This window comes from Pseudomonas japonica (genome assembly GCF_013522925.1).
GTDB classification, from domain to species: Bacteria; Pseudomonadota; Gammaproteobacteria; order Pseudomonadales; family Pseudomonadaceae; genus Aquipseudomonas; species Aquipseudomonas japonica_A.
This window is the reverse complement of the sequence record NZ_JAAMQU010000004.1, coordinates 228,817-284,724: the sequence shown is the minus strand read 5'-3', so window position 1 is coordinate 284,724 and position 55,908 is coordinate 228,817. Positions and strand designations below refer to the sequence as shown.

56 protein-coding genes, 2 pseudogenes and 1 riboswitch (2 of these 59 cut by a window edge) are annotated in these 55,908 nt (G+C 62.2%); of the genes and pseudogenes, 36 read left to right on the top strand and 22 right to left on the bottom strand.

Features of this window, described 5'->3' with window-relative positions:
* On the bottom strand, positions 1-295 hold the 5' end (the start) of the coding sequence (locus G7016_RS08425) for a universal stress protein (protein ID WP_181112711.1). 614 nt of this gene lie to the left of the window's left edge; only the first 295 of its 909 coding nucleotides appear in the window; it begins with the start codon at positions 293-295; the stop codon falls past the left edge of the window.
* 117 nt (positions 296-412) lie between these two features.
* A complete protein-coding gene (locus G7016_RS08420; RefSeq protein WP_181112709.1) occupies positions 413-1,060 on the bottom strand; it encodes a BON domain-containing protein in 648 nt (215 codons plus the stop codon).
* A 323-nt stretch (positions 1,061-1,383) separates the two neighbouring features.
* On the opposite strand from G7016_RS08420, the gene G7016_RS08415 reads away from it, so the two are divergent.
* Together G7016_RS08415 and G7016_RS08410 are read left to right on the top strand one after the other, a co-directional pair.
* Entirely contained in the window at positions 1,384-2,337 is a 954-nt protein-coding gene (locus G7016_RS08415) for a universal stress protein (protein ID WP_181112707.1), read from the top strand.
* Between the two features lie 90 nt (positions 2,338-2,427).
* Positions 2,428-3,339 carry a universal stress protein gene (locus tag G7016_RS08410; RefSeq protein ID WP_181112705.1) on the top strand — a complete coding sequence of 304 codons (912 nt, stop codon included), beginning with the start codon at positions 2,428-2,430 and terminating at the stop codon, positions 3,337-3,339.
* Between the two features lie 37 nt (positions 3,340-3,376).
* On the opposite strand, the gene G7016_RS08405 is transcribed toward G7016_RS08410, so the two are convergent.
* A complete protein-coding gene (locus G7016_RS08405) occupies positions 3,377-3,631 on the bottom strand; it encodes an Lpp/OprI family alanine-zipper lipoprotein (protein WP_181112703.1) in 255 nt (84 codons plus the stop codon).
* 228 nt (positions 3,632-3,859) lie between these two features.
* Here G7016_RS08405 and G7016_RS08400 point away from each other — a divergent pair, with 228 nt between their 5' ends.
* Together G7016_RS08400 and G7016_RS08395 are read left to right on the top strand one after the other, a co-directional pair.
* Positions 3,860-4,933 (top strand): NAD(P)-dependent alcohol dehydrogenase, encoded by a 1,074-nt coding sequence (locus G7016_RS08400; protein WP_181112700.1) that lies wholly within the window; start codon positions 3,860-3,862, stop codon positions 4,931-4,933.
* A 60-nt stretch (positions 4,934-4,993) separates the two neighbouring features.
* Positions 4,994-5,797, top strand: coding sequence for a helix-turn-helix domain-containing protein (locus tag G7016_RS08395; protein ID WP_181112698.1), 804 nt, complete (start codon positions 4,994-4,996; stop codon positions 5,795-5,797).
* A gap of 15 nt (positions 5,798-5,812) precedes the next feature.
* On the opposite strand, the gene G7016_RS08390 is transcribed toward G7016_RS08395, so the two are convergent.
* On the bottom strand, positions 5,813-6,238 hold the full coding sequence (locus tag G7016_RS08390) for a potassium channel family protein (RefSeq protein ID WP_181112696.1): 426 nt from the start codon (positions 6,236-6,238) through the stop codon (positions 5,813-5,815).
* 9 nt (positions 6,239-6,247) lie between these two features.
* Positions 6,248-7,153, bottom strand: a complete 906-nt coding sequence (locus G7016_RS08385) for a universal stress protein (protein ID WP_181112694.1) — start codon at positions 7,151-7,153, stop codon at positions 6,248-6,250.
* 226 nt (positions 7,154-7,379) lie between these two features.
* Here G7016_RS08385 and G7016_RS08380 point away from each other — a divergent pair, with 226 nt between their 5' ends.
* Both G7016_RS08380 and G7016_RS08375 read left to right on the top strand, forming a co-directional pair.
* Entirely contained in the window at positions 7,380-8,288 is a 909-nt protein-coding gene (locus G7016_RS08380; protein ID WP_181112692.1) for a universal stress protein, read from the top strand.
* A 114-nt stretch (positions 8,289-8,402) separates the two neighbouring features.
* Positions 8,403-8,942, top strand: a complete 540-nt coding sequence (locus tag G7016_RS08375) for an Hsp20/alpha crystallin family protein (protein ID WP_181112690.1) — start codon at positions 8,403-8,405, stop codon at positions 8,940-8,942.
* Positions 8,943-9,029: 87 nt separating this feature from the next.
* Here G7016_RS08375 and G7016_RS08370 read toward each other — a convergent pair whose 3' ends face one another.
* A complete protein-coding gene (locus G7016_RS08370; RefSeq protein WP_181112688.1) occupies positions 9,030-10,709 on the bottom strand; it encodes an HAD family hydrolase in 1,680 nt (559 codons plus the stop codon).
* A 392-nt stretch (positions 10,710-11,101) separates the two neighbouring features.
* Here G7016_RS08370 and G7016_RS08365 point away from each other — a divergent pair, with 392 nt between their 5' ends.
* The gene (locus G7016_RS08365; RefSeq protein WP_181112686.1) at positions 11,102-11,869 is read left to right on the top strand and encodes a YoaK family protein; all 768 of its coding nucleotides are present in this window, start codon (positions 11,102-11,104) and stop codon (positions 11,867-11,869) included.
* Positions 11,870-12,122: 253 nt separating this feature from the next.
* Positions 12,123-14,141 carry a hypothetical protein gene (locus tag G7016_RS08360; RefSeq protein ID WP_181112684.1) on the top strand — a complete coding sequence of 673 codons (2,019 nt, stop codon included), beginning with the start codon at positions 12,123-12,125 and terminating at the stop codon, positions 14,139-14,141.
* Positions 14,142-14,276: 135 nt separating this feature from the next.
* Here the strand turns inward: G7016_RS08360 and G7016_RS08355 are convergent.
* Positions 14,277-14,503, bottom strand: a pseudogene (locus G7016_RS08355) (CopG family ribbon-helix-helix protein).
* A 218-nt stretch (positions 14,504-14,721) separates the two neighbouring features.
* Between G7016_RS08355 and G7016_RS25055 the strand changes: the two are divergent.
* Positions 14,722-14,989, top strand: a pseudogene (locus G7016_RS25055) (tRNA 2-thiocytidine(32) synthetase TtcA); the annotation flags it as partial.
* Here G7016_RS25055 and G7016_RS08350 read toward each other — a convergent pair.
* The 3 genes from G7016_RS08350 to arsC are packed head-to-tail and all read right to left on the bottom strand — an operon-like array spanning position 14,979 to position 16,615.
* Positions 14,979-15,650, bottom strand: coding sequence for a DNA-3-methyladenine glycosylase I (locus G7016_RS08350; RefSeq protein WP_181112682.1), 672 nt, complete (start codon positions 15,648-15,650; stop codon positions 14,979-14,981). The pseudogene G7016_RS25055 and the gene G7016_RS08350 sit on opposite strands and share 11 nt — an antisense overlap.
* Positions 15,651-16,265, bottom strand: a complete 615-nt coding sequence (gene wrbA / locus G7016_RS08345; protein WP_181112680.1) for an NAD(P)H:quinone oxidoreductase — start codon at positions 16,263-16,265, stop codon at positions 15,651-15,653.
* Positions 16,262-16,615 carry an arsenate reductase (glutaredoxin) gene (arsC, locus tag G7016_RS08340; protein ID WP_181112678.1) on the bottom strand — a complete coding sequence of 118 codons (354 nt, stop codon included), beginning with the start codon at positions 16,613-16,615 and terminating at the stop codon, positions 16,262-16,264. The genes wrbA and arsC overlap by 4 nt, the downstream gene beginning before the upstream one ends.
* 71 nt (positions 16,616-16,686) lie before the next feature.
* On the opposite strand from arsC, the gene G7016_RS08335 reads away from it, so the two are divergent.
* Positions 16,687-17,154, top strand: a complete 468-nt coding sequence (locus G7016_RS08335) for a TlpA family protein disulfide reductase (RefSeq protein WP_181113092.1) — start codon at positions 16,687-16,689, stop codon at positions 17,152-17,154.
* Between the two features lie 4 nt (positions 17,155-17,158).
* Here G7016_RS08335 and G7016_RS08330 read toward each other — a convergent pair whose 3' ends face one another.
* Together G7016_RS08330 and G7016_RS08325 are read right to left on the bottom strand one after the other, a co-directional pair.
* Entirely contained in the window at positions 17,159-17,581 is a 423-nt protein-coding gene (locus tag G7016_RS08330) for a hypothetical protein (protein WP_181112676.1), read from the bottom strand.
* Positions 17,582-17,735: 154 nt separating this feature from the next.
* Positions 17,736-20,495, bottom strand: coding sequence for a response regulator (locus G7016_RS08325; RefSeq protein WP_181112674.1), 2,760 nt, complete (start codon positions 20,493-20,495; stop codon positions 17,736-17,738).
* Between the two features lie 161 nt (positions 20,496-20,656).
* Between G7016_RS08325 and G7016_RS08320 the strand changes: the two genes are divergently transcribed.
* Together G7016_RS08320 and G7016_RS08315 are read left to right on the top strand one after the other, a co-directional pair.
* The gene (locus G7016_RS08320; RefSeq protein WP_181112672.1) at positions 20,657-21,370 is read left to right on the top strand and encodes a response regulator transcription factor; all 714 of its coding nucleotides are present in this window, start codon (positions 20,657-20,659) and stop codon (positions 21,368-21,370) included.
* Positions 21,370-22,749 (top strand): sensor histidine kinase, encoded by a 1,380-nt coding sequence (locus G7016_RS08315; protein ID WP_181112670.1) that lies wholly within the window; start codon positions 21,370-21,372, stop codon positions 22,747-22,749. Before G7016_RS08320 ends, G7016_RS08315 begins: the two co-directional genes overlap by 1 nt.
* On the opposite strand, the gene G7016_RS08310 is transcribed toward G7016_RS08315, so the two are convergent.
* Together G7016_RS08310 and G7016_RS08305 are read right to left on the bottom strand one after the other, a co-directional pair.
* A complete protein-coding gene (locus G7016_RS08310; RefSeq protein ID WP_181112668.1) occupies positions 22,718-23,668 on the bottom strand; it encodes a DUF979 domain-containing protein in 951 nt (316 codons plus the stop codon). The two genes, G7016_RS08315 and G7016_RS08310, sit on opposite strands and share 32 nt — an antisense overlap.
* Complete coding sequence (locus tag G7016_RS08305) at positions 23,665-24,378, bottom strand: DUF969 domain-containing protein (RefSeq protein ID WP_181112666.1); 714 nt, start codon at positions 24,376-24,378, stop codon at positions 23,665-23,667. Before G7016_RS08305 ends, G7016_RS08310 begins: the two co-directional genes overlap by 4 nt.
* Positions 24,379-24,598: 220 nt before the next feature.
* On the opposite strand from G7016_RS08305, the gene G7016_RS08300 reads away from it, so the two are divergent.
* From G7016_RS08300 to G7016_RS08260, 9 genes are all read left to right on the top strand, one after another.
* Positions 24,599-25,495: a LysR family transcriptional regulator gene (locus G7016_RS08300; protein ID WP_181112664.1), complete on the top strand. Its 897-nt coding sequence runs from the start codon at positions 24,599-24,601 to the stop codon at positions 25,493-25,495.
* 96 nt (positions 25,496-25,591) lie between these two features.
* Positions 25,592-26,329, top strand: coding sequence for a 5-oxoprolinase subunit PxpA (locus G7016_RS08295; RefSeq protein ID WP_181112662.1), 738 nt, complete (start codon positions 25,592-25,594; stop codon positions 26,327-26,329).
* Positions 26,326-27,048, top strand: a complete 723-nt coding sequence (locus tag G7016_RS08290) for a 5-oxoprolinase subunit B family protein (RefSeq protein ID WP_181112660.1) — start codon at positions 26,326-26,328, stop codon at positions 27,046-27,048. The genes G7016_RS08295 and G7016_RS08290 overlap by 4 nt, the downstream gene beginning before the upstream one ends.
* A gap of 2 nt (positions 27,049-27,050) precedes the next feature.
* On the top strand, positions 27,051-27,977 hold the full coding sequence (locus tag G7016_RS08285; protein WP_181112658.1) for a 5-oxoprolinase subunit C family protein: 927 nt from the start codon (positions 27,051-27,053) through the stop codon (positions 27,975-27,977).
* A 137-nt stretch (positions 27,978-28,114) separates the two neighbouring features.
* Complete coding sequence (gene cysM, locus G7016_RS08280; RefSeq protein WP_181112656.1) at positions 28,115-29,017, top strand: cysteine synthase CysM; 903 nt, start codon at positions 28,115-28,117, stop codon at positions 29,015-29,017.
* Positions 29,017-30,387: a 23S rRNA (uracil(1939)-C(5))-methyltransferase RlmD gene (gene rlmD / locus G7016_RS08275; protein ID WP_181112654.1), complete on the top strand. Its 1,371-nt coding sequence runs from the start codon at positions 29,017-29,019 to the stop codon at positions 30,385-30,387. The genes cysM and rlmD overlap by 1 nt, the downstream gene beginning before the upstream one ends.
* An 82-nt stretch (positions 30,388-30,469) precedes the next feature.
* Positions 30,470-32,716 carry a GTP diphosphokinase gene (gene relA / locus G7016_RS08270; RefSeq protein WP_181112652.1) on the top strand — a complete coding sequence of 749 codons (2,247 nt, stop codon included), beginning with the start codon at positions 30,470-30,472 and terminating at the stop codon, positions 32,714-32,716.
* On the top strand, positions 32,713-33,564 hold the full coding sequence (gene mazG, locus G7016_RS08265; protein WP_181112650.1) for a nucleoside triphosphate pyrophosphohydrolase: 852 nt from the start codon (positions 32,713-32,715) through the stop codon (positions 33,562-33,564). The genes relA and mazG overlap by 4 nt, the downstream gene beginning before the upstream one ends.
* Before the next feature lie 18 nt (positions 33,565-33,582).
* Positions 33,583-34,122: a DUF2058 domain-containing protein gene (locus G7016_RS08260; protein WP_181112648.1), complete on the top strand. Its 540-nt coding sequence runs from the start codon at positions 33,583-33,585 to the stop codon at positions 34,120-34,122.
* Positions 34,123-34,363: 241 nt separating this feature from the next.
* Here the strand turns inward: G7016_RS08260 and G7016_RS08255 are convergent, their stop codons facing one another.
* The 4 genes from G7016_RS08255 to purM all read right to left on the bottom strand — a co-directional run bounded on the left by G7016_RS08255 (position 34,364) and on the right by purM (position 37,249).
* Positions 34,364-34,573: a hypothetical protein gene (locus G7016_RS08255; protein WP_181112646.1), complete on the bottom strand. Its 210-nt coding sequence runs from the start codon at positions 34,571-34,573 to the stop codon at positions 34,364-34,366.
* Positions 34,574-34,818: 245 nt separating this feature from the next.
* The gene (locus G7016_RS08250) at positions 34,819-35,532 is read right to left on the bottom strand and encodes a DUF3108 domain-containing protein (RefSeq protein ID WP_181112644.1); all 714 of its coding nucleotides are present in this window, start codon (positions 35,530-35,532) and stop codon (positions 34,819-34,821) included.
* Positions 35,533-35,540: 8 nt separating this feature from the next.
* Complete coding sequence (purN, locus tag G7016_RS08245; RefSeq protein ID WP_181112642.1) at positions 35,541-36,191, bottom strand: phosphoribosylglycinamide formyltransferase; 651 nt, start codon at positions 36,189-36,191, stop codon at positions 35,541-35,543.
* Positions 36,191-37,249 (bottom strand): phosphoribosylformylglycinamidine cyclo-ligase, encoded by a 1,059-nt coding sequence (gene purM, locus G7016_RS08240; RefSeq protein ID WP_181112640.1) that lies wholly within the window; start codon positions 37,247-37,249, stop codon positions 36,191-36,193. The genes purN and purM overlap by 1 nt, the downstream gene beginning before the upstream one ends.
* Positions 37,250-37,482: 233 nt before the next feature.
* Between purM and G7016_RS08235 the strand changes: the two genes are divergently transcribed.
* The 5 genes from G7016_RS08235 (at position 37,483) to G7016_RS08215 (ending at position 42,156) form a co-directional block, all read left to right on the top strand.
* Positions 37,483-38,547, top strand: a complete 1,065-nt coding sequence (locus G7016_RS08235; protein ID WP_181112638.1) for a DUF2066 domain-containing protein — start codon at positions 37,483-37,485, stop codon at positions 38,545-38,547.
* A gap of 8 nt (positions 38,548-38,555) precedes the next feature.
* The gene (locus G7016_RS08230) at positions 38,556-39,629 is read left to right on the top strand and encodes an AI-2E family transporter (RefSeq protein WP_181112636.1); all 1,074 of its coding nucleotides are present in this window, start codon (positions 38,556-38,558) and stop codon (positions 39,627-39,629) included.
* Between the two features lie 108 nt (positions 39,630-39,737).
* The gene (gene hda / locus G7016_RS08225) at positions 39,738-40,445 is read left to right on the top strand and encodes a DnaA regulatory inactivator Hda (protein WP_181112634.1); all 708 of its coding nucleotides are present in this window, start codon (positions 39,738-39,740) and stop codon (positions 40,443-40,445) included.
* A gap of 387 nt (positions 40,446-40,832) precedes the next feature.
* Positions 40,833-41,486, top strand: a complete 654-nt coding sequence (locus G7016_RS08220; protein ID WP_181112632.1) for a C40 family peptidase — start codon at positions 40,833-40,835, stop codon at positions 41,484-41,486.
* Positions 41,487-41,601: 115 nt separating this feature from the next.
* Positions 41,602-42,156 (top strand): C40 family peptidase, encoded by a 555-nt coding sequence (locus tag G7016_RS08215; protein ID WP_181112630.1) that lies wholly within the window; start codon positions 41,602-41,604, stop codon positions 42,154-42,156.
* A gap of 39 nt (positions 42,157-42,195) precedes the next feature.
* Here G7016_RS08215 and G7016_RS08210 read toward each other — a convergent pair whose 3' ends face one another.
* A complete protein-coding gene (locus G7016_RS08210) occupies positions 42,196-43,506 on the bottom strand; it encodes a PQQ-dependent sugar dehydrogenase (protein WP_181112628.1) in 1,311 nt (436 codons plus the stop codon).
* 95 nt (positions 43,507-43,601) lie between these two features.
* Positions 43,602-43,823, top strand: a riboswitch (cobalamin riboswitch).
* A gap of 125 nt (positions 43,824-43,948) precedes the next feature.
* Here G7016_RS08210 and cobO point away from each other — a divergent pair.
* The 10 genes from cobO to G7016_RS08160 are packed head-to-tail and all read left to right on the top strand — an operon-like array spanning position 43,949 to position 52,711.
* Positions 43,949-44,560, top strand: a complete 612-nt coding sequence (gene cobO / locus G7016_RS08205) for a cob(I)yrinic acid a,c-diamide adenosyltransferase (RefSeq protein WP_181112626.1) — start codon at positions 43,949-43,951, stop codon at positions 44,558-44,560.
* Complete coding sequence (locus G7016_RS08200) at positions 44,557-45,870, top strand: cobyrinate a,c-diamide synthase (RefSeq protein ID WP_181112624.1); 1,314 nt, start codon at positions 44,557-44,559, stop codon at positions 45,868-45,870. Before cobO ends, G7016_RS08200 begins: the two co-directional genes overlap by 4 nt.
* Complete coding sequence (gene bluB, locus G7016_RS08195; protein ID WP_181112622.1) at positions 45,863-46,513, top strand: 5,6-dimethylbenzimidazole synthase; 651 nt, start codon at positions 45,863-45,865, stop codon at positions 46,511-46,513. Before G7016_RS08200 ends, bluB begins: the two co-directional genes overlap by 8 nt.
* Positions 46,510-47,418: an adenosylcobinamide-phosphate synthase CbiB gene (gene cbiB, locus G7016_RS08190; RefSeq protein WP_181112620.1), complete on the top strand. Its 909-nt coding sequence runs from the start codon at positions 46,510-46,512 to the stop codon at positions 47,416-47,418. Before bluB ends, cbiB begins: the two co-directional genes overlap by 4 nt.
* The gene (cobD, locus tag G7016_RS08185) at positions 47,411-48,400 is read left to right on the top strand and encodes a threonine-phosphate decarboxylase CobD (RefSeq protein WP_181112618.1); all 990 of its coding nucleotides are present in this window, start codon (positions 47,411-47,413) and stop codon (positions 48,398-48,400) included. The genes cbiB and cobD overlap by 8 nt, the downstream gene beginning before the upstream one ends.
* Complete coding sequence (locus G7016_RS08180) at positions 48,400-49,857, top strand: cobyric acid synthase (protein ID WP_181112616.1); 1,458 nt, start codon at positions 48,400-48,402, stop codon at positions 49,855-49,857. The genes cobD and G7016_RS08180 overlap by 1 nt, the downstream gene beginning before the upstream one ends.
* Before the next feature lies 1 nt (position 49,858).
* The gene (cobU, locus tag G7016_RS08175) at positions 49,859-50,380 is read left to right on the top strand and encodes a bifunctional adenosylcobinamide kinase/adenosylcobinamide-phosphate guanylyltransferase (protein WP_181112614.1); all 522 of its coding nucleotides are present in this window, start codon (positions 49,859-49,861) and stop codon (positions 50,378-50,380) included.
* The gene (cobT, locus tag G7016_RS08170; RefSeq protein WP_181112612.1) at positions 50,377-51,429 is read left to right on the top strand and encodes a nicotinate-nucleotide--dimethylbenzimidazole phosphoribosyltransferase; all 1,053 of its coding nucleotides are present in this window, start codon (positions 50,377-50,379) and stop codon (positions 51,427-51,429) included. The genes cobU and cobT overlap by 4 nt, the downstream gene beginning before the upstream one ends.
* Entirely contained in the window at positions 51,426-51,998 is a 573-nt protein-coding gene (locus G7016_RS08165) for a histidine phosphatase family protein (RefSeq protein ID WP_181112610.1), read from the top strand. Before cobT ends, G7016_RS08165 begins: the two co-directional genes overlap by 4 nt.
* Entirely contained in the window at positions 51,995-52,711 is a 717-nt protein-coding gene (locus G7016_RS08160; RefSeq protein ID WP_181112608.1) for an adenosylcobinamide-GDP ribazoletransferase, read from the top strand. The genes G7016_RS08165 and G7016_RS08160 overlap by 4 nt, the downstream gene beginning before the upstream one ends.
* Before the next feature lie 93 nt (positions 52,712-52,804).
* Here G7016_RS08160 and G7016_RS08155 read toward each other — a convergent pair whose 3' ends face one another.
* The 3 genes from G7016_RS08155 to G7016_RS08145 all read right to left on the bottom strand — a co-directional run.
* A complete protein-coding gene (locus G7016_RS08155) occupies positions 52,805-53,539 on the bottom strand; it encodes a phosphoadenylyl-sulfate reductase (RefSeq protein ID WP_181112606.1) in 735 nt (244 codons plus the stop codon).
* A gap of 77 nt (positions 53,540-53,616) precedes the next feature.
* On the bottom strand, positions 53,617-54,966 hold the full coding sequence (gene pabB, locus G7016_RS08150; RefSeq protein ID WP_181112604.1) for an aminodeoxychorismate synthase component I: 1,350 nt from the start codon (positions 54,964-54,966) through the stop codon (positions 53,617-53,619).
* Positions 54,967-55,031: 65 nt separating this feature from the next.
* Positions 55,032-55,908 carry the 3' portion of an alpha-L-glutamate ligase-like protein gene (locus tag G7016_RS08145; RefSeq protein WP_181112602.1) on the bottom strand. 101 nt of this gene lie beyond the right edge of the window, so only the last 877 of its 978 coding nucleotides appear in the window; the start codon falls outside the window, past its right edge — the gene reads right to left on this strand; it ends in the stop codon at positions 55,032-55,034.

The following is a 55,908-nucleotide window of genomic DNA, read 5'->3' as shown; positions in this document are numbered from 1 at the left end:
CGGAGACAGCATGCTCGGCTCTCACCACTTGCGTAGTCACCTTGAGCCCATGCTCGCGATGGCTCACCACGCACGCCTCAAGCCAGCGGCGGTGCCGCTCGATAACGTCTTCGAGTAGTGCCTGCTGTGTGTCGGTATTGCCCCATTCAACCGCCTGCAGCCCTTCGATGGAATCGAAGGCTACGATGTGCAACGCTGCGTCCAACGCTTTCGCCAAGGCTAAAGAACGAGCCAGCGCCGGGGTATGTTTCATAGCCGGCGGAGCAATAAACAATATGCGCGGTTGAATAGCCATGGCTGCGTCCTCCAAATTCCAGCGAGGTGCTGGAGGTTGAAGGCAGTTTGCCCTTGACCATGACTTTCCATTTGACCCTGGTCAAGGTGACGGCTCCTTATCCTTCATGATGGCCATTCACGCAATTATCAGATGGTCTTCAACCTTGGCGACTCCCGGTACTGCCCAAGCGGCATGCTCCGCGACTTGCCGCTCGTGCCAGGCGTGCACGTGCCCCTCCAGCCTGACTGTATCGCCGACTACCTTGATGATGATATTCCGGGCATCGATCTCTGCGTTTCGTTTCAACGCCTCTTCGATGGCGTGCCTGACATTGGTGGGCTCGGGGCGGGTCCTCAGGGTCAGGAGATTGCTTACCCCCTTGATGCCGGTCAGGTTCTTCATGGCGTTTTCCAGGCCCTGACGCTGGTATTGCCAAGCGACTTCGCCCTCAAGCGTGACATGCCCCTGATGTACTGAAATTTTGATGGTTTCGTCTGGCACTATGGCAGTCCATCTCACGACGTTCGCGGCGCGCGCCGCGATCACATCGTCCGGATTCCCCAGATGGCTGGGGTAGCGGATCTCGATCTCGTCGGCTATGGCACGTACGCCTTTCAAACCCTTCACGGCGCGCTCGACCGTTGTTTTTTCAAGAAAACTTTTTACATGCCCAGTCAATGTCACCACGCCATCTTCCACGGCGACGCCTATGTGTGAGGCTTCTATACCTGGCTGAAACTCCAGCTCTTCCATGATATCTGCCTGCAATTTGCTATCGGACATGACGCGTCTCCTCTCGTGCAATGCATAGCCGCAAGATGCAGGCTTGCTATGTCAAGGTTACTCACGCCAACGACGTTCGCTTGATTGAAATCAGCTTTCAGGGTTTGAAGGTTTTCTGACCTAGGTCAACGTAGCCCCAGGCCTCTTCGGCGCATTCTGTATTTTCTATGAACACTGGAAGCCATTCAGGCGATATGGGCAAACCTGACGGTTATCGGTGCCAGGTCAGATCAGGCAAGGGTTTTGTTTAGAAGCAGTAAGTTCACGCCCCTGAAGCTCCCTGCCTGAGGAAAGAAATAGCATGCTGTTTACTGAGGCTTACCATGAATATCCCAAAACGTTTACTTGTAGTCGCGCCGTATTACGTCGGGAACGATTCTGCATTGACGACTGCTGTATGGCTGGCAACAGCCTTTGATTCGTCTCTGCATATCATAGCGTTTGTGTATTCGGAAGCCTTGGAAGGCACTGCGAGCAGTCGTGAAGGGAAAGAACGCCAAAGGCTGTTGCTTGAAAGGCATCAACAGTCGATGCAGGAGCATACGGCATCTCTGCTCAAGTCAGGCTTGCGCGTCACATGTGAGACGCTATGGGAGCCGCCTACCTCCAAAAAGATAGTTGAATACGTCCGTCACTACAGTGCAGATATGGTTGTAAAGAGTATGCCTCGGACGACCAATGGCCCTGGCCAGAGTCCTGGGGTTCTCGATTGGGAACTCTTACGAGCATGCCCAGCGGCGGTGCTCCTTTTGAAGGGGACGCTGGGTACGCACAAACTAAGATGTCTTGCAGCCATTGAGCTTGCCATTAATGGCGACGCAGACAATGCTCAGAATAAGGAGATACTTCGAGTTGCTGAAACCATGGCCTGCGAGTGTGGCGGCAGCGCCGAGGTCATCTGTGTTTATGATCGAAGCGACAACACACCTTCTGCGGGTTCGAAAGCGCTGTTGGTTTCTGATTACGAGGAACGCAAGCAGCGGCTTCATGAGTTGGCCGAGCGCTTCGCTATCAAACCGGATCGATTGCATTATGTGGCCGGTAACCCCGCGCGGGAAATCGATAGCTTTATAGAGCGCCGCAGCTATGACCTGCTGATTGTAGGAGCTGCCAACCCGGGCTCGACAACAGATAGCATTGGCCAGACGACTCACCGTCTTCTCGAGGCTGTGCCATGCAGCGTCCTTGTCCTGAAAAAAACGCCAGCGGCTGTGGAAGTGACGGAAGCGGAAGAGGCTTGCTTCAACGATGATGACTCGGACCTCGGCGACCGCTAGCCCCAGGAGGGTATGGGCTACTTCAGAGGATGATTGGTGCGTCCGGGCTGCTATCCAAACTCAGCAGGGCGTCAATCAGGAGCAAGAGAGATGGCTGATTTCGAGCGCCTGCTATTGATTGCAACCCCTGCCATGAACCGGACACCGGCGTTCGATCGGGCGGCTTCACTTGCCAAGGTTATGGACGCGACGCTGCACATTGTGGCCTTTGACTATATTGACGGTATCGCTGAAGGAAAGCTGGTCAATGAATTAGCCGTTGACCAGATACGCTTCGGATACCTTCATGCTCACCGAGACTGGCTGGAACAGCAGGTGATAGGCATGCGGCACATGGGAGTGACTGTTACGACCGAGGCACTCTGGTCTCAGGATCCGTTCGAAGACATCCCGCGGTATATAAAAAATTTTCAACCTTCATTGGTTATAAAGGATTTACGTCACGAAGCCTGGTTTACTAGCGCGTTGTTCGCCTCCCTGGACCTTCGCCTGATGCACGAGTGTCAGGCTCCGCTGCATCTGATCGCCAGAGTTCATCATGGCATTCCTCGCAAGATTTTAGCGGCGGTTGATCCTCTTTATCTGGAAGGTCAATTCGAGTACCTTAATGATCGAATTGTGGCTACTGCAAAATCCTTGGCGGAACGTTGCGGCGCCCAGTTGGATATCATGTATTGTTACGACCTGTCCCGCGTGTTTGCGATCGAGAACGCGTGGGATCAGGAGCCAATGATCGCCGATCATCTGTATACCAAGGCAAAGAAAGCTTTCCATGATTTGGCCGAGCGTTTCGGTATTGCGCCAGAGCGCCGGCATGTGGTGATAGGCACCCCAGCGAAAATGATAGAGTCCTATATGTTCAGTCAGGGCGCCGATGTGCTGGTACTGGGCACTGTTCAGAACGACCTCATGCATCGCCTGCTGGGCAGTACCACAGAACAGGTAGCCAATCATCTATACAGCAGCCTGTTGGCAATTAACCCACGGGGCGTCGAGTCCTAGTTTGAAAGGGGCCCGTGCTTTGAGCCCAAGGCGCCGGCTATTTGCGAGATGCCCGATCCATCATCCGGTTCGCCCGCTCATTGGCTTCGTCCGCTGTTCTCTGCGCCTGATTTGCGGCACCAAGGGCCATGTCCGCTTTCTCGTACGCTTCGTCCGCTCTGACCCTGGCTGTGTTGGCGGCGTTCTCGGCGGCTTCCACACGTGCCCCCATCTCCTCATGGTGTCTATGACTGCAGCCTGTTGTCATGGCGACGGTAAGGGCCGCCAGAAGGATCATGGGCGTAATTTTCATCGTGGATGCTCCAGGTTCATAGGCTTGGATTGAACTGCGGTTATTAACTTATCGGAGGCAGCGCGGCGGCGCTTGATGGAAATCAACTATTCCTAGAGAGGTCGATGTGGTCTGGATGTCCCCGTTTGTCCCGTACCGTTTCGTGACTTCGGATTAATTGACCCAAGTCAATATTGAGCGCAGACCATGGGGCGCATGCTGCAGGTTAAATCACCGCGGGAGCGTCCCATGGCTACCATGAAAGCGGCTGTATTCGTCGAAAAAAACCGTATCGTGCTTCAGGACAAGCCCGTTCCGGAGGTAGGCCCTCTCGACGCTCTCCTACGCATTACCACTACCACGCTCTGCGGCACCGACGTGCATATCCTGCGGGGCGAATACCCTGTGGCTCGAGGGCTCACCGTGGGTCATGAGCCGGTAGGCATCATAGAAAAGCTTGGTTCGCAGGTCAGAGGCTATGCTGAGGGCCAGCGCGTTATCGCCGGTGCGATTACTCCCAGCGGGCATAGCTTTGCCTGCCTGTGTGGCTGCAGTTCCCAGGACGGTGCGGATACCTCTCATGGCTTTAAAGCGGCGGGGGGATGGAAGCTTGGCAACCTGATTGACGGGTGCCAGGCCGAATACGTGCTGATCCCGGACGCCATGGCCAATTTGTGCGCAGTACCGGACGGGTTGACCGATGAACAGGTACTGATGTGTCCCGACATCATGTCCACAGGCTTCAGCGGCGCGGAACGAGGCGAAATTCGTATTGGCGACACGGTGGCGGTCTTCGCACTAGGCCCTATCGGACTCTGCGCAGTCGCGGGAGCCCGTTTGCAAGGGGCGTCGATGATCATTGGCGTCGACGCGCTCAACAATCGCATGGCCGTGGCGCGCAATCTGGGGGCCACCCACACACTCGACTACCGTGATGGCAGCGTGGTGGAACAGATCATGAGGCTGACCGGGGGGCGGGGTGTCGACGTTGCCATCGAAGCCTTGGGTACTCAGAACACCTTCGAAGCGGCCCTGACGGTACTGCGCCCTGGCGGAACGCTTTCAAGCCTGGGGGTGTATTCCAGCGACCTGAGCATCCCCTTGGGCGCGTTTGGTGCCGGGCTCAAGGATATCCGTATCACGAGTACGTTATGCCCCGGTGGGAAGGAGCGTATGCGAAGGCTGATGAGCATCATCGAACAGGGTCGCGTGAAGCTCGATGCGCTCGTGACCCATCGACTGAAGCTGGAAGAGATAGAAAGTGCCTACGAGCTGTTCGCACACCAACGGGACAATGTACTGAAGATCGCTATTACGCCCTGATCAGTCGTACAACGGTAGGGGTCCGGTAGCCAACCCTTTCGATTGAAATGGAGTGCCACCATGTCGAGCTTGTCAGACTGCGCGGTATTGCGGCGACCCGCCCAAAGTCCTCCCTGTGAACCGCTGATTGCCCGGGAATCAACTCTCCCAACGCTAGCGGGGAAGGAAAACCGAACGTCAGGATGTGCTCACTGCGGGGCGTTGCGCTTCTGCCTGCCTGAGGGCTTGGCTGTGCCCGAAGCTGAGCAGTTCGACCATATGATCGGGCACCGGATAAGAATGAAGAAGGGCAGTGCCTTGTTTCATGCTGCGGATCCCTTGGTCAATCTGTATGCGGTAAGAATCGGGGCGTTCAAGACGACGCTCGTGGACGAAGCAGGCCGAGGGCAGATTACCGGCTTTCATATGCCAGGTGATGTGCTAGGGCTTGATGGTATCGCCGAGGATATTCAAGTCTGCACCGCAGTTGCGCTTGAAGACAGCGAGCTGTGCGTGATCCCCTACGCAAGGCTGCTGCGAAGCTGTGCCAGTTGCCTGAAGTTACAGAACAATTTCAATCGCTTGCTCAGCCAGGCACTGGTGCGCGAGCAGAACATGCTTTTGACAATGGCGGGCCTGAGGGCTGACCAGCGCTTGGCTGCCTTCTTCCTCAAGCTTTCAGAACGCTTTGCCCAATGGGGATATTCGGATTCCAGTTTCGTGTTGCGCATGAGTCGGGAAGATATTGCCTCGTACCTGGGGCTGCGTCTGGAAACCGTCTGCCGCTGTATCGCCCAGCTTCGGGCGCGCGGCATTATCGAATGCAGAGGCCGGACTGTGGAAATCCGGCATATGCAATATCTGAAGGAAGCGGCGTGTGCCTGAACTCGCTGACAGGCATCAGTGGTCCTTCCAGTAACGCTGCATCTCCAGAAACAGGAACGATGCGGTCCAGCTGATCAAAACGAGGCCCGTCAAGCCTTCAAGGCCGGTCAAAAACTTCAAGGCCCCGATGGGCTCAATGTCCCCGAAGCCGATGGTCGTAAAGGTGGTGAACGAAAAGTATGCGCAGTCGAGCAACGAGCCATCGAATGCGCCAGCAAGGCTTCCATACATTCCGGTGCGTAACAGGCCGAAGTAAGCCAGGGCGAAACACCAGATTTCCAATGCATGGGCCGCCAGTGCTCCCAGTACGCCGAAGGCAATTCTGAAGCGGTGCCATATTCCCAGGCGGGGCATCCACCCATTGAGCCGTAGAAGACACTCATAGTGAATCAGCACTGCCAGGGTAACCACCGTGGTGTTCAATACGACGATGCCGATCATAACCGGTGCCTAGAGCAACCATAAGCTGCTATGCATTCGGTAGAGGCAGTATTCGGCTGTGCCGCCCAGCCATTTGCCCAGGCCCCGCCGCTGTACCCGTGCAAGCAGAATCATGTCCATCTGGCGGTGCTGAGCAAGCGCCGTGATGACTTTGCCTGGGTAACCTGTGATCAGGTGGCGATTCGTCTCGGGAAAGCCAAAGTCGTCGGCCATCGCGGCAAACGCTTGTTCCTGCTGCAGGTGAAGTTCGCTCGCCAAGTGAGTCGTATGCCATTGACCAGGGTGGCCGAAACCTGCCTCCGCGGCATCCATGGAGCTCAGGTCATAGGTGTACAGCAGGTGGACGTCAGCATTGCACTGTTCACCCAACTTGAGCCCCTGCTTGATGAGTTCGGCGTTGACTTGCGGCCCGTGCGTTTCCTGGTCAAACAGGTCTACAGCAACGAGAAGGTTACGGGGCACGGCATTCTCGGCGCGGCTGACCAGGTGCAGAGGCACGGGACACCCCTGTAGCAGGTGAATGTCCTGGGTCGTGAAAAGCGCTCGCTTGAGCAGCCCCTCCTGCTGGACGTCTTTGATCACCACGGATGGCGTCAGGTCGTGTACCAGAGCCACGGTCTCAGCTACGGGATTTTCGCACCAGATGACTTGGGAGGACACCTTGATCCCCATCGCTTGCAATGGACGGGTCTGGTCTATCAGCCACTGATGGTGGCGATCAACATAATTTCGGCGCGCCTTTTCCATGGCGCTTGGGTCTACGAGCAGGGACGTGGCCAAACCTTCCAGATGATCCAGTGCGGCAATGTGGAGCGGGCAGTCCTTGGCTCGGGCCAGGGCGACGGCACGCTCGAACGCTGGCGTTTTATGCAGGCTGGGCGATGCGATCAACAGGATGCGTTCGGAGGTATCCATGGCGGGCTCGCAATAGTAAGGACTAGACGCATCGACAGAGTGTGCACGGTGGGGCAGTGAGCGTTATGACCAAAATCAGATTTGGGCAAATCTCTGTGCGTCAATGGCCAACCCCACTACAGGCGGATTGATGGAGATCAAGCGTCGCCCATCAAGAACGCCGAGCATTAGCCTCACGCTCGCGTGGCGTTAACTGTTGCGCGGCGCTCATCGGGAGGATGCAAACATGGCTACATCCGAGCGCTTGCTGTTGATCGCCACTCCATTAATGAACCGCACACCGGCGTTCGACAGGGCTGCCGCCTTGGCCAAGGCTAAAAATGCCAAACTGCACATCGTGGCGTTTGACTACATCGATGGCATCGCCGAAGCGGGCCTGGCTAACGATTCAGCCATAAACGAGATTCGCCTCGATTATTTGCACAGCCACCGTGACTGGCTGGAGAAGCAAGCGCTGGGCATTCGGCATATGGGCGTAACCGTAACGACCGAAGTAATGTGGGTAAAGCACCCATTCGATGAAATTCCCGCTTACATCCAGGACCTCCAGCCCTCGATGGTAATCAAGGATTTACGTCACGAATCTTGGATAAGTCGGGCGTTGTTCACCTCTCTTGATCGGTGCTTGCTGCATGCATGCCGGACGCCATTACATCTGGTGGCAAAGGTCCAGCGCGGGTTGCCGCGCAGGATTGTCGCGGCCGTGGACCCTTTTCATGCCGACGATGAATTCGAACACCTGAACCAGCAGATTCTTACCACGGCCACGGCGCTGGCAGAGCAATGCGGAGCTCAACTGGAGGTGCTTTACGTGTATGACCTCTCTTATCTATTCGCCGAGGACGGTTGGGGGTATGAGCCTTCGGCGGCGGAGAAGCTGTACGCCGAAGCGAAAACGGCGTTTGCCGAGTTGGCTGACCGTGCGGGGATTGCGGTCGATAGGCGCCATATGGTGGTTGGCAGCCCTGCGCGGATGATCGAATCCTACACGTCGAGCCAGGATATGGATGTTGTAGTCCTCGGCACGGTGCACCGCGACCTGGCGCATGTGTTGTTGGGCAGTACCACTGAGCATGTGGTTAACCATTTGTATAGCAGCCTGCTGACGGTCAACCCTCGCAGCGCTGGAAGGTAGCGCTGCCACTCTTGATCCTGATCAAAGCGGTAGCGGTGAAGTGGCGCAAATTGACGGTGTGATTTGCCAGGCTTTCATTGGGATGGCCCTGGCCTCTTATGGAGTGAAAATCTCATGGTCAATGTCCTGAAGACGGTTAAGCCAAAGAACGAAAAACCCGAGCGCAACGTGAGTATCAGTACGGATAGTCGGCACCCCTTCGAGCACATGCGTCGCCAGTTCGAGCAGCTGTTCCATGATTTTTCGGGAGTGCCTTCGCTTTTCCCCAAAGGGCGGCGATTTGATGATGACCCTTACTGGTTGAGTGGGGCCGTCAAGTTGCAAGCTCCTGCGGTGGATATCGCGGAAACCGAAAAATCCTATGAGATCTCGGCCGAAGTGCCAGGCGTTGATCAAAAGCAGCTTTCGGTAAAGGTCATCAACGGGATCTTGCATCTGAAGGGGGAAAAGCTCGAGGAGCATGAAGATACCTCCAAGAACTATCACCTCACCGAACGACGCTACGGATCATTCGAACGGGCGTTTACGCTGCCCAAGAGCGTAGACGCCGAAGGTATCGGGGCCAGATTCAAGGACGGAGTACTCAAGGTAACGCTACCCAAGAAAGCAGACGCCATACAGCCGGAAAAGAGCGTAACTATAGCTACGGATTGATGCAGCTTACCCCAGTTGTTCCTGGAAGGGCGGGATGACAAGCGCAGCCGGGCCGTGTCAGAACGGTCCGGTTTCGCGGAGGCGGAGTCAAATACGATAACGCGAGCGTACCAGCGCTTCGAGGTGTCGCAAGGCCTCCCTTGGCTCCAGCAGCGGATCGACTTCGATAAGGTGTGTCTTGCTGGCCAGCACATCATCACGGATAACGTGGCGGAACCAATTGGTGAAGTCACCGGCTTCCAAGTGACGCTTGAGTGCAGCGTGGTCGAGCCTTGTGGCCAGTAAGATAAATTGGATCAGGTTTTCCGCACGTTGCGCCAAGGCTGGAAAATAGAAGGCATGCCACGGGCCAACGTTGCCTGTCACATATTTTCCGCTATGCCGATAATGGCGCTGGGCAGGCTGCACGGGCTCCAATAGAACAACGTTGTCACCTTCATCCAGATTCCACAAACAGGCGTATTCGCTGCCCGGCAGCCGTTCTGGGAGTTGAGGACATGGCCGTTGTCTCTGGTTGGCAAACCGCTCGATAGCATCGCGGGCCGTGCTACCCAGGGCGACAAGGACGTTAACGTCACCTACCAGCGTCGGGCACACCTGGTCGAAATCCAGAGCGACGAGCACGGCCCCCACACCACCCAGAAATTTCTCCGGCCAGCGCGCGCAATAGGGCAGCATGTAGTGGGCCTCGTCCACGATCAGCCAATAAGGCCGGCCTGATGCGCTTCGAAGCTGCTGAATGAACGGCAATAACTCGCCGAACAGTTGCACCCTGGCGGGGTGATCGAGCGCTACGGTGCTGACCACAACGTTGAGCTGCGCTTGCAAAAGGTGGTGGACTGACTCCTCGGTGGTAGGGGGGACGGTAAGCCCGCCTATGGTTACCGCGTTTTTCAACGTCAGGTAGTCTCCCTCCGGATCAATGACACAAAACTCCTGGCGGGCCTCTACCATGCGCTCGGTCAGCCAGGTAACGTAGCTGGATTTGCCGGCCCCTGAATTCCCAAGCACAAGCATAACGCTTTCGGCTTTTAGCCAAACTGGATGGGCTTCGGTTGTTTTCCCTACTTTCAAGCCAGTCCTTTCGATTGAGACGAGCTGCACGTCCTTTTCAATGAGCATACCGACTAGCTCGCAGACACCCGCACCGTAAGGTTGGGTGAGTTCGACGTCAGCACCTGCCTTGATGGACGCGATTGCATTTCCAACCGCGGCAGCACATCCGCAAATCGAGAGAAACGAGTGGTCGTTCTCGGCATCACCCGCCCCCACGACGTTGACCTCGGAAATACCCAGGCGGTTGAGAGCCGCCCTCAGGCCAAATGCTTTGTTGACGGAGGGTGGCAGAATCATGATCGCGTCTCTATTAAAGGTCATCTGCAATTCGAGACCGAGATCGCCGATCGCGCTTATGACTATTTCCTCGTAAGGGCGCCATGTGCCAATAACAGATTGGCCTACCGATAGATTGGGGATCCCTTTGGCGCGTAACACGCGAACCAGCTCGACCGAAGCGGGTTCAGCAATGAGCTCTTCGGTGTCATCCCATGGGCTATAGAGAAGCGCACCGTTTTCGGCAATCACCAGGTCAAAGACATCCAGGCGCGGACACCGATGCTTCAGTGATTGAAGCTCCCGGCCAGTGACTAACAGGGTCTTTCGCCCAGTGCGTCTGAGTGTTTCCAGCGCCTCGTACACGCACTCAGAAACACTCCCGTTTTCGGCAATGGTTCCGTCGTAGTCGAGAGCCAGGGCTAGAAAATGCACGGCGCCTCCGATTCATGATTCGAGCGCTACCAGGCTTGGCAGTTGTATATTGGTCGTTTCAAGCCCGTCCTGATTTGATCCACATCAATCAGCGCATTTGAAAAAAATCTGTGCAGTGGACTGCCGGGTAGATAATGCCGGCTCTCTCCCCCTCCAGCCCTTTTTATTAATCTGTGGCGCGACAATCTTTTTCTCCAATGCCGGCCTCAGGCGGGCTTGGCAAGACTTGTTAGCCCCGGAGGGGATGAGCATGATTTTTTCGGAGGCCCCTTGATGAGATCCTGTTCGGGCCTATCTCTCGATGCTTTTTCGCTAGGCGCGCCATAGGCGATACGAACTCCACCGCTAAGGTGTTGATTTGACTATCTGGCTGTCCGGCTCTGGAGGCAGAGGTGAACGTATCGATCAGATATATAAGGAGCCTTGCCGGGCGAAGGCGAAGCGTGAGGGCTAACCGACAGCTCGGTTACGCTTTGGCCTTTGTAGCAGGCGCGGTGAACGCTGGTGGTTACCTGGCGGTTCAGCAGTACACATCACACATGACGGGTATCCTCTCCGCCATAGCGGATAACACGGTATTGGGGTCATTTGGACTAGCGCTCAGCGGTACCGGGGCATTGCTGTCATTTATGACAGGAGCGGGTTGCTCGGCGGTTATGATCAATTACTCGCGCCGCCGGCGTATGCACAGCGAGTTTGCCTTACCTCTCCTTCTCGAAGCTACGCTGCTTATCTGCTTCGGTTTTCTAGGTACTCGGCTATCCACGGTCGATGGCTTATTCGTGTCCGCCACCGTAATGCTGCTGTGTTTCATCATGGGGCTACAAAACGCAGTAATCACTAAAATCTCTCGAGCTGAAATTAGAACGACGCATATCACCGGCATCGTGACGGATATCGGTATTGAATTCGGGAAACTTTTTTATTGGAATGCTCCCACTGCATCGGCGCGTCCAAAAGTGATCGCCGACCGCGGCCGCCTTAAGATGTTGATAGTGCTCGCCCTTAGCTTCTTTGCTGGGGGCGTGATCGGCGCATTTGGATTCAAGCAGGTCGGATACATCGCCACGGTGCCACTTGCGATGGCACTAGGAACCCTAGCGGTAATGCCTGCCATTGATGACGTAAAGCGCTACATACGCCAAGTCAAGCGAAGGTGAAAGGAGGCAATTCGATCCGACTTTGATCAGGAAAGATAAAAATCACCGATAAATAGGTTATCTCGATCCATCAGAGAACGGCCCTGACTGCTATGGAAGCTGTAAAGGAATGAGTAGGCTATGGGTATGCTTGGCGAGCGCGGCCTTTACCGGCTTTGCCATCTTCTATGCTCGAACCGACCAATGCACTGACTTCCGAGCCATTCACGTCTAGTATTCAGGGCAGCCCCCGGAACCTGCGAAGGTTCTACTCTTGGAGACGGCTATGCTACCTGACTCGCTCAAAGTCAGCGCTTCCACTCCCCTGCGCACCGGTAAAACCCTCGTCGATATCACAGGCGATGTGGATGCCAACTACAGCACGACAATCACCGGAGGGGGTATCTGGCTGGTAGGGTCGACGTCTAATGCCGACCGCGAGGGTTATGCCATGGCCCAGCTACGGACCAACGGCCAGCGTGATTTCGATTACAGCCGCGATGCAATCCAAATTCTGCCGCAGAACGCCCCCTTCGATGATCGCCATGGCCTGGCTGCCTACCCGTACGGACGTATCCTGACCAGCCTCATTGTCAATGGAGGCGATACGTACGGCCTCAACGTTCTGTCGGTAGACAGTACCCTCAATGCTCGCCCTGATAAATATGCGTCCGTGGCCCTTCCACCGGAGAGCGCAACACCGGCTTACAGCAGTGTGCAGATAGAAGCAGACAGCACATTCCTCGCCAGTGCGCGCAGCAATTCTATGCTCAGCCTCGCGCATTTTTCGTACAGCGGAGTGCTCGACGTGAGCCTTGGCAGCCACGGCGTTGCCACTTATGCATTGCCCGAAGGCCTGCAGTTCGCAAGCAGCACGCCTCTTACCCTTCAGAGCAATGGTCAACTGATCGTGGCCGGCCATAGCTACCTTGGGACACACGCAGATTTCAGTGTTGTGCGTTTCAATGCGGACGGCACCTTGGACGCTACCTTTGGCAAAGAAGGTATCGCTACCTTTGATATCGCCGAAGGCCATGATTTTGCTCATGCCGTTGCGGTGCAGGCAGATGGCAAGCTCCTAATCGCGGGCAACAGTGAGACGAGTGCTAGCGACGTTGACTTCAGTGTGATTCGCCTTAACCAGGACGGTAGCCTGGACACAAGCTTTGGAGATAACGGCAAGGCGATCTTCGATTTTCAAGCCGGCCCTGACACAGCACAGACAATCAATGTGCGGGACGATGGCAGGATCCTGCTTACCGGTAGTGGGCAGAACACAGCCGGTAATGCAGACTTTGCGGCCCTGCAATTGAATCCAAACGGGACCCTTGACACTACCTTCGGTGACCGTGCCGATGGCTTGCACTACCTGACCGGAGGGTATGGGAACAATTTCTTGGCCGGCACCAGAGAGGACGAATCCATCTCAGGCGCGCAGGGCAATGACCTGCTTGACGGCGGAGCTGGTCGTGATCACCTCAGCGGTGGTGCTGGTACGGACGTGTTTCGCTTTACTGAGCGTGACCACAGCTACCGTTCCGTCAGCGCAGCCCTCACTGATCGCGTCGTGGACTTCAACCCGGTAGAGGATGTTCTCGATCTCTCGGCACTGGGCTACACAGGCTTGGGCGATGGTCATGACGGCACCTTGGCGGTACGGGTGAACGCCAGCGGCACCCGTACCTACCTCAAGAGTTTTGACGCGGATGTGCATGGCCACCGCTTTGAATTGGCGCTGGATGGCGATGTCAGCGATGGCTTGCATACGTCAAGCATCGAGTTTGTAACCGCAATTATCCTCGGTGATGACTACCAGCAGAGAATCTATGCTTCCAACCTCGGCGCCGAGCTACACGGTGAAAACGGTGACGATCACCTTATAGGGGGCATGGGCCACGATATTCTGGACGGCGGAGCAGGCCGTGACGTTATTTACGGCTTTGATGGGGCTGATATCTTTCATTATTCACAGCTGACCGATAGCTATCGTACCGCCAATCAAAGCTACAGCGACCTTATAGTGGACTTTGACGTGTTCACCGACCGTATCGATGTGTCTGCATTGGGCTTCACTGCACTGGGCAATGGTCATGACGGCACACTGGCGGTCACCGCCAGCGAAACAGAAGCCACTACGTACCTCAAGAGTTACGATACCAATGGTGCTGGCGAACGTTTTCAGGTGACTTTGGGTGGCGATTTGGCTCACTTGTTAAGTAATGAGTTATTCGTGTTTGCCCAGGCAGGGCTGCCTGACATCGAGGCGTTAGGGATAGCCGAATTGTCTGCATAATACATTGCGCAGCCTCTGGTTGCCTTCAAGGCCAGGCGGTACCAGCCAAAGGGGTAGTTTCAAGGGCAATTTCTTTCTGCTGCAGCTCTATCACCGCGGTATCGGCAATGGCGTTTCAGTGCCGAGGCTCGCAGCTCATGCTTGTACCGCCTGGTGATCGATCACCCGGTCGGCATCGACATCGAGAAGCGCATTGCGAGTTAGCCAACTGCGTTCTTTTGTCTGCTCCAGCCAGACAGACAAGACCTGTTTTACGATCCAGCTTGTTGAAGCTCAACGCGCTCGGCGATCTCATCAATCTGCTCAGCGAGCTCGACCGGGACATGTGCGGTGACTGAACGGGTTTTTGCAGGAGCGGCCATGATATGTTCCTCCAAGAACAGAATCACTTTCAATCGTTCTGCCTGGATGTGACGAGGTAGGGTGTATCTTGATACGAAGCACAGCAAAAACGAGTCACTAAAATAACTATTGATAAAATACGTTATCAAGAGTTTTCGGCTGGCATGGCGTTTGGGTCGTTTTGGAGTAGGGGAGGGGAGGAGAATGAACGGGCTAAGGGTTCACCATGACATCCATGGCGTGCTCAGACACCAAGCAGTTCCCGATCATTCGTGCAACCTGTGCGGCTCTCAGGAAAACCTCCAGTGCAAGGTGGTTAAGGCCATGCTGGTGTAGAGGGGCGCAAGCACCCGGGCCGCACCGAGAACATTTCCGCAGCTTGCAGAACGTGGTGCCTTCCCAGCTAGGCCAACCGCGACCTGTCCAACTTCACCGCCCCGCAAACCGACGAGAGCGCCACCCTACTTATCGTCGCGCTAATAAGCCCCCAAGCCTTCAGTGATTAGCCGTATGCGCCAGCATCACTGATAGCTGGCACAACGGTCGCCCGCTCTGTTCGCGCCAGGTATTAAAGGCTTCTTGAACCGCCGCCAGGTCCCGCTGGCTGGTGGGCATTTTGTCTACGATGCCTTGGGCGTTGAGCGCGGCCACCACGTCCTGGGTGGGGATGAACGTATCCTTGCCGGCCATCCGCAGGAACCGCGGGGCGGACAACCCGCCCAGTTGATTGCCGTGCCGGGTGAGGTAGCGCCACAGGCCAGTGATATTTTCCACAGGCCACTCGCTGATAAAGGCACCGAAGCTGCCATGTTCGTGGGCCACATCCAGGATCATCTGCGCGTTGATCGGCACGCTGCGCAGTTTGCCCAGGTGCCGGATGATCCGGGCGTCCTGCATCAGCCGCTCCAGATGCTCGCCGCCCATCAACACGACTTTTTCCGGGACGAACCCGAAGAATACCGCCTCGAACGCCGGCCATTTGGCATCCACCAGGCTGTGCTTCAAGCCGGCGCGGAAGATCCGCAAGGCAAGCAACGACAGGTAGCGGTCGTCGCCCAGGCTACGCAGGTGTTCGTCGGAACGCGGCTGGGGTAGCCGCGCTTCCAGTGCCGCGGCCGAGCCGAAGCGGTTCAGGCAATGCTCATGCAACCATTGGTAGTCCCGCATTCAGGCCTTGCCCTCCAGGGGCAGCGCCAGCCGCCGCGCCGCTTCGCCCAGGCGTAGGCCGAGGGCTCGGCACAGGGCAGTTTCGTGCTCGTCCAGCGGGCGCTTGCCGTCGGCACCGGCATGGTGGCTGGCACCATAGGGCGTGCCGCCGCCGCGGGTTTCCAGCAGGGCGGATTCGCTGTAGGGCAGGCCGGCGATAAACATGCCGTGGTGCAGCAGCGGAAGCATCATCGACAAAAGAGTGGTTTCCTGTCCGCCGTGAAGGCTGGCGGTGGAGGTGAACACCGCCGCGGGCTTGCCGGCCAATGCGCCGCTGAGCCACAGGCTGCTGGTCCCATCCAGGAAGTACTTCAAGGGCGCCGCCATGTTGCCGAAGCGGGTAGGGCTACCCAAGGCCAGTGCGGCGCAGTGGGTAAGGTCGTCCAGGGTGGCGTATACCGCGCCTTCGGCAGGCACGCTGGGGGCTGTGGCCTCACACTCGGTGGACACTGCCGGCACTGTGCGGATGCGCGCTTCGAGCCCGGCGCGTTCGACGCCGCGGGCGATTTGCATGGCCATTTCGCGAGTGGCGCCATGTCGGCTGTAATACAACACCAGCACGTAAGGGACGGTCATGGCAGCAACTCCAGCAGGTTGTCCACAGGTCGGCCGATCACCGCCTTGTCGCCGCGTACCAGAATGGGCCGTTCAATGAGCTTCGGGTGGCTGGCCATGGCGTCGATCAGCGTATCGTCCGAGAGGGTAGGGTCGGCCAGGTTCAGGGCCTTGTAGTCATCCTCTCCGGTGCGCAGCAGCGCCCGTGCGCCGATGCCAAGGCGGCTCAGCAAATCACGCAGCGTGTCGGCGCTGGGCGGGGTGTCCAGGTAACGAACCACTTCAGGCTCCAGCCCGCGGGCCTGTAACAGTTCGAGCGCGGCACGTGACTTGGAGCAACGCGGGTTGTGATAGAGGGTGAGGTCGCTCATGGAAAGGTCGCCTGTGCTATCGAGTGGCGGCTATTCTACCTGCCTGATCCGCGATGACGAGGACGACGATGATCCGAAGCCGTTTGGCCTGCCTGTTGGCCGTGTTCGCCACGCTATGCCTGGTGGCCTGTGACCGTGGCCTGGGCAACGACCAGCATGGGCAACCCGTGACCGCCAGCAACTTGAAGGGCCAGTGGCTGGTGATCAACTACTGGGCCGAATGGTGCGGGCCGTGCCGCCGCGAGATCCCGGAGCTCAACCAGTTCGCCAGTCGCGAGGCAGCCGAAGGCGTGCAGGTGTTGGGGGTGAACTTCGATCAGCTGCAGGGCCAGGCGCTGGCCCAGGCCTCCGACGGCATGGGCATTCACTATCGCGTGCTGGCCGAGGACCCGGCCGACACCCTGGATTTGCCTAAGGCCGAGGGGCTGCCGGTTACCTTTGTGCTGGACCCGCAACGCAAGGTGCGCGCCACCCTGTTGGGCGAGCAGACCGCTGCAGGTTTGGCCCAGCGGCTGGCCGCCCTCAAGGCTGGCGGCTAAGGGCTCAGCAGTTGGGGCAGAAGTGCTTGCCGCCTTCGCTGCGCCAGCCCAGCTCGGCCACCCGCGCCGCCGCGGCTACTGGCAAGGCCGCTTCGCCGAGGCTCGCGTCTACGGCGAACTCCATGCTCATGGTTTTGCCGCAGCCATCGCAGTTCACGTCCCAGGTGTGAATCGCCAGCTCCTTGAACACCGGGCCACGCGCCACGGCCGTCCACTGGCCCACCGGGTTGATCAGGTGCCGCACCTTTTCGACGGTCAAACGCATGCTCAGGGTTTGGCTGCCTTTGAGGGTGACCAGCAGCACGTCGTCGGCGCGGATGGCGCCGCCGTTGCCGGTGACCTGATAACGCCCCGGCGACAACGCGCGGCATTCGATCAGGGTGTGCTGAGGGGTGAGCAAGCTGTAGCGGAAATCGTGTTCGACCATAGGGCCTCCGAAGAAGGGCGCGCATGGTAGCACAGGCGGTGCAGGTGTCTGGGGGGCCGGCCATCTGGGGATGGCCGGGAACCGGTTGCCAATGCTGTTCGCAGGCCTTGCCTACTCCCACAAAGTGCGTCGACCAAGCCCCTGTGCTCGCTGTTTATGCACTGATCCGCGCATGTTCGGCCAGCCGCACGATGGCCAGGTCGAGGTCATCGAGGGCGACGCTGGCGCTGGGGTCTTCCTGTTTGAGCAGGGTTTCGCTTCGCTGGCATGCCGCGCGCAGCTGGGGCACGCCGCAGTAGCGGGTGGCGCCGTGCAGGCGGTGGATGCGTTCGAGCAGTGCGTGCTGATCATGGGCGTCTCGAGCGGCCTGGATCGCCCGGCGGTCTTCATCCAGCCCGGCCAGCAACATGGCAAGCATGTCCACGGCCAGGTCTTCCTTGCCGGCGGCCAGGCGCAGGCCTTCTTCGTGGTCGAGTATCTGCTGCTCACCCTCGGCGTTGGCCCATTCGCTCAGCCGTTCGGCGGGCTGACCGCGCAGGGCCAGGCCGGTCCATTTGAGCACCACCTGCGCCAACTGGCGCTCGCTGATGGGTTTGGTGAGGTAGTCGTCCATGCCGCTGTGCAGCAACGCGCGCTTTTCGTTGGCCATGGCGTGGGCGGTCAGTGCCACGATGGGCAATGGCGAGCCTGGGCGGCCGGTTTCCCACAGGCGGATGCGTTCGGTGGTTTCGCGGCCGTCCATGCCGGGCATCTGCACGTCCATCAGCACCAGGTCCAGGGAGCGCTGTTGCACGGCTTCCAATGCTGCCTGGCCGCTGTCCACGGCCTGCACCAACGCGCCCATGTCCTCGAGCAGGGTTTGCACCAGCAGCAGGTTGGCCGGGTTGTCGTCCACGCAGAGGATGCGCGGCGGGCGGTCCGCCGGGGCGTCGTCAAGCACCGGCGCAGGCCGATGCGGGCTCACCAGTTCGCTGAGTACCCGGCGCAGGGTGCGGTTGCACGCTGGCTTGGCCTGGAGCAGGCTGTGCGGGTTGGGCACAACGGGGTGGTACATCGCCTGCTCGGTGGTAGGGCACAGCACCAAGGCGTGGCAGCCTTGCTGTTGCAGCTCGCGCAGGCGTGGGCGCAGGCGCTCGGGCGGCTGTTGCTGGCTGGTGACCCCCAGCACGGCCAGCTCGATGGGCTGCCCGGCAAGGCGCGCGGCGCTCACCGCTTCGGCAAGGCGCTCCAGCGCACTGAACGCAACCACGGTCAGGCCCAGGTCCTGCAGTTGGTGTTCCAGTGCCTGGCGCGCCAGGTCGTGATGTTCCAGCAAGGCAACCCGGCGGCCTGTCAGGGGTGGGGCGGGCAGGTCTTCGGCATCTTCACGGGCGCGGGGCAGGGTGAGGCTGATCCAGAAGGTGCTGCCTTCGCCCGGCGTGCTGTCCACGCCGATCTCGCCGCCCATCTGCTCTACCAGTCGCTTGGAAATCACCAGCCCCAGGCCAGTGCCGCCTGGCTGGCGGGACAAGGAGTTATCCGCCTGGCTGAATGCCTGGAACAGGGCCCGCACGTCATCGTTCGACAGGCCGATGCCGGTGTCCTGAACGCTGATACGCAGCTGTGCGGTGCTTTCATCTTCGCCGTCCTCCTCCAGCATCGCCCGGGCGACAATCGTCCCTTCCCGGGTGAACTTGATGGCGTTGCTCACCAGGTTGGTGAGGATCTGCTTGAGCCGCAAAGGGTCACCCACCAGCGACACCGGCGTATCGCGGTACACCAGGCTGATCAGCTCCAGCTGCTTGGCGTGAGCCGCCGGGGCGAGGATGGTGAGTGTGTCCTGCAGCAGATCCCGCAGGTTGAAGGGGATGCTGTCGAGCACCAGCTTGCCGGCTTCGATCTTGGAGAAATCGAGGATCTCGTTGATGATCGCCAGAAGGTTATCGGCGGATTTTTCGATGGTGTTGAGGTAATCCAGCTGGCGCGGCGTGAGCTCGCTCTTCTGCAACAGATGGGTAAACCCGAGGATGCCATTGAGCGGCGTGCGGATCTCATGGCTCATGTTGGCCAGGAATTCGGATTTGATCCGGCTGGCCTCCAGTGCTTCTTTGCGCGCCAGGTCCAGCTCGATGTTTTGGATCTCGATGGTTTCCAGGTTCTGGCGCACGTCCTCGGTGGCCTGGTCGATGCTGTGCTGAAGCTCGTCATGGGCTTCTTCCAGCGATTGCGCCATGCGATTGATACCGGCAGCCAGTTCGTCCAGCTCATGGTTGCCCAAGGTTGGCAGGCGGTAGTCCAGGCGGCCTTCCTTTATTCGCGCCACGGCCAATTTGATATGCCCCAGCGGCGCGCTGATACCTCGGCCCAGGTGCAGCGCCAGCAGCAGGATCACCACCAGCCCGGCGGCAATCAGCACCAGGCTGGCGAACATCATGCGATAGCCACGCAGCAACGTGTTGGTGTGGGACAGTTCTATCTCCACCCAGCCCAGCAGGCGGTCCGCCTCGCCGGGCACTTGCGCGCCGGCGAGGTCACGGTCGCGGCCGAACACCGGTTGCAGGTAGCGGGTGGCATCGCTGCCGCTGCGTTGGGCAAGTTTCGTTCCGGTTCCGCCGGGAATGGGGTTGAGCATGCTCGGGCCGGCATGGGCCAGCAGGCCGCGCTCGGCGTCGAGGAAGGTCACGCTGCGCACGTCGGCCTGCTCAAGGGCCTGCGCCGCCACCCGCTCGAGCTGCTCGGTATCGCGCGCAGCCAGGGCAGGGGCTACCAGTGGCGCGAGCTGGCCGGCCAATAGCTCGCCGCGGCCCAGCAATTGCGCCTGCAATTCGGTCTGCTGCACCCAGGTGAAGTAGCCACCCAGCAGCAACGCCAGCAAGCTTCCCGGCAGCATGGTGAGCAGGATCACCCGCCCTTTTATTCCCAGTTTTCTTAACACACCCGCACCTCGATTGCCGGGGGCTACCCCTCATGTCTGGCGAACCATACCTTTACCGCGCCCGCCATGCACCTTTGCATCACGTACCGCTGGGGCATTGGAAGTTGCCGCCGCTGCGTTATTGCAGAATAATCGCCACTGAGAATATTTCGCAGGCGTTAATGGATCTTATGAGTGCGAATGCAACCCGGTTATTGGCTGTCGAGGATGACCCCACGCTCGGCGCGTTCGTGCGTGATCGGTTGGGAGCGGCAGGGCTTAGCGTGACCTGGTGCCAGAATGGCGGAGAAGGGCTTGAGCTGGCCCTGCGTGAACCCTTCGACCTGGTGCTGCTCGATGTGCTGTTGCCGGGCATGAACGGGCTGGAGGTACTGGCTCGCTTGCGCCAGCGTTCTCGCACCCCGGTGTTGCTGATGTCGGCACTGGGCGAGGAACAGGACCGCATCGATGGTTTTCGCGGGGGCGCCGACGATTACCTGCCCAAGCCATTCAGCCTGGATGAACTACAGGTGCGGGTGGAGGCTATCCTGCGCCGCGTTGAACTGGAGCGCGGGGTGCCTGCGCCCACCGCCATGCCCGTGGAGCTGCGCTTCGACGATGTCGCTCAGGAAGTGCACTACCTGGACCGCCCCGCCGGGCTTACGCCGTGCGAATACCGCTTGCTTGGCACCTTGCATCGGCACGTCGACGACGTGCTGAGCAAGGCGTTCCTCTATCAGCATGTGTTGCAGCGCGGCTACTCGCGCCACGACCGCAGCCTGGACATGCACGTGAGCCAGATCCGCCGCAAGCTCAAGGGCTTGAGTTACCTGGGCCACGAACTGCGTACGGTCTGGGGCAAGGGCTATATGTTCGCCACGGCGGTCACCGCTTGATGCCAGGTCGCCACTCGCTGTTCTGGAAGCTCGCCGCGCTGTTGATCGGCTTCTGCCTGTTGATGATCTGGTTGAGCTGGTCGTGGGGGCGCTACATGGAGGCGCGCACGGCGTTTCTGTCGCCCGAGGCCCGCGCCAGCTTGAGCGACTACGCCCGCGTGGCGGAGCGGGCGCTCGAGGCCCAGGGCCCGGCGGGCCTGGATAACGTACTGCGCAGCATTGCCGCGCAGGAAGGCGTATTCGTGACCGCCATCGGCGCAGATTTCGCCCCGCTGGGGCAGAGCGCGCTGAGCGTTGCACAGCGGCAGCGGCTTACCTCTCTGCGCGGCATCGACTGGCCCGTGAGCCGCCGCAGCACTACTGCGCCCTGGCTGCGGGTACCGTTCCCCCGGCATGCAGAGGATGGAATGCTGGTCATCGAGCTGCCCCAGCGGTTCATGCCGGGCCGCTATGGGTTGTTCTGGCACATCCTCACGAACGGGATTGTGCCCGCGCTGTTCACCCTTCTGCTGTGTATCGGCTTGTACCGCATGCTGGTGGCGCCGCTGGAACAGCTTCGGCGCCAGGCCCAGCAGTGGCGGGCGGACCGCCTCGATACGCGCCTGGAGCCCGGCGCCCTGAGCCGCAAGGACGAACTGGGGGAACTGGCCAGGGCGTTCGATGACATGGGCGAGCGGCTGCACAGAACCGTGACCATGCAGCAGCGGCTGCTCCACGACCTGTCCCATGAACTGCGCACCCCGCTCAGCCGCTTGCGTGTTGCCTGCGAGGCGGAGCCCGACAACGACCGCCTGCGCGAGCGGCTGGCCCGGGAAGTGGACAACATGCAGCGCCTGGTCGAGGACGCCTTGCAGCTGGCGTGGCTGGATGCCGAGCGCAGCCCGCCGAAGGTACAGCCCATCCAGATAACCGCGCTGTGGGATGTGCTGGCCGAAGATGCCGCCTTCGAAACCGGTTGGCTTCCGCAGCGCCTGCATTGCGCCATCCCCGAGACCTGTTGGGTGCGGGGCCATTTGAATAGCCTGGCGCAGGCGGTGGAGAACGTCTTGCGCAATGCCATCCGCCATTCGCCCCCTGGGGCGCGCGTGAGCTTCAGCGCCGAGCGCGAGGGTGATCATTGGCGCTTGAGCCTGCAGGACCACGGTGGCGGGGTGCCCGAGGAAGACCTCTCGCGCATGTTCGACCCCTTCACCCGCCTTGACGGGGCCCGCCCGGGCGATGGTGGCTTTGGCCTGGGCTTGAGCATCGCCCGGCATGCCATCGAACGGCAGGGCGGCACCCTGGTGGCCCGTAACGCCCAGGGTGGCCTGCGGGTGGAGTTGCGCTTGTCGGCGAGTGAGCCGGCGGCTACATCAGCGCATACAGCAGCAGCGTATTGACCACCAGCATCGCCAGCGCCGTAGGCACCTGGGCCTTGATCACGGCGTAGCGATCAGGAAGCTCAAGCAGGGCCGCGGGCACCAGGTTGTAATTGGCCGCCATGGGGGTCATCAGCGTGCCGCAGTAACCGGAGAACATGCCTATCGCCGCGATTACCGCCGGGTTGCCGTGGTACACACCCATCAGGATCGGCACGCCTACACCGCCGGTCATCACCGGAAACGCCGCGAAGCCATTGCCCATCACCATGGTGAACACGGCCATCCCCAGCACATACACCATCACCGCCACCAGCCGATAATCCATGTCGATGTACGTGCTGGCCAGGTACGCCACCGCCTTGCCGACGCCGGCGTCAGTGAACATCAAGCCCAGCATGGCGAGCATTTGCGGGAGCACCAGCGCCCAGCCCAGGGCCTCGGTCAAGCGGCGGGATTCGCGCATCGCTTGCACCGGCGTGTCGCGGGTGAGCCAGCAGGCCAGTGCCAGGGCGATCAGGCTGGCAACGCCCAGCGCCACAAAGGTGGAGTTGGACGGGTCCAGCACAAAGCTGTCCCCGATTTTCACACCCTTCAAGCCCAGGGCCACGGCTACGGTGAGCAGCGGAATGGCCAGCGCTGGAATAAACAACCGGTTGCCCAGGCGCGTTGCCACGGCCTGCTGGGCTTTCTCGGCGAGAGGGCGATAGCTGCCCACTGCCACGCCGCCGCAGCCTGCAAGGACGGCCATGGCCAGCACGCCGACGCCTACCCACACCGGCGGCAGGCGCTCGCCCACCAGGAACGCGACGGCGAACAGCCCCCAGAACAGCCCGCTTCGCCAGCGCCGAGGGTGCTCACGGTCGGCCAGGGTCATCGCGCAGGTGATCGCCAATACGATCCCGGCCAGCCAGTACAGGTATTGAATGGACAGGATCATGCGGGTGCCCCCTCGGTTTGCGGAGCTTCAGCGTGCCGCGCCAGGTAGTGGTCCAGCCGATACAGCCGCAGGCCGTGGATCAGGAACACGCTGATGGCGGTGGGAATGCCCCACACCGCGATGTGCAAGGGGTCTACATCGATTCCGGCGCCCAGCAGGAAGGTGTGCATCAGCGCAATGGCACCGAAGGCGACGAAGATGTCTTCGCCGAAGAACAGCCCGATGTTGTCCGTGGCCGCGCAGAAGGCCAGCAGGCGTTGCCGTACCTGCGCAGGTAGCGGCCCGTGCCGACTCACAGCGGCGCCCTCGGCCATGGGCGCCAGCAGCGGCCTTACCATCTGCGGATGCCCGCCCAGGCTGGTAAGCCCCAGCGCGGCGGTGGTTTCCCGAATGAACAGGTAACCGATCAGCAGGCGCCCGGCGGTGGCGCGCCCGAAGCGGCCGATCCAGTGCTGGGCATGGCGGCGAAGCCCGTGGCGCTCCAGCAGGCCGATCACCGCCAGCGGCAATAGAATGATCAGGGGCAGGGTACGGGTTTTGATGAACCCGGTGCCGATGCTCGCAAGGATCGTTTCCACGGGAAAATGCGCAGCCAGCCCGGTGACCACGGCGGCGATCGCCACCACCAGCATCGGGTTGAAACGCAGGATGAAGCCGAGGACGATGACCGCGACGCCAGCGAGCGGCCAGAGGTTAAGCGATTCGTTCATGGTAGGTGCCCTGTGTGACGCGTAGGTCGCTATCGGCAGAAGCAAAGGTTTTTATTGTTGCAAGGGCGGGGAGCCCCCTGTTGTTATGTGGGAATTGTTGGGAGGCAAGCGCGCTGGCGTCCAGCGAGAAAATCCCGTGCCCCCTGATAGCTTTTTCTTGATCGCCCATCCCGGGGCCTTGCGGGAATACTGGCCGGCAGAGAGAGAGGGCGGCGCTCACATGAACATTCGATTTCTGGAAACCTTTGTCTGGGTGGCCCGCCTGAAAAGCTTCCGGCTGACCGCCGAGAAGCTGTGCACCACCCAGGCGTCCATTTCCAGCCGCATCGCCGCGCTGGAAGACGAGCTCGACAGCCGCCTGTTCGTAAGGGACCCACGCGGCGTCACGCTTACACCGGAAGGCCAGCGGGTACTCGACTATGCCGAGCGCATGGTAGATACCCTGCACGCGCTCAAGGCCGCGTTGAAGGACCCGGGCCTGGCCAGGGGGCATTTGCGCATCGGCGCGATGGACACCGTGATCCATACCTGGCTCAGCCCCTTGGTAAGCCGCATCAGCGCGGCCTGGCCGGGCGTGGAGGTGGAAATTACCGCCGACACTGCCCGCAACCTGTGCGACCAGCTTGAAAAAGGCTACCAGGACATCATTCTGCAAACCGACATGGTGCGCCTGGACACCGTACGCAACGCCTTGCTCGACCGCTATCCCATGCATTGGGTGGTGGCGCAAGGCGCGCCGCAGGATCGCCCTTACGATGACCTTCGCGCCCTGGCCAGCGACCGGATTGTGACCTTCTCTCGTAATTCGCGCCCGCATCAGGACCTGCTTAACCTGCTGCACGGCGCCGACCTGATCAACGCGCGGGTGAACTGCGTAAACTCCGCTTCGGCCATCATTCGGTTGATCCGCGACGGCTTCGGCATTGGCCTGATGCCCCTGCCGCTGGTAGAGGCCGAACTGCGCGCCGGCAGCCTCAAGCTGATCGAAGGTATCGAGCCGCCGCCCCCCATGGACATCGTGGCCTCCTGGCGGACCGGGCCCGGCATGGCGCTGTCGGAAAGCGTCGTCGCCATGGCCCAGGCGCTGATTGCCGAAACCAGCGAACCTGCCGCTTAAGGTTTTCTTATCGCCCCCCGGTGTTTTTTCTGAGTTGACCCAGGCAAACGCAGGCTTCTACCGTGGGATGGTACCCCTTCGGCCGGAGCGCCCCTGATGATTGTCCTCAACTGCGATATCGGTGAAAGCTACGGCGCCTGGAGCATGGGCCTCGACGCCGAGGTAATGCCCCTGATCGACTGCGCCAACATTGCCTGTGGTTACCACGCTGGCGACCCGCTGACCATGCGCCGTACTGTGGCCCTGGCAGCGCGCCACGGCGTGCGCATCGGCGCGCACCCGGCCTACCCGGACCTGGTCGGCTTCGGTCGGCGTTCCCTGGCGTGCTCCGGCGAAGAGATCGAAAGCCTGCTGCATTACCAGATCGGCGCGCTGCAGGCGTTCTGCGCGCTTGAAGGCACCCGGGTCGAGTACGTTAAACCCCACGGCGCGCTCTACAACGACATGATGGCCAACCCTTCGATACTGGCTTCGGTGCTCACCGCCGTGGCGGCGTACAGGGTGCCCTTGGTGCTATTGGCCACGCGGGACAACAGCGCCGAACAAGCCTTGGCCGATGAACACGGCGTGCCGCTGTGGTTCGAGAGCTTCGCCGACCGCGCCTATGAAGGGAATGGCCAGCTGGTGTCACGACGGCTGCCAGGCGCGGTGCATGAAAGCGCCGACGCGGTGGTCGCCCAGGCCCTCGCCTTGGCCCGCGGTGACGCCTTGACCGCCCGGGACGGCAGCGCCCTGCGGCTGCGCAGCGACACCTTGTGCGTGCACGGCGACAACCCGGCGTCCGTGGCGGCAGTGCGGCGCATTCGCGAGGCGTTACAGGCCGCGCAGGCATGAGCGGCGCACGCTTCGCGTTCGGCGAAGGCCAGGCCGGAACGATTGAAACGGTTGCGCTGGATGCCCTGATGGTGCGGCTGTTCGACCACATCGACGAATCGAATGTGGGTTGGTTGCTGGCGCTGGGCGAGCGCCTTCGGGCCAGCTTCGGCTCGGCGCTGATCGACCTCGTGCCGTCCTACACCACCGTGATGGTGCATTACGATATCGCCGCACTCACCCCCGAAGAAGCGCGGCGCCGGATAGCCAATGCCTGCGACGGTCTCAAGCCGGCTTCGGCGGGCAACGGCCAGGAACATACCGTGCCGGTGTGGTACGACCCCTCGGTGGGGCCGGACCTTGGTCGCCTCGCCGGCATCAGTGGCCTGGCGGTAGAGGAGGTTATCCAGCGGCATTGCGCCAAGGCGTACCGGGTATTTGCGCTGGGCTTCACCCCAGGGTTTGCGTTTATGGGGCTGGTGGAGCCGGCCCTCGCGGCGCCGCGGTTGACAACGCCTCGCCAACGCATCGCGACCGGCAGTGTGGGGATTGGCGAGCGGCAAACGGCGATCTACCCCAGTGCGTCGCCCGGCGGCTGGAATATTCTGGGGCGCACGCCCGTGGTGCTGTTTGACGCCGGCGAAAGCCTGTTCAAGCCAGGCGACAGCGTTCGTTTCGAAGCCATCAGCCGCGAGCGCTTCGTGGCACTGGGCGGCGATACCACGCCGTTGGGGGAATGACCGTGAGCCAACTGCGTATCGAAAAAAGCCACCCGTTGTGCCAGTTGCAAGACGCCGGGCGGTTCGGCGTGCGCCATTTGGGCATTACTCAGGGCGGTGCCGCAGACTGGGTGTCCATGGGCTGGGCCAACTGGCTGTTGGGCAACGTGCCAGGTGCGGCAGTGATCGAAATCACCCTGGGTGGCTTCGAGCTCTATGCGCAAGGCGATTGCCACCTGGCCTTGGCCGGTGCAGACCTTCAAGCCACGGTCGACGGCGCGGCCCTGCTACCGTGGCGCACTTTTAACCTGCGCCGCGGGCAGCGGCTGGTGTTCAATGCCCCGGCCGAAGGCGTGCGTGCCTACCTGGCGGCGCCGGGTGGGTTCGTTGGGGCGCAGGCGTCCGGTAGCGTTGCGACGGTCGCCCGGGAAGGCCTGGGTGGGCTGCACGGTAATGGCGCTGCCTTGGCTGCGGATGACGTGCTGAGTTGCGCCGCACCAGCGGGGCCGGGCCGGGAAATCGCCGTGGCGCGCATTCCCGACCTGAGCCTGCGGCAACCGCTGGACCTCGTGTTAGGCGCCCAGGCTGCGGATTTTTCCGGGCAAAGCCTGTTCGATGCCTTCAACGCACAATGGACCGTAGACAGCCGCGCCGACCGCATGGGCGTGCGTTTGCTGGGCCCGGCGCTGGTGTACAAAGGCGCCGGGCTGGTGTCCGAGGGCATCCCCTTGGGAGGCGTTCAGGTACCACCGGACGGGCAGCCCATCGTGCTGGGCAATGACCGCCAGACCATCGGCGGCTATCCGCGCCTGGGTGCGCTCACCCCGCTGGCCTGTGCTCGCCTGGCACAAGCCTCGCCCGGGCAACGGTTGCGCCTGCGCGCGGTGCTGGCCGAAACCGCCCGGGCAGGGCATCTGGAGGTAATAAGAAGCTTGGCGAACGCTGGGTAGGAGCGGGCGCCAGCCCGCGAACAACCACCCTGGCGCCTTATAACCCATGGGTATATGAAGCTGCCTTTGCGTGATATGGCCTGGCGGCGAATGCGCGTATCATAGCGCCCCCCGCCGTTCGGATTGCGAAAAAGCCCATGACCGTGCATTACCCCACTATCGCCGATTGCGTCGGCAATACCCCGCTGGTTCGCCTGCAGCGCCTGGGCGGGGCTACCACCAATACCTTGTTGCTCAAACTCGAGGGCAATAACCCGGCCGGCTCGGTAAAAGACCGCCCGGCGCTGTCAATGATCACCCGGGCTGAGCTGCGCGGGCAGATCACGCCCGGCGATACGCTGATCGAGGCCACCTCCGGCAATACCGGGATTGCCTTGGCGATGGCAGCGGCAATCAAGGGCTATCGCATGATCCTGATCATGCCCGACAACTCCACCGCCGAACGCAAGGCTGCGATGACCGCTTATGGTGCCGAGCTGATCCTCGTCACGCGGGAAGAAGGCATGGAAGGCGCCCGCGACCTCGCCGAACGCATGCAGGCCGAAGGGCGCGGCAAGGTGCTGGACCAGTTCGCCAACGGCGACAACCCCGAGGCGCATTATCAGAGCACCGGCCCGGAGTTGTGGCAGCAGACCGGCGGCAGCATTACCCATTTTGTTAGCTCCATGGGTACCACCGGTACCATCATGGGCACTTCGCGTTACCTGAAGGAACAGAACCCCGCCGTTCAGATCATCGGCCTTCAGCCTATGGAAGGCTCGGCGATTCCCGGCATTCGCCGCTGGCCGGAAGAGTACCTGCCGAAAATCTACCAGGCCGACCGGGTAGATCGGATCATCGACATGGCCCAGGCTGAAGCCGAGAACATCACCCGCCGCCTGGCGCGCGAAGAGGGCATCTTCTGCGGCGTTTCTTCAGGTGGCGCGGTGGCGGGCATGTTGCGCCTGAGCCAGGAAGTGGAGCATGCGGTAATTGTCGCTATCGTCTGCGACCGCGGCGACCGCTACCTGTCCAGCGGCCTGTTCGACGCGCCCAACTGATGGCACGCAAGCAAGGCGGGCTGCGCTTTCAGCCCAGCGGTGGCCAGCGCGCGCCGGGCGCTCCAGCAGGCAAGAAGCAGCGGCTGAGCATCGAACGGCTGGCAGCCGATGGTCGTGGTATTGCGTTCAACGAAGGGCGGACCTGGTTCGTGGCCGGGGCACTGGCCGGCGAAGACGTGGACGCTCGGGTGCTGTCCGCCCACGGCAAGGTGGTAGAGGCGCGCACCGAGCGGGTACACCAGCCTTCGGCTATGCGTCGCGCTGCGCCGTGCCCTTATGTGGACCGTTGCGGCGGCTGCACGGTGCAGCACATCAGCCATACCGACCAGTTGGCCTTGAAACAGCGGCAGCTGGCCGAGCAACTGCTCAAGGTGGCCAGCGTAGAACCACAGGCGTGGGCGCCGCCCTTGGTAAGCCCGGAGTTCGGTTATCGCCGCCGTGCGCGGGTGGCGGTACGTTGGGACCCCAAGCGCGAGGTGCTCGATGTAGGGTTCCGGGCGGCCGCCAGCCAGCAGATTGTTTCAATCGACCACTGCATGGTGCTGGTACAACCCTTGCAGCGTATTTTCAATGAGTTACCGGGGATACTCCGCTCACTGAAAGCCCCGCAAGCCATTGGCCACGTTGAATTGTTCCACGGTACTGCCTCCGCTGTGCTCGTTCGCCACACCGCTGCGCTTAGCGACGCGGATCAAGCGGCGTTGCGCGCCTTTTGCGCTACTCAGGGCGCTCAGCTGTGGTGGCAAGGCGCCGAGGCGCCTGCGCCTGATCAGCCGGGTGCTGTGCTGGGCTATACCCTGGCGCCGTGGCAGCTGGAACTGGCCTATCGGCCAGGGGACTTTGTGCAGGTTAACGAGGCGGTGAACCAGGCCATGATCGAGCAAGCGCTGGCCTGGCTTGCGCCCCAGCCTGGAGAGCGGATACTCGACCTGTTCTGTGGCCTGGGTAATTTCGCTTTGCCCATTGCCCGTATGGGCGCGCAAGTGGTCGGCGTGGAGGGCGTTGCCGGGATGGTCGAGCGCGCATCGGTCAACGCCGAGCGAAACGGCCTGGATACCGCGACCTTTTACCAGGCCGACTTGTCCCAGCCTCTAGAGGCAGCCGGTTGGGCAGAGCAGGGGTTCTCTGGGGTATTATTGGATCCGCCGCGCGATGGGGCGTTTCAAACAGTTCGCCACATATCGTCGCTGGGTGCCGATCGCATCGTCTATGTATCGTGCAATCCCGCCACCCTGGCGCGCGACACCGTAGAGTTGCGCAGGCAAGGGTATGCTTTAAAACGTGCTGGCGTTCTCGACATGTTCCCGCAAACGTCCCATGTCGAGGCGATGGCGTTATTTGAAAAAGGCCAGGACGGCCTGGCTATGTGACTGGTGACCTCCGCAGGCCGCGGAGGTCGAAGCCAGCGAACATTGGCGTGCAACCCTGCGCGCCATAGGGAAGGTAAGCAAGATGGTACAGGTGAGAGCGCAACAGCCGGTCAACAACGACGGCAGCATCAACCTCGATGCGTGGCTCGATCATATCGTCAGCGTCGACCTGGCGCTTGACCGGGAGGCGCTCAAGAAGGCCTGTCAGTTCGCCCGCGATCTGGACGTACCTGAAAACACCGCCAAGGATTCCTGGGCCGATGGTACGTCCAGTTTCCAGGCGGGGCTGGAAATCGCCGAAATTCTCGCCGATCTCAAGCTCGATCAGGATTCGCTCGTTGCCGCGGTCATCTACCGCGCAGTGCGTGAGGGCAAGGTCGCACTGTCGGACGTGGCCCAGCGTTTCGGCCCGGTGGTGGCCAAGCTCATAGACGGCGTGCTGCGCATGGCGGCGATCAGCGCCAGCCTCAGCCCGCGGCAGTCCTTGGTGCTCGGTACGCAAGTGCAGGTGGATAACCTGCGCAAGATGCTGGTGGCCATGGTCGACGACGTGCGCGTGGCGCTGATCAAGCTGGCCGAACGTACCTGCGCCATCCGGGCGGTCAAGAACGCGGCCGAGGAAAAGCGCCAGCGGGTTGCCCGTGAAGTGTTCGACATCTATGCACCGCTGGCCCATCGCCTGGGCATTGGCCATATCAAATGGGAACTGGAAGACATTTCCTTCCGGTACCTGGAGCCAGACCAGTACAAGCAGATCGCCAAACTGTTACATGAGCGCCGGCTCGACCGGGAACGCTTCATTTCCGATGTGATGAGCCAGCTCCATCATGAGCTCACGGACACCGGCATCAAGGCCGATATCAGTGGCCGGGCCAAGCATATCTACTCCATCTGGCGGAAGATGCAGCGCAAGGGCCTGCAGTTCAGCCAGATCTACGACGTGCGCGCCGTGCGGGTATTGGTGCCCGAAGTACGCGACTGCTACACCGCCCTGGGTATTGTGCACACACTGTGGCGCCACATTCCCAAGGAGTTCGACGACTACATCGCCAACCCCAAGGAAAACGGCTATCGCTCGCTACACACGGCGGTGATCGGGCCGGAAGGCAAGGTGCTGGAAGTACAGATCCGCACCCACGCCATGCACGAGGAAGCGGAACTGGGGGTATGCGCCCACTGGCGCTACAAGGGCACGGACGTCAAGCCCAGCTCCAACCACTACGAAGAAAAGATTTCCTGGCTGCGTCAGGTGCTGGAGTGGCACGAGGAGCTCGGCGATATCGGCGGCCTGGCCGAGCAGCTGCGCGTGGACATCGAACCGGACCGGGTGTATGTCTTCACACCGGACGGCCATGCGATCGACTTGCCCAAAGGCGCCACGCCGCTGGACTTCGCTTATCGCGTGCATACCGAGATCGGCCACAACTGCCGCGGCGCCAAGATCAACGGCCGCATCGTGCCGCTGAACTACAGCCTGCAAACCGGCGAGCAGGTCGAGATCATCACCAGCAAGCAGGGCAATCCCAGCCGGGACTGGCTCAACTCCAACCTGGGCTATGTCACCACCTCCCGGGCGCGCGCCAAGATCGTTCACTGGTTCAAGTTGCAGGCACGGGATCAGAACGTCGCGGCGGGCCGTACCCTGCTCGAGCGCGAGCTCAGCCGCCTCGGCCTGCCTCAGGTAGACTTCGAGCGGCTGGCTGAAAAAGCCAACGTGAAAACCGCCGAGGACATGTTCGCCTCGCTGGGCGCGGGCGACCTGCGCCTGGCCCCGCTGGTGAATGCTGCCCAGCAACTGGCCGAGCCGGACCGCAGCCACGCTGAAGCCTTCGATTTCATTACCCGCAAGCCCACGGGCACCAAACCCGGCAAACGCGGGGATATCCAGATCCAGGGCGTGGGCAACCTGCTCACCCAGATGGCCGGCTGCTGCCAGCCACTGCCGGGCGATGCCATCGTGGGCTACATCACCCAAGGCCGCGGCGTGAGCATTCACCGTCAGGACTGCGCCTCGGTGTTGCAGCTCGGCGCCAAAGAGCCCGAGCGAATCATTCAAGTCAGCTGGGGGCCGGTGCCGGTACTCACCTATCCGGTGGATATCGTGATTCGTGCCTACGACCGCTCTGGCTTGCTGCGTGATGTCTCGCAGGTGCTGCTCAACGAGCGCATCAACGTGCTGGCGGTCAATACCCGTTCCAACAAGGAAGACAACACCGCACTGATGTCCCTGACCATCGAAATCCCCGGCCTGGATGCGCTCGGGCGGTTGCTGGGCCGTATCTCCCAGCTGCCCAACATTATCGAAGCACGGCGTAACCGTACCCCATGAGCCAGCCCGCCAAGCCTTACAGCCTCGACGACCTCCTCTATTTGATGGCGCGCCTGCGGGATCCTCACGCCGGCTGTCCGTGGGACCTCAAGCAGAACTATGCGAGTATCGTGCCGTATACGCTGGAGGAGGCCTACGAGGTGGCCGATGCCATCGAGCGGGAGGATTACGACCACCTGCCGGGTGAACTGGGCGACCTGCTGTTTCAGGTGGTGTATTACGCCCAGCTCGCCCAGGAGGAGGGGCGGTTCGTATTCGCCGATGTGGTCGACGGCATCACCCGCAAGTTGGTCCGCCGTCACCCGCACGTGTTTCCCACCGGGGACCTGTACGGCCCCGCGGATGCTCCCCGCCTCAGTGAAGCGCAGATCAAGCAGCGCTGGGAAGCCATCAAGGCCGAAGAGCGCGCTGAAAAATCATCCGCGCCCGAGCAATTCTCCCTGCTCGATGACGTGCCGGCGGGCTTGCCGGCCCTCGCGCGGGCTGTGAAGTTGCAGAAACGCGCGGGCTCGGTGGGCTTCGACTGGCCCGCGGCCTTGCCGGTGCTGGACAAGGTGCGCGAGGAGCTGGACGAATTGCTCGAAGCGATGGCCGGCGAAGACGAGGCGGCGCTGGCCGATGAACTGGGCGATGTGCTGTTCAGCGTGGCGAACCTGGCACGCAAGCTCAAGCTTGACCCCGACCAGGCCTTGCGCGCCGCCAACGCGAAATTCGAGCGCCGTTTTCGTTTTATCGAAGGAGAGTTGCGCGCCCGGGGCCAACTCATCGAAGATTGCGACCTGGAGGCGTTGGACGCACTCTGGGGCGAAGCTAAACGTCAGGAAAAGAAACCGCTTGGCTGTGGCTGAGTAAGAGTGAGTGAAACCATGAGCCTTTCCCTTCGTGACCAGCTGCTCAAAGCAGGCCTGGTCAACCAGAAACAAGTGAAGCAGGTCAACAAGGACCAGCAAAAGCAGCAGCGGCTGGTGAAAAAAGGCCAGGCCGAGGCGGACGACACGCAGAAGCGCATCGCTTTGGAAGCCGCCGCAGAGAAGCAGCGCAAGGATCAGGAGTTGAACCGCCAGCAGCAGCAGAAGGCTGAGGCAAAGGCGCGGTCCGCTCAGGTGAAACAGCTGATCGAAGCCACCCGCTTGCCCAAGCTGACCACCGAGGATTACTACAACTTTGTGGACGACAAGAAGGTCAAGCGCCTGTCGGTGAACAGCCTGATGCGCAGCAAGCTGTCCAACGGCAGCCTGGCGATCGTCCATCATGGTGGCGGCTACGAGGTGATCCCGCGCGAAGCAGCGCTCAAGGTGCAGGAACGCGAGCCTCGCCGTATCGTGCTGCTCAATACGCCAACCGAAGAAGTGGAAGGCGACGATCCGTACGCGGCGTACAAGATTCCTGATGATCTGATGTGGTAACAAAAAAATCCCGTGCCTGGCACGGGATTTTTTTTACAAGGCTGCACCGCTATTGTGGGAGCAAGCGAAGCCGAAGGCGAAGCTCGCGAATAAGGGCTTAAGCAAACCGCTAGACAGTTTCTTCCCGCAATGTGAACTGAATCCCCGTGGGGTATCAGGGCGAACCCTGTGGGACCTGGGAGGCCGGCCATCCGGCCCAGCCTGCGAACAGAGGCGCTTTTAAAGCCCAAGTAACTGTTGGTCAGGACGCCTGCAAAGAAGGCGCACCCAGCAACTCCGCCCGCTTCGCTTCGTTGGCTTCAAGCTCACGCTGGTAGGCCACAGCCTCATGCTCGTTGTGGAACATGCCCACCAGCAGCCCCTGCTGGTAAACGTCCCAGATGCGAACCCCGGCCGCCAGGCCTTCATGGGACATGTGGGCATCGTCACGTTCGGTTACTTTCACGGTCATGCTGACACTCCTCTGGGTTGCCGTAACAAGTACGTGCTTCCGTTATAGGATTGATAGCCAGCTAATGGAACCGGGGGCGGGCGCAACGGTGTGTTGCGTGAATCGGCAGGAATCGCTCAAGCCCAGGCACGACGCGGGCTGCGGCGGATTGTCGCACTTTGTGAAGGCGCGTGAAGAATAGTTTAAGAAGGCCTGAGGCGGGGGCGGAGTGGCCGAACAGGGCTCGGCCACGATGAACGGGAGGGTCAGTTACCTTTTACCGGTTTGCCGCCGACAGTGCCGTCCTGAAGCATGATGGTGTATTCCTTGCCATCGGTTTCGGTCTGTTGCAGCTGCACCAGCAAGTAATCCCACGCCTTGGCGAACCACAGCACGGTCACGCGCTTGCTTTGTGTGGGGTCGCGCACGCGCTCTACCTTGATGGCATCGATGCTCCCGGCCTTGGTTGCGACTTTTTCTTCGCCCAATACGCGGAAATCGTAGGTGTCGATCTCGTCGCCATCCACTACCTGGTAGCTCATGCTCTTCTTGCCGGCGGCCACGTCGTGTTGCAACGCCAGCTGGTAGCTGGATTTGTCCAGCACGCCACGGTTCAGCGGCAAGGTGATCGGGTCGCCGCGATCGGTGCCAGTGACTTTCTTGGCGGACCAGTCGAAGTCCAGGTCGACCCGCTTGGCCTTGCCCAGGCCGCCGCGCTCGAAGTTGTACGCTTGCGGCATGAGGGTGTCTTTGTCCATGCGCAACACGCTGGTTTCGGTCAGGCTGGCGATCATCATCGACGCCTTGAACGCCAGGGTCCAGGTACCGTCCGGGTTGGCCGTGAGGCTGCGCTCGGCGGTGCCGCTCATGGGCAGCTGTTTCCAGTCTGCGGTATAGCTGGCGGAAAAGGGCTTGAGGTCCGCTGCCTGTACGCCAGGCAGCGTGAACAGGGCAAGGGCGAACAGCAGGGCACGACGCATACGGTCTCCTATGGGCGGATCAAATGGCCGCTGGCAGCCAGGGGCTGGCCGTCGAATGACACGCCGTGGCTTCCAAGGCACAGTCGGCCTTCGGCGAACCAGCGTACCGCCAGCGGGTATATCTGGTGTTCTTGAGCATGCACTCGCCGGGCGAGTGTTTCGGGCGTGTCGTCGGCCTGTACCGCAACGGCAGCCTGTACGACCAGAGGCCCTCCGTCGAGTTCCTCGGTAACGAAGTGTACGCTGCAGCCGTGTTCGGTGTCGCCGGCTTCCAGGGCGCGCTTGTGGGTATGCAAGCCCTTGTGGCGTGGCAGCAGCGAAGGATGGATGTTGAGCAACCGGCCGTGGTAGTGGCGAACGAAACCGGGGGTGAGGATACGCATGAAGCCGGCCAGCGCTACCAGCGCGGGCTCGAAGCCGTCGATAAGCGCCATGAGCGCCTGGTCGAACGCTTCGCGCCCGTCATAGCCTGCGTGGTCCAGAACCCGCGTTTCGATGCCCGCAGCCCGTGCGCGCTCCAGCCCGAAGGCATCGGCGCGGTTGGAAATCACTGCGCGAATGCATACAGGGCTGTCGCGGTGCGAGAAGGCATCGATCATCGCCTGGAGGTTGCTGCCGGAGCCCGACAGCAAGACCACCAGGTTGCAAGGCAGGGGCATCAGTGGGCCTTGAGGTTTTTCAGCTCAACCTGCGCTGCGCCTTCGGCGGCGGCAGTGATTTCACCGATCACCCAAGGCTGCTCACCTTCAGCCTTGAGCACTTCCAGGGCCCGGGCTACATCTTCCTGAGCCACACAGATCACCATGCCCACGCCGCAGTTCAGTACGCGGTGCATCTCGGTTTCGTCCACGTTGCCCTGCTGCTGCAGCCAGTCGAACACCGCCGGGCGCTGCCAGCTGGCAACATCGATCACGGCCTGGGCGCCGGCCGGCAGTACGCGCGGGATGTTGTCCAGCAGGCCGCCGCCGGTGATGTGGGCCATGGCCTTCACTGCGCCGGTGTCGGCGATCAGCTTGAGCAGCGGCTTGACGTAGATGCGGGTAGGGGCCATGAGCAGGTCGGACAATGGCGTGCCGCCCAGCTGTTCGGTGGCGATGTCGGCACCCGACACTTCCACGATCTTGCGGATCAGCGAGTAGCCATTGGAGTGCGGGCCCGAGGAGGGCAGGGCGATCAGTGCGTCGCCAGCTGCCACACGGGAACCGTCGATGATCTCGGCTTTCTCTACCACGCCTACGCAGAAGCCGGCGAGGTCGTAGTCTTCGCCTTCGTACATGCCTGGCATTTCAGCGGTTTCGCCGCCGACCAGCGAGCAGCCGGCCTGTTCGCAGCCTTCGCCGATACCGGTAACTACCGTGGCAGCCACATCTACGTTGAGCTTGCCGGTAGCGTAGTAATCAAGGAAGAACAGCGGCTCGGCGCCGCACACCACCAGGTCGTTCACGCACATGGCCACCAGGTCGATGCCGATGCTGTCGTGCTTGTTCAGGTTCAAGGCCAGGCGCAGCTTGGTGCCCACGCCGTCGGTACCTGACACCAGCACAGGCTGCTTGTAGCCGGCCGGGATCTCGCACAGCGCGCCGAAGCCCCCCAGGCCGCCCATCACTTCCGGCCGCGCGGTGCGTTTGGCCACGCCCTTGATGCGTTCGACCAGCGCTTCACCGGCGTCGATGTCTACACCGGCGTCCTTGTAGCTCAGGGAGGGTTGCTTGCTCATGATCCAGGCCTTTGAAGAGGGGCGATACAGGAAACGACCACAAGGGTCTGCGAAGGCGCGCGATTTTATCAGGGTTGGTCACTTCAGGCCAGAACGGGGGCTGGGAGACATGGGTACACGGGTTGGTGGCCATGCCTGGCGGATTTGACGGCGCCGGCAGTTGGCAGGGCGAATGTTTTACGGGAAAGTGTGTCCCATTCACTTCAGTACCCCTGCCTTTTGGAAACCTGCACATGCGCCTGCGCCCCCTTTTGCTCGCTTCACTGCTCAGCCTCGCCCAGCCGGCGGCCTGGGGCGAAACCGTGACCAACCTTTATCAGGTGAGCGAGCCGGTCAGCAGCCAGGCGCCTGAAGAGCGCGACCAGGCGACCCAGCGCGCGCTGGAAACCTTGGTGCTGCGGCTTACGGGCGACCCCAAGGCGTTCGCGGGAGCAGGCCTGGCGTCAGTTCGCAAAGACCCGCAACAAATCATCAGCCAGTTCGGCTACCAGGCCGGCCCGCCCCAGGCCTTGCAAGTGGACTTCGACCCGGTGAGCACCGACAAGGCGCTGCGCCAGGCAGGGTTGGCCACCTGGGGCGCGAACCGGCCATCCATTCTGGCCTGGTGGCTGAACGAAACCGCGGCCGGTGCGACCCTGGCCGGCGACGCCCAGCCCAGCGCAGCGCCGTTGCGCCAGGCCGCGAAGCACCGCGGGCTGCCGCTCAAGCTGCCGCTGGCGGACCTGGAGGAACAACTGGCCGCCACGGCGAAAAACCTCGAAGGCACCGATCCGGCCCCCTTGCAGGGCGTATCCCAGCGCTACGGCGCCGACGCCCTGCTCGCGGTGCACGCCAGCGCCGACGGTGATAAATGGCAAGCCAAATGGCGCTTGTGGCTTGGCAGCCAGAAGGAGCAAGGCACCGCGCAGGCCAATGACCAGGCCAGCCTTGCCGATGCCGTGATGCTGGCGGTTACTCAGAAGCTCGCGCCGCGCTACATCGTGAAGCCCGGCGCCAGCGGCGAGCTGGCAGTGGAAATTGAAGGCATGACCCTGGAGCACTATGCCGAACTCGGCCGTGTGCTGGATGGATTGGGCGGGCGCTTGCAGTCGGTCAGCGGCAACAAGGCGTTGTACCGGGTTACCGCCAGCGCCGAGCAGCTGCGTGCCCAGTTGGCGCTGGCGCATTTGCAGGAGGTTGATCCGGCCTCCGTCCCTGCGCCGGTTGCCGCGCCCGCGCCCGTTTCGGCAAGTGGAGCTGTAACGCCGCCTGCCGCGGCGCCTGCGTCTGAACCTGCCCCGCTGAGGTTTCATTGGTGAGCCAGGGTATGACAGATAAAAAGCACTGGTTCTGGCTGGGAGCGGCCCTGGTCCTGTGCGCGCTCATCTTTGAACTGCACCCCATTTTGTCGCCATTTCTGGTCGGCATGCTCATCGCCTACCTGGGCGATCCGCTGGTGGATCGGCTGGAAAGGCTGAAGCTGTCGCGCACCTTGTCGGTCGTGGTGGTGTTCGTGCTCTTCACGCTTATCGTGATGATCGCCCTGGTGGTAGTCATCCCGATGCTGGCCAGGCAGCTGGTACGGTTGTATGAGCTCACGCCGCAGTTCCTCGACTGGTTGCAGCAATCCGCCTTGCCCTGGATACAGGCGCGATTGGGGCTAGCTGAAGGCTTCTGGAAGTTCGACAAGATCAAGGAAGCAATTTCAGCCCACATGGGCCAGACCACCGACATCGTTGGGCTGATACTGGCGCGCGCCACGGCGTCGGGCCTGGCGCTGATCGGCTGGCTGGCCAACCTGGTGCTGATCCCGGTGGTCGGGTTTTACCTGCTGCGCGACTGGGACCTGATGATGGCGAAGATCCGCGGCCTGTTGCCGCGTCAGCGCGAAGAGCAGATCGTGACTTTGGCCCGAGAGTGCCACGAAGTGCTGGGTGCCTTCGTGCGCGGCCAGCTGATGGTAATGCTCGCGCTTGGGGCCATTTATTCGGTGGGGCTGATGCTCACCGGCCTGGAACTGGGGCTGTTGGTCGGCGTGCTGGCGGGCCTGGCTTCCATCGTGCCTTATATGGGGTTCATCACCGGTATCACGGCTGCCCTGGCGGCCGGCCTGTTCCAGTTCGGGCTCGATCCCTGGCACCTGGCGGCCATCGGTGCTGTGTTCGCTATCGGCCAGGCGTTGGAAGGTACGGTGCTTACGCCATTGTTGGTGGGCGACCGCATCGGGTTGCACCCGGTGGCGGTGATCTTCGCGATTCTGGCCGGGGGCGAGCTGTTCGGCTTTACCGGTGTATTGCTGGCCCTGCCGGTAGCGGCGGTGATCATGGTGCTCATCCGCCACATGCACGCGTTGTACAAGCAGTCGGACCTTTACGGCGGCGGTGAAGACCCAGAGCTTTGAACATGCTCAGAGTGCTTGCCTGGCGGCCCGTTACGCGTCAGGCTTGCAGCTTCCAGCCAAGCCGCTAGAATTTGCCCCCTTTGAGCTGAGGCCGTATCCCCGGGACGCATGAAAGAGCCAATCCAACTCCCGCTGGGTGTGCGCCTGCGCGATGACGCCACCTTCGTCAACTACTATCCCGGAGCCAACGCTGCGGCGCTCGGCTACGTCGAGCGGTTGTGCGATGCGGATGCCGGGTGGACCGAAAGCCTCATCTACCTCTGGGGCAAGCAGGGCGTGGGGCGCACCCATCTGATGCAGGCGGCGTGCCTTCGCATGGAACAGCAGGGGCAGCCTGCGGTGTACCTGCCGCTGGCGCAGCTGCTCGACCGCGGGGTCGGTATCCTGGACTACCTGGCGCAGTACGAACTGGTATGCCTGGATGACCTTCAGGTAATCGCCGGCAAGGCGGATTGGGAAGAGGCGCTGTTTCACCTGTTCAACCGCCTGCGCGACAGCGGCCGCCGTTTGTTGATCGCCGCCTCGCATTCCCCGCGCGAGTTGCCGGTCAAACTGGCGGACCTCAAGTCCCGGCTCACCTTGGCGCTGGTATTCCAGATGCGCCCGCTTTCGGATGAAGACAAGCTTCGCGCGCTGCAATTGAGGGCATCGCGCCGTGGCTTGCACCTTACTGATGAAGTAGGGCACTTCATTCTTACCCGCGGTAGCCGCAGCATGAGCGCGCTGTTCGAATTGCTCGAGCGCCTGGATCAGGCCTCGTTGCAGGCGCAGCGCAAGCTCACCATCCCTTTCCTCAAGGAAACGCTCGGCTGGTAGCCGCCTGTCACACTTCTGCCAAATAACCCTCGGCCTGGCAGGGCTTTTGCTATATTCTCCGTCATCTTTGTGCCGCCAAAGGGCTGGCGCAGGGATCGCTACGCTTGCTTGATAGTTTTAAGCTATCTCCGGGCGAGGCGGATTAGCGGAGCGGCAATCATGCCTCGGCGCGCAGTTCGCATCGATTTGCGGTCAGCCTGGAATTTGTAGCTGTAGTTCAAAGGGTTACAGGGCGCCAACGGTTTGTGTCCAGTGCTCTGGCCCGGCAATCTCGCGTTAGATGTGACCGTTGGCACCTTAAGTCACAAAATGTTCTATAAAATTTGCAAATGGTGCCGATAGAAGGCATATTCGCCCCTTCATCCACTTACTGACACGGTCGTGCCCATGCTGAATCGCTTCGCACCCCTCGTGCCTCTTGCACTTGTTACCCTGCTGTTCGGCTGCGCAGCCCAGTCACCGGTTTCGCAACAGCAGGTGTCCACCCCTGTTACCGCCGAGCGCGCTCCTGTAGCGCAGCCCCATAGCCTTACCCCCGCAACAGCTTCCTTGTTCGACGAAGACGATGTTGCCGACAAGGATGACCTGGCCGCTTTCTCTCGCAACGAACCGTACCGCTTGCCCCTGCTGGCTGACAGCATTCTGGAGCGTGGCAAATCATTGATCGGTACCCGTTATCGCTTCGGTGGTACCACTGAGAACGGCTTTGACTGCACTGGCTTCATCAATTTTCTGTTCCGCGAAGAAGCAGGCATGACTCTGCCACGCTCCAGTCGCGAAATGATCAACGTGAAAGCGCCGCTGGTAGCTCGCAACAATCTGAAGCCGGGTGATGTGCTGTTCTTCGGCACCACCGGCCGCCGCGGCCGCGTGAGCCACGCCGGCATCTACCTGGGCGACGACCAGTTCATCCATTCGAGCAGCCGCCGCAGTGGTGGAGTGCGGGTGGACAACCTGGGCGATAGCTACTGGAGCAAAACTTACATCGAGGCCAAGCGTATGCTGGCCATGGCGCCCGTTTCCGAGGTCGCCCGCAAGTAAGCCAGTCGGTCCATGAAGGGCAGCGACGAGCGGTCACGCTTTCGCTGCCCTTTTTTATGGAATACAGCGGGTTAAGCGCTATTCTTCATCGGCAGTCGAACTCGGAACCCCGCCCATGGCTTTCTCCCGTTTGCGCACTCTGGCGCTTGCGCCGCTTATCCTGCTTGCCGCCTGCGCAAGCCCTCCACCGCCCAAGCCCGCACCGGTGGCAGTAGTGCCTCGTCCGGTTATTCTCGACCCAACCGACTATTCTTCGGTGAAGGCCGACGACGTGCTGTTTCGGGCTATTGGGCTGGTGGGTACCCCTTATCGCTGGGGTGGCAACACGCCTGATTCGGGCTTCGACTGTAGCGGCCTGATCGGCTTCGTCTACCGGGACGCTGCCAATATCGCCCTGCCGCGCTCCACCCGGGATCTGATTGCCATGCATGCGCCCAGCGTTGATCGCAACGCGTTGCGCTCAGGGGACCTGGTGTTTTTCTCTACCCAAGGCAATGGCCAGGTAAGCCATGCGGGGATCTATGTAGGGGAGGGGCGCTTCGTGCATGCGCCGCGTACCGGCGGCACGGTGCGGCTGGATTACCTCGACAAGCCCTATTGGCAGAAGGCCTACCTGGATGCCAAGCGGGTGATCCAGCCGGAGCGCCTGGCGCAAACCGCTACGCCATAGAAGCCGGGGGCGGCTGCTCACCGCCCCCGGAATCCGCAGTTACTGCCGCGTCACGCGCCAGATCTTGTTGCCCACATCGTCGGCCACCAGCAACCCGCCCTTGTTATCGCCGATCACGCCCACCGGGCGGCCCATGGCTTCCTCTTTATCGTTCAGAAAGCCCGTCAGCAGGTCCACCGGTTGGCCGGTAGGCATGCCGTTGGCGAACGGCACGAACAGCACTTTGTAGCCGCTGTGCGGCTTGCGGTTCCAGGAACCGTGCTGGCCAATGAAAGCGCCATGGTCGAAGGGCGCGGGCAGTTGGTTCGGCTGGGCAAAGGCCAGGCCCAGCGAGGCCGTATGCGGGCCGACCGCGTAATCCGGTGCGATTGCCTTTTGCACCATCGTCGCATCGCCGGGCTCTACGCGCGCATCCACGTGTTGGCCGTAATAACTGAACGGCCAGCCATAGAAAGCGCCGTCTTTTACTGAAGTGATGTAATCGGGCACCAGGTCGCTGCCGATCTCGTCGCGTTCGTTCACAGCCGTCCAGAGCTTGCCGGTCTGGGGTTCCCAGGCCAGCCCATTCGGGTTGCGCAAACCGGTGGCGAACAGGCGCTTCTGCCCACTGGCTGCGTCTACTTCCCAGATCGCGGCGCGGCCTTGTTCCTGATCCAGGCCGTTTTCCGCCACATTGCTGTTGGAGCCTACGGTCACATACAGCTTTTTGCCGTCCTGGCTGGCGATGATGTTCTTGGTCCAGTGATGGTTGATCGTGCCTGCCGGAAGGTCTGTAACGGTTTCGCCATTCCCCTCCAGGTGGGTAGCACCAGGCTGATACTTGAAGCGAAGGACCTTGTCGGTATCGGCGACGTAGAAGTCCTGCCCCACCAAAGTCATGCCGAATGGGGAATTCAGATTCTGCAGGAACACCTCGCGGGTTTCGGCGATACCGTCGCCGTCCTTGTCGCGCAGCAGGGTAATCCGGTTCGGGCTGGGCACACCCGCGCCGGCCCGGCCCATCACTTTATTCATCACCCAGCCGCGAATGCCTTTACTGTCGTCGGGCTTGGGTGGCGAGTTGGTTTCGGCCACCAGTACGTCGCCGTTGGGCAGTACATACAGCCAACGCGGGTGATCCAGGCCTTCGGCAAACGCGCTCACTTGCGTGCCAGGCGCTGCTTTGGGCTTCACGACTTCTGGCCAGCCCACCGCTGGAGCAATGTTCACAGTGGGCATCAGGGTTTTGTTGGGCTCTGGCAGCTTGGGCGCCGGGCCGGTGCCATCGGACACCTGCAGCTTCGAGCTTTCGCCGCAGCCTGCAACGCTGGCGGCAATCAAGACGGTGAGGGCAAGGCGGGAGAAGGGCATGATCAGCTTCCTGGCAACCAAGGTATGTACCGTAGAGGCAGCGAGGCGGCGGAGGTTCAACATGTTTGATTGACGCTACCGGGCCAACCCCTTACCCTTCGCCGATTGTTTCAGGTGCCCGGGCGGCGTTCGCTTGCCAGGGTGAAACAGGGAAGCCGGTCAGCATCGGGCGGTTCGCCACGAGCAATGCCGGCGCTGCCCCCGCAACGGTAGATGAGTCAACGCTCGCGCATGGGCCACTGGGCAACCGGGAAGGCGCGCGAGTGGGGCAGCGCCCGCTCATGAGCCCGGAGACCGGCCTGAAACCCCTGATACGGTGCGAGCCCCGCCCGTTGATTAACAGATCGCCGCGCGGGTGAGAGCGGCACTGACGTCATGCTGCCCGCCCTTTGTGGCGTTGGCGCAGCGTTGGTGCGCACCCGCGAGCGAGCGGAGAGCAGCAATGAACGAATCCCCCGAGCGCGACGAGCGCCACCAGGCCCGCATGGCGCGGAAAAAAGCCGTAGTCGATGCCCGCATTGCCGCGTCCGCGGACGAGCGCGGTGTGCTGCTGGTATTGACCGGTAATGGCAAAGGCAAAAGCAGCTCGGGCTTCGGCATGCTGGCGCGTGCCTTGGGCCATGGTATGCGCTGTGCCGTGGTGCAGTTCATCAAGGGCCGCCAGACCACCGGCGAAGAGGCGTTCTTCCGCCGCTTTCCCGATGAGGTGAGTTTCCATGTGATGGGCGAAGGCTTCACTTGGGAAACCCAGGACCGCCAGCGTGACATCGCTGCCGCCGAAGCGGCCTGGCAGGTAGCCCAAGAGCTGCTGGCCGACCCCGCCGTGGATTTCGTGCTGCTCGATGAACTGAATATCGCGCTCAAGCACGGCTACCTGGACGTCGAGAAGGTGGTAGCGGACCTGAAGGCCCGTCCGCCGCTGCAGCATGCCATTGTCACCGGGCGCGCGGCGAAACCGGAAATGCTCGAAGCCGCAGACACCGTGAGTGAGCTTGGGCTGATCAAGCATGCCTTCCAGGCCGGCATCCGCGCGCAAAAGGGCATCGAGTGGTGAGTACGCCGCGCCAATGCCCAGCGGTACTGATTGCCGCTCCGGCCTCGGGCCAGGGGAAGACCACCGTGACCGCCGCGCTGGCCCGCCTGCATCGCAATCGCGGGCTGCGGGTGCGCGTGTTCAAGTGTGGCCCGGATTTCCTCGACCCCATGATTCTCGAACGCGCCAGCGGTGCCCCGGTGTATCAGCTGGACCTGTGGATGGTAGGGGCCGCGCAAAGCCGCCGACTGCTTTGGGAAGCCGCCAAAACCGCCGACCTCATTCTGGTGGAGGGGGTGATGGGGCTGTTCGATGGCACCCCGTCGAGCGCAGACCTGGCCATCGAGTTGGGTGTGCCGGTGCTCGGCGTGATTGACGGCACCGCCATGGCACAAACCTTCGGCGCGTTGGCGCTGGGGCTGGCGCGGTACCGCCCGGAGCTGCCGTTCGCGGGCGTGCTGGCCAACCGGGTGGGTAGTGAGCGCCATGGCCAGCTGCTGCGCGATAGCCTCACGCAAGGCCTGCGCTGGTTTGGTGGCCTGCCACGTGAACAAGCCATTGGCTTGCCTAGCCGCCACCTTGGGTTGGTACAAGCCAGCGAGCTCGAAGACCTGGACCGTAGGCTGGATGCGGCCGCCGAGGCCTTGGCGGCCACCTGCGATGACGCCTTGCCGGCACCGGTCTGCTTCTACCCGCCGGAAAATGAAGTAGTGGCGCCGCTGCTTGCAGGCGTGCGCGTGGCGGTGGCCCGGGACCAGGCGTTTGCGTTCCTTTATAACGGCAACCTCGACGCCTTACGTGCGATGGGAGCGGAGCTGCGGTTTTTCTCGCCCATCAGCGATACCGCGCTGCCGCCCTGTGACAGCCTGTATTTACCTGGCGGCTACCCGGAGCTGCACCACCAGCGCCTGGCTGCCAATACCGGCATGCTGGAAAGCATTCGCGCCCATCATCAAGCGGGCAAGCCGTTACTGGCTGAATGCGGTGGCATGCTCTACCTGCTCGAAGGCCTTACGGATGTAGACGGTGAGCGGGCGCCGCTGCTTGGCCTGATGCCAGGCGAGGCCACGCTGCAAAAGCGCCTTGCCGCGCTGGCCCTGCAGGAAGTGCAGCTGGACGAAGGCACCCTGCGTGGCCATACCTACCATCATTCATTGACTACCACGCCATGGGAAGCGATTGCCCGCGGGCGCAGCCCCAACGGCGGCCGGGGTGCCGAGGCGGTGTACCGTTGCGGCAGGCTCACGGCCTCCTACGTACATTTTTATTTCCCTTCGAACCTGGCAGCGGCCGCGGCACTGTTACAGCCCGGAGGCCCGGCCCATGACTGAGCACGCTTTCAGCGAGGCGGAGCGGGCGGCGGTGTACCGCGCCATCTCGGAACGCCGGGACATGCGCCATTTCACCGGTGGTGAAGTAGCCCCCGAGGTACTGCACCGCTTGCTTGCCGCCGCCCACCAGGCGCCGAGCGTGGGCCTGATGCAGCCGTGGCGGTTCATTCGCATTCGCCGCCCTGAGTTGCGCGAAGCCATCCATCAACTGGTAGAAGCCGAGCGGCTGAACACGGCACAGGCCTTGGGCGAGCGCTCGGACGACTTCATGAAACTCAAGGTGGAAGGCGTGCGTGATTGCGCCGAACTGCTGGTAGTCGCCTTGGGCGATGGGCGCGAGCAGCATGTATTCGGCCGCCGTACCCTGCCTGAGATGGACCTGGCGTCGTTATCGTGTGCCGTGCAAAACCTGTGGCTGGCGGCCCGCGCCGAGGGCCTGGGCATGGGCTGGGTGTCGCTGTTCGATCCCGATCGCCTCGGTGACTTGTTGAACATGCCGGCCGGCGCCCGGCCCATGGCGGTGTTGTGCCTCGGGCCGGTCGCCGATTTCTATGCAGCGCCCATGCTGGTGCTCGAAGGGTGGGCGCGCGAACGCCCGTTGCATGAATTGCTGTTCGAGGATACCTGGGGGGCACAGCCGTGAGCCTGGCCCTTACGTGTGTTGCGGCTGTAGCCTTGGACGCGCTGCTGGGCGAACCCCGCCGCTGGCACCCTCTGGTGGGCTTCGGCAGCCTGGCCCAGCGGCTGGAGCGGCGCTTCAATTCTGCCGGCCATGGTTGGCGCAGCCACGGCGTCACGGCCTGGCTGATGGCCGTGGTGCCGCCAGTGCTGGTACTGACGCTGCTCTCCTGGCTACCGGTGATTGGCGGCGTGGTGGAAGTGTTGGTGCTGTACTGGGCGCTGGGCCTGCGTAGCCTCGGTGAGCACTTGCAACCCGTGGCTCGCGCATTGCGCGAGGGCGACCTGGCCAAGGCCCGCGAGCGCGTAAGCCGGCTGGTCAGCCGCCATACCGATGCACTGGACGCTACCGGGGTAGCCAAAGCTGCGACCGAGTCCGCGCTGGAGAACGGCAGCGATGCGGTATTCGCCGCGTTATTCTGGTTTGTGGTGGGCGGCGTGCCCGGGGTAGTGCTGTACCGCCTGGCTAATACCCTGGATGCCATGTGGGGCTACCGCAACGAGCGCTTCGAACGTTTCGGCTGGGCTGCCGCGCGCATTGACGACCTGCTGAACCTCGTTCCCGCCCGGCTCGTTGCGCTCACCTATGCCGTGCTGGGCAAGACGGCGCTGGCGCTGCGTTGCTGGCGGCGCCAGGGTTCGCTCTGGGATAGCCCCAACGCCGGCCCGGTGATGGCCGCCGGTGCGGGTGCATTGGGCGTAGCGCTGGGTGGGCCCGCCATTTACCACGGTGAGCTGCACGAGCGCCCACAACTGGGCGAAGGCCCAGAGCCGGATGCCGGGGCCATCGAGCGGGCCTGGGCGCTGGTGCAGCGGGGCGTATGGCTATGGTTGTTGCTCATCTGTATAGGGGGGCAATTCTATGCTTGAACACGGCGGGCGTTTGCAGGCCGCGGCTCGGGAATTCGGCATCGAAGTCCAGGCCTGGCTGGACCTGTCCACGGGGATCGCGCCCTGGCCCTGGGCTATTCCGCCAATACCCGTCGCCGCCTGGGCTCGCCTGCCGGAAACCGACGACGGCCTTGAAGCGGCCGCCTGTGCTTACTACGGCGCCGAACAGGTGCTCCCGGTGGCAGGCTCTCAGGCCGCGATTCAGGCATTGCCGCGGCTACGTCGCAGCGGCAAGGTCGGCGTGCTGGCGCCGTGTTACGCCGAGCATGCCGAAGCCTGGCGCAAAGGCGGTCATGTGGTACGTGAAATCGGCGACGACGAGGTCGAGGGCTACCTGGACCGGCTGGATGTACTGGTGCTGGTCAACCCGAACAACCCCACCGGCCGCCTGTTCGAGCGTGAACGCCTGCTTGCCTGGCACGCCCGGCTCGCTGCCCGCGGCGGCTGGCTGGTTGTGGACGAAGCCTTCATGGATATCACGCCGGCCTATAGCCTGGCTGCAGAGGCAAACCTGCCTGGCCTGATCGTGCTGCGCTCCTTCGGCAAGTTCTTCGGCCTGGCGGGGGTACGCCTGGGCTTTGTGCTGGCCGAAGCCCGCTTGCTGGCCGGCTTGGCGGAACAGCTGGGCCCCTGGGCGGTGAGCGGGCCCACCCGGGTGCTGGGGCAAGCCTGCTTGCTCGATGACGCGGGCCATCGCCAGCAGGTCGACCGCTGTAATGCCGCCGCTGCCCGATTGGCGGCGATGTTGAGTGATCACGGCTGGCCGCCAACCGGCGGCTGCGGGTTGTTCCAGTGGGTGCGCACCCACCAGGCCGAAGCCCTGTACCTTCACCTCGCCCGGCAGGGCATTCTGGTGCGGCTGTTCCGTGCTACGTCCAGCCTGCGCTTCGGCCTGCCATTCGAAGCCGCTCACTGGCAGCGGCTCGGTGAAGGGCTTGCCGCGTTCAACAAGGAAACCTGATGGCTACGTTAATGGTGCAAGGCACCACGTCGGACGCTGGCAAAAGCACGCTGGTGACGGCGCTGTGCCGCTGGCTGCGCCGGCAGAACGTCACGGTGGTGCCGTTCAAGCCACAGAATATGGCCTTGAACAGCGCGGTAACCGCCGACGGCGGCGAAATCGGCCGGGCGCAAGCGGTACAAGCCCAGGCCTGCGGGCTGGCGCCGCATACCGATATGAACCCGGTGCTGCTCAAGCCCAACAGCGATACCGGCGCGCAAGTGATCATTCACGGCCAGGCCGTGGGCAATATGAACGCGCTGCGGTATCACGGCTACAAGGCAACCGCCATGCGTGCTGTGCTGGACTCCCATGCACGCCTGAACGCGGGCTATCAGGTGATTGTGGTGGAAGGCGCCGGCTCGCCCGCCGAAATCAACCTGCGCGAAGGGGATATTGCCAACATGGGCTTCGCCGAGGCGGTGGACTGCCCGGTGATTCTGGTGGCTGACATCAACCGGGGCGGGGTGTTCGCCCACTTGGTCGGCACCTTGGCGCTGCTCTCCGAGAGCGAGCAGGCGCGGGTGAAGGGCTTTGTGATCAACCGGTTTCGTGGCGACCTGGCACTGCTCCAGCCCGGGCTGGATTGGTTGGAAGCGCATACCGGCAAACCCGTGCTAGGTGTGCTGCCTTACTTGAGCGAATTCCATCTGGAAGCCGAAGACGCCGTGGACAGTCGCCAGCCAGCCAAGGAAGGCGAACTGCTGCGGGTGGTGGTTCCGGTGCTGCCGCGTATCAGCAACCATACCGATTTCGACCCGTTGCGCCTGCACCCTCAGGTGGCGCTCAGCTTTATCCGCCCTGGCGAGGCAGTGCCGCCTGCCGACTTGATCATACTGCCGGGCTCCAAGAGCGTGCGGGCCGACCTGGCCCGGTTACGGGATAGTGGCTGGGAAGAAGCGATCACTCGCCACCTGCGCTACGGCGGCAAGGTGTTGGGGATTTGCGGCGGCTTGCAGATGCTGGGCACGCGCATCGCTGACCCCCTTGGTATCGAAGGCCCCGCTGGTGACAGCCAGGGCCTTGGTTGGCTGGCGCTGGAAACCACCCTGGCGGCGGAAAAGCAGCTGCGCAACGTGCAGGGCCGGCTAGTGTTTGACGATGCCCAGGTGCGGGGTTATGAAATTCACGCTGGCGTAAGCGATGGCCCGGATCTCGCGCGGCCCGCCCTGTGGCTGACACCTGGGCGCGGCGACGGGGCCGTGAGCGCTGACGGGCAGGTGATGGGTACTTACGTGCATGGGCTGTTCGAGGAGCCTGCGGCCTGCGCGGCCGTGCTGCGCTGGGCAGGATTGAAGGGCGCGACGCAGCTGGACTACGACGCGCTGCGCGAGCGCGACATCGAGCGCCTGGCCGACCTCGTTGAACAGCACATGGACACTGCCCGGTTGCGTGACCTGTGCGCGGGAGAGCCCTGACATGTTGCGACTGATCCTGGGCGGCGCTCGCTCCGGCAAAAGCCGGCTGGCGGAAACCCTGGCAACTGCTAGCGGCCTGGCCGTTACCTATATCGCCACCAGCGAACCCCGGGACGCCGAGCTGGATGCGCGGGTACGCCTTCATCAGGCGCGACGCCCCGCTCACTGGGCCTTGGTCGAGGAGCCCCTGGCGCTGGCAAGCGCCCTGGCCAGCCATGCCGCGCCGGAGCATTGCCTGCTGGTGGATTGCCTTACCCTGTGGCTCACCAACCTGCTGATGCTGGACAGCCCTGAACGCCTGGCCGACGAGCGCGACGCCCTGTTGGCGGCGCTGGCAGAGCTGCCCGGGGAGATCATTCTGGTGAGCAACGAGACCGGCATGGGTATCGTACCGCTCGGCGAGCTCACCCGCCGATACGTGGATGAAGCCGGTTGGCTTCACCAGGCCATCGCCGAGCGCTGCGATCAGGTAGTGCTCACCGTTGCCGGCCTTCCTCTTACCCTTAAAGGACCCACTCCATGACCACTGCCTGGTGGCAGCAGCCCTGCGCCACACCGCACGCACGCTTCGCTGAAGGCGCGCTTGAACGCCAGCGCCAACTCACCAAGCCCGCAGGCTCCCTTGGCCAGCTCGAAGCCATTGCCGTGCGGCTCGCCGCGCTGCAGGGGCAGGCGCACCCGCGTGTCGCCGAGGTGCATATCGGGCTGTTCGCCGGGGATCATGGCATCGTGGCCGAAGGGGTATCGCCTTATCCACAGGCCGTCACTGGCCAGATGCTGCGCAACTTCATCAACGGTGGCGCGGCGATCAGTGTATTGGCCCGCAGCCTGGGTGCGCACATGGCGGTAGTAGATCTCGGCACCGTCGCGCCCTTGGACCTGCCCGGCGTGCGGCAGGTGCGCCTTGGCGCAGGCACTCGCAACTTCGCGCACACCCCGGCCATGACCGAGCAACAGTGCGCTCGGGCGCTGGAAGTCGGTCGGGAGACCGCTCAAGAGGCGGCAGCCGCGGGGGCCCAGCTGTTCGTGGGTGGCGAAATGGGCATTGGCAATACCACTGCAGCCAGCGCCCTGGGCTGCGTGCTGCTGGATTGCCCGGCCACCGAACTGGTAGGCCCAGGCACCGGGTTGGACGCCAAAGGGGTTTCCCACAAGGCCGAGGTGATCGAGGCCGCGCGCCGGTTTCACCAGCAACAGGCCAGCGATCCCTTGAGCGCGCTCGCCTGCTTTGGCGGCTTCGAGATCGCCGCGCTGGTGGGTAGCTACATCGGTGCCGCACAGGCGGGCGTGGCCGTGCTGGTGGACGGGTTCATCTGCTCCGTGGCCGCGCTGGTCGCCATGCGCCTGAACCCCGGCTGCGAGCCGTGGCTGTTCTTCGCGCATCAGGGGGCTGAGCCTGGCCACAAGCGTGTACTTCAGGCCTTGGGTGCCGAGCCATTGCTGGCGCTAGGCTTGCGCCTGGGTGAAGGCAGTGGCGCGGCGCTGGCGGTACCGCTGATGCGCCTGGCGTGTGAGCTGCATGGCGGCATGGCCACGTTTGCCGAGGCGGCCGTGGCGGACCGTCCGCAATGAAGCTGTGGCTCGACCTGTTACGCCACGGCGAAACCGAGCGGGGCGGTGGCTTCCGGGGCAGCCTGGATGATGCACTTACCCCTGCTGGATGGGCGTCCCTGGAGGCAGCGGTGGACGGGCAGGGCCCTTGGGATGGCATTGTCACCTCACCGCTGCAACGTTGCGCGGCCTTTGCTTGCGCCCTGGCGCAAAGGCTGGAATTACCCTGCACCACTGTGCCCGGCCTGAGCGAGCTGCATTTCGGTGAATGGGAAGGGCGCAGCGCGGCCGACCTGATGGTGGATCAGGCCAAGGCGCTGGGGCGCTTCTGGCAGGACCCGTTCGCTTACACGCCGCCTGGCGGGGAGCCGCTGGTAGCGTTCAAGGCGCGGATCGACAGCGCCCTGGCGGCGCTGGTCGAGGAACATCCAGGGCAGCGCTTGCTGGTCGTGAGCCATGCCGGGGTGATGCGGCTGCTGCTAGCGCGCGCCCGAGGCTTGCCCGACAACGACCTGCTCCAAGTGGAAGTGGCCCATGGCGCCCTGCATCGGGTCGCAATCACTGATGCCGGTGCGTTGGTGGCGTTGTGATGTCGTGGTGGATCGCCCTGCAATTTTTGAGCAGCCTGCCGGTGCGGCTGCGACGTATGCCCATGCCCGCGGAAACCGGCCGGTCGCTGTTGTGGTATCCGGCCGTGGGGCTGCTGTTCGCCGCGTTGCTGGCTAGTGTGGATTCGATGCTGGCCGGCGCGCCGCTACTGCTGCATGCGGCGATTCTGCTCGCTGTATGGATCTTCCTCACTGGCGGGTTGCACCTGGATGGCTTCGCTGACACGACAGATGCCTGGGTGGGTGGCTACGGCGACCGGGAGCGCACCCTGGCCATCATGAAAGATCCGCGCAGCGGCCCGATGGCCGTCGTGGCGTTGATAGTGCTGCTTCTATTGAAGTTCACAGCATTGGCGGCCGTGCTGCAGGCGGCGCCTGGCGATCATTGGTGGATAGTCCCGGTGCTCGGGCGGGCCGCGTTGCTAGGCGTGTTTCTCACTACGCCGTACGTTCGGGCAGGCGGGCTGGGCGAGGCGTTGGCCAATGACTTGCCGCGCACGGCCGGCTGGGTCGTATTGGCCGGGTGCTTGCTGGCGGGTTGGCTGAGCCTGGGCAGCGTGTTGCTGGCAGGCATCGCGGCGTTTGCTTGGTTGCGCTGGCTGCTGCTGCGCCGCCTGGGCGGCACCACCGGCGACACTGCGGGCGCGATGCTCGAGTGCCTGGAGGTGGTGCTGCTGGTGGGGCTGGCGCTGTAGCAGGGCTCCCACAGGCTGAACAGTGCGGGTGCAGGAGACGGGGGGCCGGCCTTCCGGCGAAGCCGCAGGCGCAGCTCGCGAATAAGGCCTTCGCTACACCTTGGCGATCAGGTTGCCAGCGTGCAGCCCACATTCCTTCTGGGTCGCTTCTTCCCACCACCAGCGGCCTTCGCGCTCATGCTGGTTGGGCAATACCGGGCGGGTGCAAGGTTCGCAGCCGATGCTCACGAAGCCGCGCTCATGCAGGCTGTTGTACGGCAGCTCCAGCATGCGGATGTAGGCCCATACTTCTTCGCTGGTCATCTGCGCCAGCGGGTTGAACTTGTACAGGGTGTTCTCCGGCGTAGAGAAGGCTGTGTCGATTTCCACCACCGCCACGTGGCTGCGGGTGCCGGGGCTCTGGTCGCGGCGCTGGCCGGTGGCCCAGGCGCGAACGGTGCTCAGCTTGCGGCGCAGGGGCGCGATTTTGCGGATGCCGCAACATTCGCCGTGGCCGTCGCGGTAGAAACTGAACAGGCCCTTTTCCTTCACCATGGCCTCAAGGGCTTCGCGGTCGGGGGACAGGATCTCGATAGGGATACCGTAGTGTTCACGCACCTGCTCGATGAAGCGGTAGGTTTCCGGATGCAGCCGGCCGGTGTCGAGGGTGAATACCTTCACCTGCTTGTTCAGCTTGTAGGCCATGTCCAGTAACACCACGTCTTCGGCGCCACTGAAGGATATCCACAGGTCGTCGCCGAAGTGCTCGAACGCAAGCTTCAGTACATCCTGCGGGGATTTGCTCGCATAACCAGCCGCCGCTTCGGCGACATCAAAGAGGTGGTTCATCAGGCGTTTCCAGTGTGCTGGCGCTTGTCGCGCTCGAATGGCTGCAAGGTTATCAAATTGTGCCGACGGTTGCTGGATCAGCCCTGCAACGCTTCGAGGGTATCGAGCAGCACCCTTACCTTGATCAGCGACTCCTGGTATTCGTCGTCGGCTTGGGAGTCCATCACCACGGCGCCGCCACCCCAGCAGGCAATGCGCCCGCGTTCGATCAGCAAGGTCCGAATAGCGATGGAGCTGTCCAGGTTGCCGCGCACGTCAAGGTACAGAAACGACCCGCAGTAAATGGCTCGCCGATGGGCTTCCAGTTCATCGATGATCTGCATGGAGCGAATCTTCGGCGCGCCGGTTACCGAGCCCCCGGGGAAGCTGCCCGCCAGCAGGTCCAGGGCGTCCCGGCCGCTGGCAAGGGTGCCTTCGATGCTGCTGACCAGATGGTGCACATTGGGGTAGGACTCCAACGCGAACAGCTCCGGCACCCGCACGCTGCCGATGGCGCAATTGCGGCCCAGGTCGTTGCGCAGCAGGTCGACGATCATCAGGTTTTCCGCCCGATCCTTCTCGCTGGCCAGCAATTGCGCGGCCTGGGCGGCATCTGCCGCTGCGTTCTGGCCGCGCGGGCGGGTGCCCTTGATCGGCCGGGTTTCTACCGCCCGGTCGTGTATGCGCACGAACCGTTCCGGGGAGTGGCTGAGGATGGCGGTGTGGGCATCCACCTGCATGAATCCGGAAAACGGCGTGGGGCATGCGCGGCGCAGGGCAAGGTACGCCGCCCACGCGTCACCTTCGCAGGTTGCGCTGAACCTGCGGGTGAGGTTGATCTGATAGGTATCACCGGCTCGGATGTAGGCCTGTACCTGATCGAACACGTGCTGGTACGCCGACTCGCTGACCTCATGGGAGAACGCCTCGGTGAGGCGGAACGGCCCAGGCGGGTTATCGATCGAGGCCTCGAACAGCCCGATCAAGCGTTCCCGCTCGCTGGCCGCCAGGGAGGGATGAAATACCAGCCAACTTTTCTTTTTGAGGTGATCGCTGGTCAACGCCCAGTTATAAACCCCCAGCTGGGCGTCTGGCAGGGTGAATTCCGCCTCAGGGCCCTCGGCCAGGGCTTCCAGGCGCCGGCCAAAGTCGTACGCCAGGTAGCCGATCAACCCGCCGGCAAAAGGCAGTTCGCACGCTGCGGGGAGTTTGGCGGGCCCCAGGCTGGCCAGCGCCAATCGCAGCCGCTGAAAGTACGCCGCGCCGGTTTCGTCCAGGGTCGGCTGCAGGGTTGCTACGGGCCAGGCGCTGAGCAGGTCGAAGCGGCCGCGCTGGGCAACTGGCCTGGCGCTGTCGAGCAGGATGGCACCGGGTGCATGGCGGATAGCGGCAAAGTACCTGGCGGGGCTTGCCAGGTACGGCAGGGAGTGCAGGCTACAGCTGGGCATGAGGGCATCGGCGGGTTACGCAGGGGCGCCGATTGTAGTGCCAAGGCCGATGCGCCTCCAGCCATTCAGGGGCGCACGTGACCAAATGTCGCTTGTGCGAAGCGGGCGCGCTCTTCGGGCGTTTCGCTGCGCCCGTCGGCCTTCAGTGCGTTCACATGGCTTTCGACAGCTTCGGTGCGATGGGCCAGGCCGCAGTCGTTGGCGATCTGGATGTTCAGCCCCGGGCGGGCATTGAGCTCGAGAATCAGCGGGCCCTGGTTCTGGTCCAGCACCATGTCCACGCCGATATAGCCCAGGCCGCACAGCTCATAGCAGCCGGCCGCCAGGGCCATGAAGCCGTCCCAATAGGGCAGCTGTACGCCTTGAACGTCATTGGTGGTGTCCGGGTGCTTGTGGATGATGCTGTTGAGCCAGGTGCCGCGCAAGGTAACCCCAGTGGCGAGGTCTACCCCAACGCCGATCGCCCCCTGGTGGAGGTTGGCCTTGCCGTTGGACTGCCGAGTGGGCAGGCGAACCATCGCCATTACCGGGTAACCCATCAGCACGATGATGCGGATGTCCGGCACGCCTTCATAGCTGATGCTCTTGAAGATCGGATCGGGGACTACCCGGTATTCGATCAGCGCCCGGTCCCGGTGCCCGCCGAGGGAATACAGGCCGGTGAGAATGCTTGAAATCTGATATTCGATCTCCGAGCGGCTGACGATCTTGCCCGACACCGTGCGATAGCGATCCTCGAAGCGATCTCCAATCACCAGGATTCCGTCACCGCCAGCCCCCTGGGCAGGCTTGATCACAAAATCGGGGCGATCGCCCACGATCTTGTCCAGCTGCTCGATTTCCTTCTCCGTGGAAATGATGCCGTACAGCTCCGGCACTTGAATGCCGGCGGCGATCGCCCGCTCCTTGGTGATGATCTTGTCGTCCACCACGGGATAAAGG

Coding starts and splice junctions, on each gene's coding strand:
- cobT (WP_181112612.1), top strand. CDS start 50,377: ATGACCACTGCCTGGTGGCAGCAGCCCTGCGCCACACCGCACGCACGC.
- G7016_RS08300 (WP_181112664.1), top strand. CDS start 24,599: ATGAACATTCGATTTCTGGAAACCTTTGTCTGGGTGGCCCGCCTGAAA.
- G7016_RS08290 (WP_181112660.1), top strand. CDS start 26,326: ATGAGCGGCGCACGCTTCGCGTTCGGCGAAGGCCAGGCCGGAACGATT.
- G7016_RS08375 (WP_181112690.1), top strand. CDS start 8,403: ATGGTCAATGTCCTGAAGACGGTTAAGCCAAAGAACGAAAAACCCGAG.
- G7016_RS08380 (WP_181112692.1), top strand. CDS start 7,380: ATGGCTACATCCGAGCGCTTGCTGTTGATCGCCACTCCATTAATGAAC.
- G7016_RS08260 (WP_181112648.1), top strand. CDS start 33,583: ATGAGCCTTTCCCTTCGTGACCAGCTGCTCAAAGCAGGCCTGGTCAAC.
- G7016_RS08220 (WP_181112632.1), top strand. CDS start 40,833: ATGCTGAATCGCTTCGCACCCCTCGTGCCTCTTGCACTTGTTACCCTG.
- G7016_RS08250 (WP_181112644.1), bottom strand. CDS start 35,532: ATGCGTCGTGCCCTGCTGTTCGCCCTTGCCCTGTTCACGCTGCCTGGC.
- purM (WP_181112640.1), bottom strand. CDS start 37,249: ATGAGCAAGCAACCCTCCCTGAGCTACAAGGACGCCGGTGTAGACATC.
- G7016_RS08235 (WP_181112638.1), top strand. CDS start 37,483: ATGCGCCTGCGCCCCCTTTTGCTCGCTTCACTGCTCAGCCTCGCCCAG.
- purN (WP_181112642.1), bottom strand. CDS start 36,191: ATGCCCCTGCCTTGCAACCTGGTGGTCTTGCTGTCGGGCTCCGGCAGC.
- G7016_RS08385 (WP_181112694.1), bottom strand. CDS start 7,153: ATGGATACCTCCGAACGCATCCTGTTGATCGCATCGCCCAGCCTGCAT.
- G7016_RS08390 (WP_181112696.1), bottom strand. CDS start 6,238: ATGATCGGCATCGTCGTATTGAACACCACGGTGGTTACCCTGGCAGTG.
- G7016_RS08405 (WP_181112703.1), bottom strand. CDS start 3,631: ATGAAAATTACGCCCATGATCCTTCTGGCGGCCCTTACCGTCGCCATG.
- cobU (WP_181112614.1), top strand. CDS start 49,859: ATGTTGCGACTGATCCTGGGCGGCGCTCGCTCCGGCAAAAGCCGGCTG.
- hda (WP_181112634.1), top strand. CDS start 39,738: ATGAAAGAGCCAATCCAACTCCCGCTGGGTGTGCGCCTGCGCGATGAC.
- G7016_RS08395 (WP_181112698.1), top strand. CDS start 4,994: ATGTCGAGCTTGTCAGACTGCGCGGTATTGCGGCGACCCGCCCAAAGT.
- mazG (WP_181112650.1), top strand. CDS start 32,713: ATGAGCCAGCCCGCCAAGCCTTACAGCCTCGACGACCTCCTCTATTTG.
- rlmD (WP_181112654.1), top strand. CDS start 29,017: ATGGCACGCAAGCAAGGCGGGCTGCGCTTTCAGCCCAGCGGTGGCCAG.
- G7016_RS08255 (WP_181112646.1), bottom strand. CDS start 34,573: ATGACCGTGAAAGTAACCGAACGTGACGATGCCCACATGTCCCATGAA.
- arsC (WP_181112678.1), bottom strand. CDS start 16,615: ATGAGCGACCTCACCCTCTATCACAACCCGCGTTGCTCCAAGTCACGT.
- G7016_RS08415 (WP_181112707.1), top strand. CDS start 1,384: ATGAATATCCCAAAACGTTTACTTGTAGTCGCGCCGTATTACGTCGGG.
- bluB (WP_181112622.1), top strand. CDS start 45,863: ATGACTGAGCACGCTTTCAGCGAGGCGGAGCGGGCGGCGGTGTACCGC.
- G7016_RS08400 (WP_181112700.1), top strand. CDS start 3,860: ATGGCTACCATGAAAGCGGCTGTATTCGTCGAAAAAAACCGTATCGTG.
- G7016_RS08230 (WP_181112636.1), top strand. CDS start 38,556: ATGACAGATAAAAAGCACTGGTTCTGGCTGGGAGCGGCCCTGGTCCTG.
- G7016_RS08305 (WP_181112666.1), bottom strand. CDS start 24,378: ATGAACGAATCGCTTAACCTCTGGCCGCTCGCTGGCGTCGCGGTCATC.
- cysM (WP_181112656.1), top strand. CDS start 28,115: ATGACCGTGCATTACCCCACTATCGCCGATTGCGTCGGCAATACCCCG.
- wrbA (WP_181112680.1), bottom strand. CDS start 16,265: ATGACCGTCCCTTACGTGCTGGTGTTGTATTACAGCCGACATGGCGCC.
- G7016_RS08295 (WP_181112662.1), top strand. CDS start 25,592: ATGATTGTCCTCAACTGCGATATCGGTGAAAGCTACGGCGCCTGGAGC.
- G7016_RS08310 (WP_181112668.1), bottom strand. CDS start 23,668: ATGATCCTGTCCATTCAATACCTGTACTGGCTGGCCGGGATCGTATTG.
- cobD (WP_181112618.1), top strand. CDS start 47,411: ATGCTTGAACACGGCGGGCGTTTGCAGGCCGCGGCTCGGGAATTCGGC.
- G7016_RS08350 (WP_181112682.1), bottom strand. CDS start 15,650: ATGCGGGACTACCAATGGTTGCATGAGCATTGCCTGAACCGCTTCGGC.
- relA (WP_181112652.1), top strand. CDS start 30,470: ATGGTACAGGTGAGAGCGCAACAGCCGGTCAACAACGACGGCAGCATC.
- G7016_RS08155 (WP_181112606.1), bottom strand. CDS start 53,539: ATGAACCACCTCTTTGATGTCGCCGAAGCGGCGGCTGGTTATGCGAGC.
- G7016_RS08330 (WP_181112676.1), bottom strand. CDS start 17,581: ATGGTCGAACACGATTTCCGCTACAGCTTGCTCACCCCTCAGCACACC.
- G7016_RS08210 (WP_181112628.1), bottom strand. CDS start 43,506: ATGCCCTTCTCCCGCCTTGCCCTCACCGTCTTGATTGCCGCCAGCGTT.
- pabB (WP_181112604.1), bottom strand. CDS start 54,966: ATGCCCAGCTGTAGCCTGCACTCCCTGCCGTACCTGGCAAGCCCCGCC.
- G7016_RS08165 (WP_181112610.1), top strand. CDS start 51,426: ATGAAGCTGTGGCTCGACCTGTTACGCCACGGCGAAACCGAGCGGGGC.
- G7016_RS08420 (WP_181112709.1), bottom strand. CDS start 1,060: ATGTCCGATAGCAAATTGCAGGCAGATATCATGGAAGAGCTGGAGTTT.
- G7016_RS08410 (WP_181112705.1), top strand. CDS start 2,428: ATGGCTGATTTCGAGCGCCTGCTATTGATTGCAACCCCTGCCATGAAC.
- G7016_RS08180 (WP_181112616.1), top strand. CDS start 48,400: ATGGCTACGTTAATGGTGCAAGGCACCACGTCGGACGCTGGCAAAAGC.
- cobO (WP_181112626.1), top strand. CDS start 43,949: ATGAACGAATCCCCCGAGCGCGACGAGCGCCACCAGGCCCGCATGGCG.
- G7016_RS08320 (WP_181112672.1), top strand. CDS start 20,657: ATGGATCTTATGAGTGCGAATGCAACCCGGTTATTGGCTGTCGAGGAT.
- G7016_RS08315 (WP_181112670.1), top strand. CDS start 21,370: ATGCCAGGTCGCCACTCGCTGTTCTGGAAGCTCGCCGCGCTGTTGATC.
- G7016_RS08215 (WP_181112630.1), top strand. CDS start 41,602: ATGGCTTTCTCCCGTTTGCGCACTCTGGCGCTTGCGCCGCTTATCCTG.